Origin of the sequence: Rhizobium phaseoli, assembly GCF_003985125.1 — a bacterium.
GTDB lineage: Bacteria > Pseudomonadota > Alphaproteobacteria > Rhizobiales > Rhizobiaceae > Rhizobium > Rhizobium phaseoli.
Genome location: NZ_ML133576.1, coordinates 1 through 57,671 on the forward strand (window position 1 = coordinate 1; position 57,671 = coordinate 57,671).

The window sequence follows — 57,671 nt, forward strand, 5'->3', positions numbered from 1 at the left end:
CCAGACGCGCTGCTTACCGGCGCCATCGATAGTGATGTCGACATAATGCGGCTGCGAACGCACATTGGGGCGCACCATCGTGTAGCCTAGGCATTGGCGGCGCCCCTCGACGGGCTGCCAATGTGGCAACAGGACCGAATTGCCGCGGGAAGTGTAATCGTCGCCATTCCAGCAGAGGCTGTTGCTCACCGGCTGCGGCGATATCGACACGCAAGTTGCTTGCCGCCCGCCGGGACCCACGTCGTTCGTCAGCTTGTAGCCGTCATCGCAATAATAAGGCTCATAACCCGGCCGTGAACTCTGAAAACCAACGCCGCTGCACGTCGGGAACGGATGCCCCTCCGCGAGCTCCCGCCACAGTTTCTGGATCGGCGGCCGGCATTCGGCATATTGTGTCGGCCCGCCGGGATTGGAAAGGCATAGGATAACCTGGCATCCCCAATCTTCGGCCCGCGCTTTATCGCCGGAAATAAGATAGGGTGACATTGTGCAGCAGGTGGCAAGCAGGATATTCAGCAGAAGGTTTTTCATGGGACAGACCCTCAGGCATCACAATGCAAGAGCGCACACCGGACAAATTACCCGGTCAGCGTGTGAATTTACTGCCCTATATAACACAGTTAAATGACATGGCAAGAGCATTGAAGACGCAATGGCACAGCCTCGCCTTCTCAGGTCTCATCCTGCACGAGATCCTCGATCATCCGCTTCAGGACGAGACCCCGCAGGCCAGGCTGAAGCAGGTCGGCATGATGACCATCATCTACAGCATGAACCAGGCTCACCAGAAGCTAACCCTTTCCAGCATAATGGAAGTTACGGCTCTGACACGCACCGGCGTCAAGGAGACGGTCGATCTTCTGGTGAAGCGGGGAATGTTGAACGAGACGATCGTGAAGAACTCGATGGGCCGGGGGACGGCGCGGCAATTCGAGATCTCTGAGGAGCTGCTGAACAAGCTGAGTTCCTTCCGCACCGGCGAGGTCGCCGGGTTAAACTGACTGATATTCGGCTTTAAAAAGAAGCGGGATGGCGAATCGCATGCCGCTCCCGATCATGCGGGCTGCCGGCAGCCAAGGACGCTCGGGCAGCCCGCCCGCAGGGCGGGTTCCAATCGAACAATGAAGAGTATCGGAGAAATCAGCATAGCGGCGCCATGAGGCGGATTTCGGGAATTCTCGCCACGCTAAGGGCGGAACAGGGCAGCCGCGGGAGCCTCAGCATAGCGGCCGTCAGGGAGGCGGAACCGACTGCCCCCGCCCGTGCGTTCCTTTTGCGGCTTTTGAAAATGACGATGCCGTCGACCGGTTCGGGCGGGCCGACGGCATCGTGATGAGACGCGTTCAGGCTTGATCAGACAGCACTTTCAAGCAGTTTCTTGGCCTTGCCCTCCAGCTCAAGGCGGGTGTCCTGGTTGGTCTTCGTGCGTGCCAGCGCCGTGATCCCCTGTACGAAGTCAAAGATCGACTCCGGCGGCCGGCCTTCTTCCGACAAAACCATCTCGATCACCTTGCTGGTTTCGCCCTTTGAGAAGCCGCGCCGGCGCAGGAAGGTCTCGCGATCCTCATCCTTGCCGGCGACAATCCGCTCGCGCGCAGCCCTGATTCCGGCCACGAACGGAGCCGGCGAGGAATTGGCAAAGCTTTCCAACGCGGGCGCTGCCTCGTGCGCAAAACGCTGCTCGGCAAATTTCGAGTGCCGGATGGTGATTTCCGCGAAGTTTTCCGTGCCCCAGAGGTTGCGATTGGCGCAGACGGCGCGGAGATAGAAGGAGGCGATACCGAGCGTCTTCGATCCGACCTCCGAGTTCCAAGCGTAAAAGCCGCGGAAATAGAGGTCCGGTTCGCCATTTGGCAGCCGTCCGGCTTCGATCGGATGGGTGTCGTCGACCAAGAACAGGAAGACGTCGCGGTCGCTGGCATAGAGCGTCGTCGTGTCCTTGGTGATATCGACGAACGGGTTGTGCGTCATCGTCGCCCAATCGAGGACGCCAGGCACCTTCCACATCGTATCGCCGGTGCCATTGCCGGCGATCTTCATCACCGCCGAGACCAGTTCATGGTCCCAGATGCGACCGTATTCCGGCCCGGTGACGGCCCTGAGTTCGAGCCGGCCATCGTCCATCTCGAGCGTTTTCACCAGTTCGGCACGGTGATTGAGCAGACCATGCTGAAGATTGATGGCGGCAAGCGGCGCCGGCAGCTGGCGCATGTAGGTGGCGGGAGCTCCAACCAGGCTGCAGAGCTGACCGTAGCTCCAATGGGTCGGGGCGATCGGCTGGCGCTCACCGGGAACGAGGAGCTCGAGCCGCTCGGCATTATCGCGGGTGGCCTCGACGCGGATCGCCGCACTTTCGATCGTTCGCGCATGAGCGCGGTCCGCCCGGGACCGGACGGTGTCGTAGAGCTCGGTCAGGGACATGAACCGTTCGTCGTCAGGGCGCGAAAACCATTCCGACGAAACGCGGCCGATCCGTTCGCCACGGGAAATATCGACTTTGAAGCCAGAAACTGTCGGCCGAGTGTTGGTGCTGAGAGTGTTCATTGGACTATCTCCTGAAAAGCAAGAGCCCGGCGCATTGGCCGGGCTGGGTTGAGGGTATAAGGGCGGAAAAGGATCATTCTCGATGGAGGCGCCGGTGCGCTGCCCGGATCGCCGTCAGGGCCGCCTGGAATTCGACGTTGCTGACGACATCAGAGACGTCCGTCGTCGTCGCCATGGAGACGCACGCCTGGTGGATCTCGTCATCGCTCACCGCCTCGGTCGAAAGCCCGCCAAAACGGTGATCGACCTCGAGAACAGCGACGATGGCCTCGCGAACCCGGTCTTCCTGCAGCCGGGCGAGAACGTGGACAGGACTCGGCGGTTCGGCAGGCTCATCAGGATCCGGACCTCCCGCGAGAATGGCTTCTCCTCGCGCAATCTCCCAAGCTGAACGATTAAGCCAGTCGAGTGACGGCTCTCGGTTGGCATGGGCGTCGTCGAAAAAGACCTTCAGCAGGCCGAGCAGGATCTCGAAATGACGAGCCCGACGCTGGAGCGTGTCCTCGAACTGCGACGGTACCGGGATCGATGGGCCGTTATAAGCAGTGTGCGCTCCTTCCCAGGCGCCGGTGACATGGACCCGGCGGGAGGAATCGTGATCATTCCCGGCCATCTTCCAGTTGTCGTCGTCGATTGCTGCACGGCAGGCCGCCTCCAACGTCTCGGCGGCATAGGTGCGATGCCGGACAACCGGCAAGTGAAAGGTGGTTTCGATCGTAAAATCGGACATTACACTCTCCTGGAAACGGATGCGGCCCGGTCTCATTTCGGAGCCGGGCCGTCGGTTCAGTCTCGTGAAACGGGGGGTTATTCGGCCGCGTCGAGATGCCGGTGTTCGTCGATCTCGTCAGTTGGCGCGGAGGCATTATCCGCGGCGTCGGTGAGGAAAGCCGGGAGATCAGGCGCCGGTGTCTCGACTGTCCCGCCATCAGCAATCTCGCCGGCTTCGACAATCCCCTGCTCGAACGAGGCGCTGTCTGTGACAAGCCGAAGCGGTTCGGGTAGCCAGCCGCTATTGGTCATCAGCCGTTCGGCTTCAAGAGCCATGTCGGCCTTCTTGAGATGGCCGATCAGTTCCGCCGACCGATTGCCCCTCGCCTCGCGGACCGCCTGCAGGATACGAGCCTTGGTGACGCGTCCGAAGTAGTTGTCAGCCGTCGGCGTCCATCCTGCCTCGACCATCCCAAAACCGATTGAGCGGGCCAGTTGATCGGCGTGCGCGATTGCGCGGGTTCGCTTGTTCCAGGGCTCGATCACAGCATTGACCGATAGCGAGGCGCAATGCGCAAAAAGCGCCTGTCGGCTCACATCGTCGAGACCGATCAGAAACGCCCAGAGATCATTCGGATCCCTGGGAAGATCCTGGCCCCAGCCCTCCTGCCGCTGGTCGATTTCCTTTGCCCATACCGTGTCGCCGAGCCCGTCAGTTTGGCTGAATTTCGCGCTCTGCAACGTTATCTCCAGGCATGAGTCCGAACCATAGGAATAGAAGGTCTTCAACACGAAGGCGTGCAGCACGGCAATGAAGGCCACGACCGGATCGTTGGCGAGCCCATTGCGGAGCGCAACAGTCCGCGCGGCCGTCAGATCGAGAACCAGGCGATCGGGTAGCGGTTTGACCGTCTCATCCTCGTCTTCCGATTGATCACCGCCAGCAGCCGTTTCCTCGGTGACGGATGAACGGCCATTGAGATCGACGCTACCACCATCGTCAGCATCGAAGGCCTCGACGTCCGCTTTTTGCTCATCTTCGGGCCGTACGAACCCCCGTTCTATCTTGAGCTCGCCGCCGGCGCCAAGCGAAACAAAGACGCCGCCGCGAGCAACGTCCTCGGCGTCGAAGACATAGGGTCGATCATGGAGCCGGTCGATCTCGGTGCCGAGTTCCTCGAGCCTCTGTTCGGTTGCCGCGGAATATTCGCTCGCCTTGGCATACTCCGCATCGAGCTTGTCGTATTCGGCCCGTGTAGCATCGTAGCGGGCGCGCTCCTCCTCGGCCATCTCGGCCTGCGCCCCGTAGAAGCGACGAAGCCCGGATGTATGGCCATAGGAAAAATCGAAAGCGGCTTCGATCCATTTCCAGCCTTCGGCCTCCTGGATCGCATCGGCGTCAGCCTTGAGTTTTTCGAGCGCGAGCTGCTCCAGAAGCACCGGATCCTGCAGCCATCCGCCCTGATCCTGTTCGAACAGATCGCGCATCACCACGCCGCCGGCCGCTTCATAGACATCGACGCCGACATAGACGGCGCGCCGGTCACTGGCGCGGATCGCGGATTCAGTCAGTAAGCGCCGGATGTAATATGGCTCGCGACTATGCGATCGGGAGAGCCTATCCCAGACCTGTTCCTGGCGGACACGATCGTTGGTGATCGAGAACGCCATGATCTGCTCGAGGTTCATTTCGTCTTCGGCGTAGAGATCGAGAAGCCGGGACGAGACGGACGCAAGCCGCAGGCGCTGCCTCACCGTGGCGACCGAGACGAAGAACCGCGCAGCGATTTCTTCCTCGCCGAGCCCCTGCTCCCGCAGCGCCTGGAAGGCGCGGAACTGATCAAGAGGATGCAGGCTGACGCGATGGACGTTTTCAGCAAGGGAATCCTCAACCTCCGACGTCCCACTGCTGCTGATGATGCACGGAACGCCGGCGGTTTGGCCAAGCCGTTTCTGCGACACGAGCCACTCAAGAGCACGATAGCGACGCCCGCCGGCCGGGATGCGGTACATACCGGTTTCTTTGCCCTCATGATTAAGTTCGGGCCGAACGTTAAGGCTGGCCAAAAGACCGCGGTGGGCGATGTCCTCCGCAAGATCCTCGATCGACACACCCGCCTTGATCTTGCGGACGTTCTGCTGGCTGAGCACCAGCTTGTTGAAGGGGATGTCGCGGGCTGCACTGAGGGTGATTTTCTGGATGGCTTGTGCCATGTCGTTTCTCCATGGCGGACCGGCTGGAGCCTCTCTCCAAACCTCTCATTCCGCCACGGCCTCCCCTTCCCTCCTCTGCCTCTCACTCGGCCGGCCAGCAACAGCATCGCCGATGGTGTCCTCCTCCTCAGCCGCGCCCGAGATCCGGGCCCGCATTATGAAAGCCCGCAATTCAGGCACGGCCGTCCTGCTCCGAGCGGCGACGAAGGCCCCATGGGCCGCATCCTCATAGCTGGCGAGCCGGGAACGGCGATCCTACCGGAGCTTGCTCCGATCGATGGCGAAGTGGTGATCGAAAAGCCCGGCAAAGGCGCCTTCTATGCCACCGGACTCGCGGAGGCGCTGCAGCGAAAGGGCATCAGGCAACTGGTCTTTGCTGGCGTGACCACCGAGGTCTGCGTTCAGACGACCATGCGCGAGGCGAACGACCGCGGCTATGAGTGCTTGCTCGCCGAGGAGGCGACGGAAAGCTACTTTCCCGAGTTCAAGGCCGCCGCCATCGCCATGATCCGCGCCCAGGGCGCGATCGTCGGCTGGACCGCCCATGTCGACGACATTCTGGAAAGCATTGCCCATGCCTGAAACCACCCGCGAACTTCTGACATCCGGCGGCTGGAAGGAATTGGCATTCGGCCCCTTTCGCGATCAGGTGACCATCCATTGGATCCGTCCCTTCGAGGACGACCAGCCGGGCGTGGCGCTGCTGAAATACGAGGCCGGCGGCGTCATCATCACCACCAAGCTGAGCTTCAGGAATGGGTTAGCGTCTTCGGCGACGCCAAGATGACCACCGCGCTGCTCGATCGGCAGCGCGCCGCCGCCGCCCGTGATGCCCTTACTTGCAGATCGCCGCGGCGAGAAAGCCACGCATCGCATCGCCGAAAGGCGGCCGCATCATGTATTCGGCTTCTACCATCCTGCTCTGGTGATAGACGGCGCGTGGATGCGAGAAGGTGAGGAAACCGAACTTACCGTGATAGGCGCCCATGCCGGAATGGCCGACACCGCCGAAAGGCAGACCTTCCGCCGTGACGTGGCTCATGCAGTCGTTGACCGTCACGCCGCCGGAGGTCGTATTGTCGAGTACACGACGCTCTTCATCGGGGTCCCGGCCGAAATAATAGAGCGCAAGCGGCCGCGGCTTGGCATTGATGCGGTCGATGACATCGGCAATATCCCGATAGGCGATGACCGGCAGCACCGGCCCGAAGATTTCCTCCTGCAGGATGCGCATGTCTTCCGTAGGATCGAGGATGAGGGTCGGCGGCATGCGGTGGGCCGATTGCTGTGAAAAATTCTCGTCCGCTGGGTTGATCTCGACGACACGGGCGCCCCTGGCCCTGGCATCGTCGATCAGCGCCTGGACGCGGGCGTGATGGCGGGCATTGACGATCGAGGTGTAATCAGGATTTTCCTTCAATCCCGAATACATTGCGCCGACCGCAGCGACTGCATGTTTGGCGAAGGCCGCCACGCTTTCCTCGGGCACATAGGCGTAGTCCGGCGCCAGGCAGATCTGGCCGGCATTCAGTGTCTTGACGGTCATGACCCGGCGCGCCGCATCTGCAAGGTCGGCCGAACGGCCGACGACGACGGGCGACTTGCCGCCGAGTTCGAGCGTCAACGGCGTCAGGTTTTCCGCCGCCGCGCGCATGACATGATGGGCGATCGCGGTGCCGCCGGTAAAGATCAGGTGGTCGAAAGCAAGCGATGTAAAGGCCGTGCCCGTGGCCGGCCCGCCCTGAACGACGGCGATTTCCGTTTCATCGAAGGCGCCGGCGATGAGTTGCGCCATCAAGGCCGCCGATGCCGGGGTGACCTCCGACGGCTTGATCATCGCGCGGTTGCCGGCGGCAAGGATGCCGGCCAGCGGGGCAAGGGCGAGCTGATAGGGAAAATTCCAGGGGCTGAGGATCCCGATCACCCCTTTCGGCTGGTAGACCACCTCGGCGACCGCATCCGGGAACAAGGCCTCATGCTGCTCGGGCTTCAGCCATTCGGCCACATGGGCCTTGGCGTATTTCAGCGAACCGACGCAGGTGAAAACGTCGAGAAGCAGGCTCGCCTCGACACTGCGGCTGCCGAAATCCTCCGACAGGGCGGCGGCAATCGCGTCCTTATGATCGACGAGAAGGGCGATGACGCGATCGATGCGATCGATGCGGGTCGCAATATCAGGTGGCCCTTCCTTAAGCAAAGACGCCCTTTGCCGGGCAAGCAGCGCCTTCATGGCGTCGGGGCTGGTATCGACGGTGATTGGGCTGACGATGTTCATTCTTTCCTCCCTTGAACTGTCTCAGGCGGCCGGCTGACGCACGACCGGTTTCAGCACTATGCCCCTTTGCGCATCCTCCACCGCCTGGTTGATGTCGGCGAAATCATAGAAGGTGACCAGCCTGTCGAAGGGAAAGCGGCCCTGTCTGTGAAGGTCGATCAAAAGCGGGATCAGCACATCGGGATTGGAGTCGCCCTCGACGATGCCGCGCACCCGGCGTCCGCCGGAGAGAATATGGGTGAGGTCGAGCGTCAGCGTCGCGCCGTGCGGCGAAGCCCCGACGATGCCGCAGGTGCCGCGCGGCGCGAGCACCCGCACGCATTGGTCGATGACGGCGGGCACGCCGGAGGCATCGATCGCATAATCGACGCCGGCGCCGGTCAGCGCCATGATCGCGGCGACCGCATCGCCGGTCTTGCCGTCGACAATATCGGTCGCGCCGAGCTCAGCCGCAAGCGCCAGCCGCGCCACATTGACGTCGACCGCGATGACCCTGGAAGCGCCAACGACCCGCGCCGCCATCACGGCGGCAAGCCCCACCGAACCCATGCCGAAAACCGCAAGCACTTTTCCCGGCTCGACCTTCAATGCATTCATGACCGCGCCGGCGCCGGTCTGGATGCCGCAGGCAAGCGGCCCGAGCAGCGCCAGATCGGCGTCATCAGGTACTTTGACGATGTTGCGTTCGTGGCAGAGCGCATGGCTGGCGAAAGAGGACTGCCCGAAAATATTCCCGTGCACCCGCTCCCCCCGATAGGAAAGCCCGCTCGAACCATCCGCCCGCGAACCGAAGAAATTGCGCGGAAAGAATTCGTGGCAGTAGGTCTCCTCGTGATCGTTGCAGCTCGGGCAATGACCGCAGGAATTGAAGGTCATGACCACGTGATCGCCGGGCGCCACCTTGCTGACGCCGGGCCCGACGCGTTCGACGATGCCGGCGCCTTCATGGCCGAGCACGACCGGCTGCGGCACCGGCAGGTGCTGATCGCGCATGACGATGTCGGTATGGCAAACTCCCGTTGCCACGACGCGGACCAGGATCTCGCCCTCGCGCGGCTCCTCCAAATCGAGGCTTTCCAGTGAAAGCGGCATATGCGGCGCACGCGCCACCGCGGCGTGAATCTTCATTGCTTCCTCCTCCCGATAGCAATCCGTCACGGCCCGGCCATGCCAGGCCTGACCTCAACGGCCGCGCTTGTAAGCGCCGAGTCCCGGCTGATAGGTCTTGTCGTCGAGGAACTGTTTCAGCCCTTCATCGCGCCCCTTGGTCTTGTCGAGAAACAGCATCTGCTCCAGCTTGGCGTAGATGTAGTCGTCAGCAAGATCCCACGGCAGGTTGCGCACGCGCTTGTAGGTGTCCTTGGCCGCCTTCAGCGTCACCGGGTTCTTTTCGAGCAGGCTGGCGCAGATCTTGCGGACGCGGGCTTCGAGCTCTGCGAGCGGCACCGCCTCGTTGACGAGACCCATTTCCGCAGCCTTGCGCCCGCCGAACAGCTCGCCAGTCATGATGTAGTAGAGCGCGTCGCGGTGGCGCATCACCTCGGCCACCGCACGGGTGACGTTGCCGCCCGGTAGAATGCCCCAATTGATCTCGGAGAGGCCGAAATTCGCTTCCTCGGCAGCAATGGCGAGATCGCAGGAGACGAGCGGCGTGAAGGCACCGCCGAAGCACCAGCCGTTGACCATGGCGATCGTCGGCTTTTCGAAATACATCAGCCGGCCCCACCAGCCGCCGGATTGGCGCCGCGCTTTCAGCGTGGCATCGCGCGGCTTGTCGTCGTTGTCGCGGAAATATTCCTTCAGATCCATGCCGGCCGACCAGGATTGGCCGGCGCCGCGCAGCACGAGAACGCCGCAGCGCTCGTCGCCTTCGAGTTCGTCGAGCACCTCGAGCATCCGGGCATTGAGCGCCGGGTTCATCGCATTGCGCTTTTCCGGACGGTTCAGCGTCACGAAGGCGATGCCGCCATCGAATTCGACCAGGACTGGCGATGTGTTTTCAGTCATAGGTTCACTCCATTGGTTTCGGCGTGATTGGCCGCAGCCGCTTCACATGGCCTGTCGTTGAAGGATTTCTTCGGAATGGTGCTGGCGCAGAACATGTTTCTGCACCTTGCCGGAGGCAGTTCGGGCAATGGTCTCGACGAAGAGGATGCAGACCGGGCGCTTGAAGGCGGCGAGCCTTTCCGCGCAATGGCCGGCGATCTCCTCGCCCGTCGCCGCAACTCCCGGCCGCAGCACGACATAAGCGACGCCGCATTCGCCCCACCTTTCGTCGGGAACGCCGATGACGGCGGCGTCGAGAACGGCGGGATGACTTGCGAGCGCGGCCTCGACCTCGGCGGGATAAACATTTTCGCCGCCGCTGATGTACATGTCCTTCAGCCGGTCGACGATGCGATAGAAGCCGTTGGCCTCGCGCCGGCCGAGATCGCCGGTGCGGTACCAGCCGTCGGTAAAGGCCGCCGCAGTTTCCCGCGGCTTGTTCCAGTATCCCGACGTCACCGCCGGCCCCCGCAGCCAGAATTCGCCGATCTCGCCCTCCCCGACGTCGCGGCCATCCTCGCCGACAATGCGGATGTCGAGCAGCGGCGCCGGAAGGCCTACGCTGCCGGGATTGTCCTGCACGGCGCGCCGGTCGATCGGCACATGCAGCACCGTTCCCGCTTCGCTCATGCCGTAGCCGTTGACCAGTGCGACGCCGTCGTCGAGATAGCTTTCGATCAGCGTCTGCGTCAGCGGCGCGCCGCCGACGAAGAGCGCGTGCAGGCCGGAAAGAGCCGCAGCGCTATAGGCAGGATCGTTGCGCAAGGCGAGCGCAATCTGCGGCACGGCGAAGTAATGGGTGATGGCGCGTTCACGGTCGGCAAGGGCCGCGAGCGTGCGCGCCGGCGTGAAGCGGTCGGAGACGACGAGCGTACCGCCAAGCATCAAGGTCGTGCGCGCTACCGCGATCAGCCCGATCGTATGGAAGAACGGCAGGTCGCAGAGCGCGACGGCGCCCGGTCCGATCTCGCCGACGAAGGAAAAATTGACCGCGGCGAAAAAGGCGTTGCGGCGGCTGATGACGACGCCCTTCGCCTGTCCCGTCGTGCCCGACGTATAGAGAAGGATGCAAGCTCGGTCGGCATCAGCGGACACCGGGGCGGCAGGCAGGCTCGCCTCGATCCGCGCGGCAAGGGCAGCCGGGCCATCAGCCGTCGAAATCACCGTCATCTCGGGATCGGCTTCGGCAAGGATCGCCACGGCGGATGAAAACTCCTCGTCATGGACCAGGAGAAGCGGCGCGCAATCGGCAAGGATCGGCCGAAGCTCGGCGGCGTTAAGCCGCCAGTTGAGCGGCACGTAGATGGCGCCGGCGCGCTGGCAGGCAAAGGCAAGCACGATTGAATCCACGGAATTGCGCGCCAGCATGGCCACACGCGCTCCGTCCCGCCGCACCCCAAGCAACGCGACCAGAAAACCGGCGCAGCGTGCAATCCGCCGATCGAGTTCGGCATAGGTAAGCTGCCGGCCGGTGGCAATCTCGAACAGAGCCTGACGATCCGGTGCGACGCGGGCACGGTAGAGGACCGGATCGTCCTGCACCAGCCCGCAATCCGCCGGCGAAGCCATCCCGGAAAAGGAATGCGCCATATTCTCCTCCCATGCCCTCCGCTCCTCCGGCGGGCATCAAATTTGTATGCTACACATACTAATATCGTTTTCCGGCAGGATGCAAGATGCTGTCTAAAGAAAATCCGAAAGCCCAAGCGGACGAAAAAATGCTTTCGGCCGCCGCATAAGGCATATTGACTAACCCGCTGATTTTGATGGTTATGGCGCCGCAACGAGGCGGGACGAACGATGGCCGGAAAACTACCGCAGGATGATTTCGAGACAGAGGAGGTTTCCGCAACGCCTCGTCTCCACGTCGGCCGGCTTGGCGATCTCCTGGGCTTTCACCTGCGCATGGCGCATGTCGCGATCTATCGCGACTTCGCGGAAACCATGGAAGAGCTGGCGCTGACACAGAAGCAGCTCGCGGTGATGGAACTCATCTCGGCCAATCCGGGCGCGTCGCAGATCGACCTCGCCAACACGCTCGGCACCGACCGCGCTACCATGATGGCCCTCGTCAACCGTTTGGCCGCCCGCGACTTCATCGAACGCCGCCCCTCCGCGGCAGACCGCCGCCGCCAGGAACTGCATCTGACGCCGGCCGGTGACGCGATGCTCGTGCAGGCACGCGAGCGGATCGACAGGCATGAACAGCATTTTATCGACCTGTTTTCGGCCGATGAAATGGATGCGCTGCTCACCGCGCTGAAGCGGATTTACAGGGGGAACTGATGGGCTGCTTCCGGCGCCCGCCTGAGCTCTAGGGCCAGTCCGCATAGCCCGACGAGAGCATGCTGTTTTCCGAACCGGCGGACGCGCGGGCGATCTCGCGGTAGCCGGCGGGCGAAAGGCCGGTCTTGCGCTTGAAGAAATGGCTGAAATAGGTCGGGTCGCGGAAACCGAGACTGTCGGAGATTTCCTGGATATTGCGGGCCGAGCGCTCCAATCTCAGCTTCGCCTCCTGCACCACGCGTTCGTGCAGAAGCTGGATCGGCGAGCGGCCGAGCGCCCTCTGGCAGATGGAATGAAGCCGGTCGGTGGTGACGCCGAGTTCGGCGGCATAATCGCTGATTGGTCGGTGGTTGCGGAAACCGGCCTCGACGAGCTGGCGATATCGCTGCAGGATCGAACCTGTTTCGCCCTGCCCTCGCTCCTCGCCTCTTTCCCCGCCACGGCCGCGCCAAAGCGCCATCAGGACCAGCCTGATATAGGCGGCTGCGACCATCCAGGAGGAGCGGGCGGGATCGCCGAGTTCGCGCACGAAGCCCGTAACCAACGGAGCGACCTCCGCCACCAGCAACGGATCCGCCGCTTCGACCAGCTTGCGCTGCTCGGTGAAGATACGCAGCGAATAGGATTCCACCTTGTCGCCGATCGCATCGACCATGATCTGCGCCGACACGCCGACCAGATGGGCGGCGGTTCCCGCGGCGATCGACAGATCGCAGCGCGCCTGCGGCGGCAGAAAGGCAATCAGCGGCCCGTGCAGCGGCCGGTCTTCGCCGTTGTCGAAATGAAGCTCGCCCCTCCCCTCGCCAAGCAGGAGGAAATGATGGAATTCGGCATAGAGCCCCTTTTGAAAACGAATGCGCCGGTGCGAGAGCGACGGCGCGTACCATTCGCCTCTCGCATAGTGGTGAATCCCCCCGTCCGTCGCCACCGCATCTCCTCCTGCTTCCTGCAAACATGGGCCCATCGCCGGATAATTACAATATTAACCCAGTAAATCGCATTCCATCCTGAAACGATCGGCGTAACCTCATCGTCATCAGCCTTTGGGAGGAGGCACTTCAACAGATGCAGGATAGTCAGGCGGGGTTTTAGCCGCGGCTTCCGCTCGTCCCTCCCTGGCAAAAACAACGCGCCTGCTGGCAGCGCCAGTTGGGGATGAACGGGGAAAACTGTGTTCTCGGCGAAGCTGATGATCAACAACGAGGCGGTGGATGCGGACGACGGGGCGACCTTCGAACGCATCGATCCGTTGACGGGCGACGTCGCGACGATCGCCTCGGCAGGCTCCCCCGCCGACATGGCAAGGGCGGCCAACGCTGCCGCGGCCGCCTTCCCGGACTGGTCGCAGACCGGCCCCGGCGAACGGAGGAGGCTGCTCAACGCCGCCGCCGATATTCTCGAAGCCCGCGCCCCCGAACTCATCGAAGCCATGACCGGCGAGACCGGCGCCACCACCCAATGGGCGGCGATCAATTGCGGCCTCGGCGCAGATATTTTTCGCGAGGCGGCGGCGATGACGACGCAAATCGCAGGCGAGCTCATTCCATCAGGCATTCCCGGAAGCATGGCCATGGCGGTGCGCCAGCCGGCCGGCGTCTGCGTCGGCATCGCGCCCTGGAACGCGCCGATCATCCTCGGCACCCGCGCCGTCGCCATGCCGCTTGCCTGCGGCAATACGGTCGTCCTCAAGGCCTCCGAACTCTGCCCGAAGACCCACGGGCTGGTCGGCGACGTCCTGCGCGACGCCGGCTTCCCGCGCGGCGTCGTCAATGTCGTCTCCAATGCCCCGGGCGATGCCGCCGCTGTTGTCGATGCGCTGATCGCCCATCCGGCCGTGCGCCGCATCAACTTCACCGGCTCCACCCGCGTCGGCCGGATTATCGCCGAAGCCTCGGCACGGCATCTGAAACGCTGCCTGCTCGAACTCGGCGGCAAGGCGCCGTTCATCGTGCTTGCCGACGCCGATATCGACGAGGCGGTCAGTGCCGCCGCTTTCGGCGCCTTCATGAACCAGGGCCAGATCTGCATGTCGACCGAGCGGATCATCCTGATGGACGAGATCGCCGACGGCTTCGTCGGCAAATTCAGGTCGAAGGCAGCAACGCTTATCGCCGGCAATCCCAAGGACGGCAATACGCCGCTCGGCACGCTGATCAACGCCGAGGCCGTGCGCCGTGTGCGGTCGCTGATCGACGACGCTCTCCAGAAAGGCGCCGTCCTCGTCTGCGGCGGCGAGGCGCATGGCACGCTGATGGATGCGACCGTCATCGATCACGTGACGCCGGCCATGCGCATCTATCGCGAGGAGAGTTTCGGGCCGGTCGCGGCGATCATCCGCGTCGGCAGCGTCGACGAGGCCGTGACCGTTGCCAACGACAATGAATACGGGCTCTCGGCGGCCGTCTTCGGCGGTGATGTCAATTCCGCGCTCGCTGTCGCCATGCGGCTCGAATCCGGCATCTGCCACATCAACGAGGCGACCGTTTCCGACGAGCCGCAAATGCCGTTCGGCGGCGTCAAATCGAGCGGCTACGGCCGCTTCGGCGGCAAGGCCGCGATCGACGAATTCACCGAGCTTCGATGGGTCACAATCGCATCGGGAAAACATCAATACCCGATCTGAAGCCAGATCGGCCGGAAATGAACAGGAAACGGGCGGGAGGCCCGCACCAAGAGGGAGAACAATTTCATGAGCAGGACATTCAACACGGCGTCTCTCACGCGCCGCTCTTTCATCGCATCGGCCGCCGCAGGCAGCGCGGCGCTCGCGCTGTCCGGCCGCACGGCCTTCGCCGAGAGCGGCGACACGCTGAAGGTCGGCTTCATCAGCCCACGCACCGGCCCGCTCGGCGGCTTCGGCGAAACGGACGGCTATGTGCTCGATCTCGCACGCAAGGCGCTGGCGAACGGCCTGCAGGCCGGCGGCAAGACCTGGAAGGTTGATATCCTCGACCAGGACACCCAGTCCGATCCCTCGCGGGCCGGGCAACTGGCGAAGGAGCTGATCAACAACCAGGCGATCGACCTGATGCTCGCCGTCTCCACGCCCGAAACGATCAATCCGGTGGCCGACGCCTGCGAGGCGGCCGGCGTGCCGTGCCTTTCGACCGTCATGCCGTGGGAGGCCTGGTATTTCGGCCGCGGCGCCAAGCCCGGCGCACCCTCGCCTTTCAAATGGACCTATCATTTCGGCTTCGGCGTCGAAGAGTTCCACAAGGCCTATGTTTCGCAGTGGAGCCTGATCGAGACCAACAAGAAGGTCGGCGTCATGTATCCCAACGATGCCGACGGCAATGCGATCCGCGCCCATCTGGCGCCCGCCCTCGCCAAGGCGGGCTTCACCATCGTCGATCCCGGTGCCTATGAAACCGGCACCACCGATTTCTCGGCACAGATCGCCCTCTTCCGGCAGGAGGGCGTCGAGATCTTCAACTCCTTCCCCATCCCGCCCGACTTCGCCGCCTTCTGGCGCCAGGCCGCCCAGCAGGGCCTCACCCAGCAGATCAAGATCTGCCAGGTCGCCAAAACAGGACTGTTTCCTTCCGATATCGAGGCGCTCGGCGATCTCGGCATGAACATCGGCAGCGCCGCCTATTGGCACAAGGCCTTCCCCTACAAATCGACGCTGACCGGCGTCTCGGGAACCGAGCTTGCCGACGGCTATGAAGCGGCAAGCGGCAAGCAGTGGACGCAGCAGCTCGGCGCCAGCCTCGCGCTTCTCGATGCCGGCTTCGACGCGCTGAAGGCGAGCAGCGACGCCAAGAACAAGGCTGCCGTCGCCAAGGCGATTGCCACGCTGAAAACGACCACGATCGCCGGCAAGATCGATTTCACCAGCGGTCCGGTCGCCAATGTCTCGCCCGGACCGATCATCGGCACACAATGGGTAAAAGCGGCCGAGGGCTCGAAATTCGCGCTCGACTACGTCGTCACCGAAAACGCCACCGATCCCAACGTCCCGGTCGGCGCCAAGCTCATCGCCTACAACGGATAACGCACGGTGCAGCAGCAAACCCAAAATCGGCCGGGAGGAGCCTTTCTCTCGGCGAACGGAATCCACAAGCGGTTCGGCGCGCTCGTGGTGCTGGAAGATCTCGATTTTTCCATGGGCGATGGCGACGCGGTCGGCATCGTCGGGCCGAATGGCGCCGGCAAGACGACGCTGCTCTCCGTGCTCGCCGGCGCCTTCCCGCCGAGCGCTGGCACGATTACCTTCGATGGCGCCGACGTGACCAGCCGGACAGCGGCGGAGCGCTGCCGCTCGGGGCTGGTGCGCACTCATCAGATCCCGAAACCCTTCAGCGGCATGACGACTTTCGAAAACGTCTTCGTCGCCGCCTCCCATGGCAATGCCGGAAGCCGCGACGAAGCCTATGAGCGGGTGGTGGATTCGCTTTCGCTCTGCGGCATGCTCGGCGTCGCCAACCGCCCGGCCGATACGCTCGGCCTGCTCGATCGCAAACGCCTGGAGCTTGCCCGCGCGCTTGCCACGCAGCCGCGGCTGCTGCTGCTCGACGAGATCGGCGGCGGGCTGACCGATGGCGAAGCGAGCGAACTGGTGGAAACCATTCTCGAATTGCGCCGCCGCGGCATCGGCATCGTCTGGATCGAGCATATCGTCCATATCCTGCTGCAGGTGGCTGAACGGCTGATCTGCATGGATGCCGGCCGGATCATCGCCGATGGCGAGCCGAAAGCGGTCATGAGCAACGCCGAAGTCGTCAAGGCCTATCTTGGAGGAACGCCGGCATGAGCCTTCTCTCCATCCGCAACCTCGACGTCCGCCACGGCCTGCTGCAGGCGGTGCGCGGTGTCAGCTTCGATATCGCCAAGGGTGAGGTGCTGGCGCTGGTCGGCGCCAACGGCGCGGGCAAGACGACGCTGCTTCGATCGATCGCCGGCGCTCACCTGCCCGCCTCTGGCGAGATCCTTCTCGACGGCGAGGATCTTGCCGCCATCCCTTCCCACAAGCGGATCGCCAGGGGCATCGCCCTGGTGCCGGAAGGCCGGCGCCTGTTTTCGCAGATGACCGTCGAGGAGAACCTGCTTCTCGGAAAGAGCTGCGGGCGCAAGGGCGAATGGAGCGTCGACCGCGTCCTCGACGCCTTTCCGAACCTGAAGCCTCGCCGCCACGCCAAGACAGGGCACCTCTCCGGCGGCGAGCAGCAGGCGACCGCCATCGGCCGGGCGCTGATGAGCAACCCCGACATCCTGCTGCTGGACGAGGTCTCGCTCGGGCTTTCGCCGCTCGTCGTCGACCGCGTCTATGCTCAGCTGCAAGCCCTGCTCACATCGGGGACGACGATCGTGCTCGTCGAGCAGGATCTCGCCCGCGCCATGAGTGTCGCAAGCCGCGTCATCTGCATGCTGGAAGGACGCATCGTGCTCGACAGGCCGGCGGCGGCCGTCACCCGCGAGCACGTCACCCAGGCCTATTTCGGATTGCACCGGGCCGCCGGCGAGAGGAGCGCATCATGATCAATTCCCTGCTCCAGGGCATCCTGCTCGGCGGCTATTACGCCGTCATCGCCTGCGGACTGTCCTTCATGTTTTCGGTCATGCGGATCATCAATCTCGCGCATGGCAGCCTGGCGATCGCTGCCGCCTATGGATTGTGGCTGCTCGCCGCCAAAGCCGGCATTCCGCCTTTCGCCGGATTGCTGATCGTGCTGCCCACCATGGCGGTCTTCGGCTCGCTGCTGCAGCGCTTCATCCTGGAACGTAGCGCCCGCGGCGGCACGCTCTTGCCGATCCTGACGACCTTCGGCCTGTCGATCGTCATCGACAACCTGCTGTTCGAACAGTTCGGCGCCGACACGCGCTCGCTCGCGCCCTTCATTGGCAATCTCTCTTATGCGTCGTGGCAGCTGCCGGGCCATATCTTCGTCGGCAAGCTCGCCGTCATGATGATGGTAACGGCGATCCTCCTTCTCGGCGCTCTGCAATTCTTCCTCAGCCGCTTTGCGCTCGGCCGCGCCATCCGCGCCACGGCCGAAGATCCCGATACGGCAGGGCTCGTCGGCATCGATGCACGTCGGGTAAATGCCGTCGCCACGGCAATCACCATGGTCACGATCGGGATCGCCGGCGCCTTTCTCGGAATGCGGGCGACCTTCAGCCCCTATGCGGGCGGGCCGCAGTTGCTCTTCGCCTTCGAGACGGCCGTGATCGGCGGCGCCGGATCGCTCTGGGGCACGCTTGCCGGCGGCATCGTCCTCGGGCTTGCCCAATCGCTCGGCGCGCAGCTGCATCCGCAAGGCTTCCTGATCGGCGGCCATGCCGTGTTCCTGCTCGTGCTTTTCATCAGGCTGTCCCGGTCGGGCATGCCCCTCCTCGATAAACTCGGCGCATTTCTAAAACCCCGCGCGCGTCTCCGGAGCCCGACATGACCTCCCATACGACCTTCGCCTCCCATGGCATGTCGATCGAACGCTGGACGAAATCGTCGCGAGTGGCGCTCGGCTCCATGGCCGCCTTGCTCGTGCTGCTGGCGCTCGCCCCCGCCATCCTCGGCGCCGGTGCGATCGACCGGATGACGGCACTGTTCATTTATGTGGTCCTTGCCGCCATGTGGAATGCGCTCGCCGGTTTCGGCGGCCTCGTCTCGGTCGGCCAGCAGGTGTTTTTCGGCCTCGGCGCCTATTTCACCATTCGCCTCGCCAATGCCGGCCTCGATCCCTTCCTCTCGGTCTTTGCCGCCGCAGTGGTGACCGGCGCGCTCTCGATCCCGCTTTCGCTGTTCATGCTGCGGCTGAAGGGCGGCGAATTCGCGATCGGCATGTGGGTCGTCGCCGAACTCGCCCACCTGCTCGTCAATCTCGACCGGTTGATCCAGGGCGAAACGGGAACCTCGCTGATCTCGCTCAACCTCTATGACAGCGGCATGCGGCGGGCGGCGATCTATTGGCTGGCGCTCGCGTCCATGGCCGCCCTGCTCGGCGCGCTCTTCATGCTGATGCGAGGCCGTGCGGGCGCGGCCATGCAGGCGATCCGTGACAATGAGGAGGCGGCGACCTCGGTCGGCGTGCGGGTCACCGCAACCAAACGGCTGCTCTTCGTACTTGCCGCCTTCGGCATCGCCGTCGCCGGCGGCCTGTGGCTTGCAACCGCCACGACCTTCCAGCCGAAGACCTATTTCAGCGTCCAGTGGACCGCTTACATGATCTTCATGGTGCTGGTCGGCGGCATCGGCAAGTTCGAAGGCGCGATCCTCGGCGCCATCCTGTTCTTCGTTATCGAGACCTTCTTCGGCGGTACCGGCGTCTGGTATCTGATCGGCCTCGGCGCCACCGCTCTGATCTTCTCTCTCTACCTGCCGCGCGGGCTTTGGGGCGAAATCGAACGCCGCTTCGATTTCCAGCTTCTGCCCGTCGGCTATCGGCTGAAACTTCCCGGACCGACCAAGATCAAATGGGAAGAATGAGCCTGCTTGCCTCCAGTTCCTCTTGTGAAAGGTGACATTCATGCTTTTTGGTAAAACGATCCTGGTAACAGGTGTAGCGTCCGGCATCGGCGCGCGCACGGCGGAACTGGCCAGCCAGATGGGCGCCGATGTGATCGGTATCGACGTGCGCGAACCCACCAATGGGAACGCCGCCTTCATCCGGGGCGATCTGTCCACGCCATCGGGCGTTGCCGAGATCGTAGCACGGCTTCCGCAGCGTCTCGACGCACTCGCCAACGTCGCCGGCCTTTCCGGCAATACCGGCGTCGTCTCGACGCTCGCCGTCAATTTCTACGGCCTTCGCGCGCTGTCGGAAGCCATGGCACCACGACTGCGCGAGGGCGGCGCCATCGTCAACGTCGCCTCGATTGCCGGCTATGGCTGGCGCGCCAATCTCGAGCGGGCAAAGATCCTGACCGGCATTGAAGGCTTTCCCGATGTCTCGGCGGTCGCCGCCGAACACGGCCTCAGGGACGAGGAAGGCTATCCGCTGTCCAAGGAACTGCTGCTGCTCTGGACCATGCGCGCCGCGCACGACCCTCTATTCAAGGCGCGTGGTATCCGCGTCAATGCGGTGAGCCCGGGACCGGTGGAAACGCCGATCCTCAAGCAGTTCCGCGCCGTGCTCGGCGATGCCAGGGTCGACAGCGACATCACCCGCGTCGGCCGCGCGGGTACCGCCGCCGATATCGCGCCCGCGGTTCTGTTCCTCTGCTCGGATGGCGCACGCTGGATCAACGGCGCCAATCTTGCCGCAGACGGCGGCCTCGAAGCATCCATCAATGCCGAAGTGCTCGGCTTCTAGTTCTTTCCTTCAGGAGATCTCGTCATGAATATTTCCCTTCTCATCAACGGCGCCGACCGCGCAGCCGCCGACGGCCGCACCTATGATCGTCTCGATCCCTTTACCGAAAAGCTCGCGAGCCGCGCCGCCGCCGCAAGCCTGGAGGATGTCGCCGCCGCCGTCGACGCCGCCTCCACCGCCTTCACCACCTGGTCGAAAACCGGGCCCAGCCAGCGCCGCGCGATCCTGATGAAGGCGGCCGATATCATGGATGCCAAGGTCGGCGAATTCACCCGGCTGATGATCGAGGAGACGGGTGCGACTGCGCCCTGGGCCGGCTTCAACGTCATGCTCGCCGCCAATATCCTGCGCGAGGCAGGCGCCATGACGACGCAGATATCAGGCGAAATCATTCCTTCCGACAAGCCCGGCGCGCTTGCCATGGGCGTTCGCCAGGCCGCCGGTGTGTGTCTGGCGATCGCGCCCTGGAACGCACCGGTCATTCTCGCCACCCGGGCCATCGCCATGCCGATCGCCTGCGGCAACTCGGTCATCCTCAAGGCATCGGAACAGTGCCCCGGCACGCACCGGCTGATCGCCACCGTGCTGACCGAGGCCGGCCTGCCGGCTGGCGTCATCAATGTTCTGACCAACGCACCGGAAGACGCGCCCGAGATCGTCACCGCACTGATCGCCCATCCCACTGTCAGGCGTGTCAACTTCACCGGTTCGACCAAGGTCGGCAGGATCATTGCCGAGACCTGCGGCAAATATCTCAAGCCCGCCCTTCTCGAACTCGGCGGCAAGGCGCCGCTTGTGATCCTCGACGACGCCGATCTCGACGGTGCCGTCAATGCCGCCGTCTTCGGCGCCTTCATGCATCAGGGGCAGATCTGCATGTCGACCGAGCGGATCATCGTCGACGAGACGATCGCCGACGCGTTCGTCGCCAGGCTGGCCGCCCGCGCCAGCCAGTTGCCAGCCGGCGACCCGCGCGGCCACGTCGTGCTCGGCTCGCTGATCAGCCTCGATGCCGCCAGGAAAATGGAAGAGCTGATCGCCGACGCAACGGAAAAAGGCGCAAAACTCGTGGCCGGCGGCAAGCGCTCGGGCACCGTGGTCGAGGCGACCCTGCTCGATCACGTCACACCTGACATGCGCGTTTATGCGGAAGAATCCTTCGGGCCGGTGAAGCCGATCATTCGCGTCTCCGGCGAAGAGGAAGCGATCCGTATTGCCAACGACACCGAATACGGCCTGTCATCCGCCGTCTTCAGCCGCAACGTGCAGCGGGCCATGGCGGTTGCCGCACGGATCGAATCCGGCATCTGCCACATCAACGGCCCGACGGTGCATGACGAGGCGCAAATGCCCTTCGGCGGCGTAAAGGGCAGCGGCTACGGCCGTTTCGGCGGCAAGGCCGCGATCGCCGAATTCACAGACCTTCGCTGGATCACGGTCGAGGATTCCGCCCAGCATTATCCCTTCTGACCGTCGCAGCATCGCCGACGGGGCATGCCATGACCGCGATTGCGGCCATGGCGCCCCGGCCAAAGGTCGGCGCTGTTCGCAGCCAGATGAGCGACCACAAGGGCGTCCGTATCGTATTCGGCGCATCGCCCCGCTACGACAGATGCGCCCGGTCCTTCTTCCGGGCCATCTGCATCGCAGCCGTCATTTTCTGGTCTGATCAATGAGCCTGGCTTAAACCTTGCCCAGATGCTTCGGCCAGAATTCCTGGTGGACTTTGGCGGCCTCGTCTTCGACATTCGTCGGGTCGACCACTGTGACGCCGGTCCTGGCATGCCAGTGGAAGCGCTCGCGTCTTGCGGCAAACAAGAGGCAAGGCAAGACCTTGGCTGATCAGGACTCGCAACATCCGTGACCCGCAGCATCCCGGAGGCATACGTGAATTCATTAGGCGAGTGCGTCCTCCTCTAAATCCTTGGTGACGTCAGAGGCTCGATGGACATGTCAGTTCCCGCATCAGGATGCGCACGGAGACAGGGTTGGCAGGCTCGGCGAACGACATCTGCAGGTAGGCGCGTGCGCCGGTTGCCCGCACGTCTATGAGAAAACGCCGGCCGCCGTCGCGTGGCCGCAAGCGCGACCCGTCCAGAAATCGCAGCAGGCCCCACGGCCCGGGCGTGCTCTTCTTCTCAACCGCACTGCCGCTATCGAAGGAGATCTCGAAGCCGCGTGATGGCAGATCCCCCGGCCAGTTAAAGGACACCGCCCCGCCTGATGTGGTAACCGGCGCGCGAGCGCCGCCGATTGAGATGGTAGCCGCACCGCGTTGCGCAAGTGCCTCCAGCAACACAGGAAGACGCGGCGCGTTTCCCTGGCGAAAGAGCGCGTCGCCGATCGCGGAAGCTTTCTGAAAGAATGCCGCACTTTCGGGCGCGTAACCAGAAAGCCGTGCTCCCGGTTTCCAGCGCCACGGCGTCGTTGATATATCCATCAAAGGCGACAGCTGCGTCCGGAAATAGGTCTCCACGAGACCATTGGGCGCAAAAATGCGCGCGACTTCAGCCATATCCGCGTCCGACCCGTCAAAGAACGGATAGTGGCCTGCGACGGCAGCCCGGCAGGCCATCGCGATCTCGCCCCAAGCCCCTGACGGCTTTGCCGTCGGGACGGGATCTTCGGCCTTTTCTACCGCCTTTGGAGATGCCGTCTGCGAGATCACGTCTTCGACCATTTGGACGACGAGGAGCGGCGCCTGCTGCAGGGCGACGACGGAGTTCGCACGCTCCTGTGCGTCCATCAGCGACTTTTTGCCGATATCGGAATTTCCGTCGAGAAGGGCAAGCGCGACATTCAGCGACACGAAAAGGCGCGAGATTTCCGACATTCGACCCTGCTCCACGAATTGGATGGCAGGTCCGAGCGTCGCGGCAATTCGAAGCTGGTTGGCATGGCTGCGGCCGCGGTCGGTGCCGCCCGCCTGACGCCATACCTCGCGGATCAGCGCCGAGAGCGGCGAGTTAGACGCGCTGAGCACGCCGCTGACAATAACCGCACTCGGTTGGTCGGTGAATGGCCTGACACGAAGATCGCCGAGGTACCGAGACCAGGTCTCCAGGGTTCGCTTCTGAAGCAGGTCCATAACTGCATCGGCGCTTGTCTCGCCTCCGGCGTGCAGGAGGCTGGCAGTTTCGGCCTTCGCCTTCCCGATCGCCTCTTCTGCAGCGCCGGAGCGCGCGTAAGCCCATCCGGCCTCAGTGTAAAGACCCGGCACGGCCTGCTCGATGGGCAGTCCGGACCTGCGGATCAATATCTTGTCGAGACCAGGTGCTGCCTGCCCGAGGGACCAGGCAGGCAGGCCCGCAGTTTTCTCGGCCCGGGCGAGTTCCAGCATGGCGCGCTCGTTTGCCAAGCCCTCTGAAGCAAACTGTCTGGCTTGAGCGATTGCTTCAGGATCCGGCTCTTCGAGATCTGTTGGAGGCCCGGACATGGCAGCGACATGCATTGCCATGCCGGCAAGTTCGGGAAATGTCTGAGTGCGATCTTCGATCCAGCCCGCCAGGAACCGCGGTTGCCAGTCCGATGTGCCCTTCAAGATAGACCAGGCACGCAGCGAATCGTAAAGTGCAGTTGCCTCGCCTTCCGTGGCGAGAGCAACACCAAGGGCCTCGGCAAGCGGGCCGCTGGCCAGGGCGTCGACGGCTTGGCCATAGCGTCGGCGTGCGGCCTCTGCCGGATCAAAAATCCTTAAATGATGAATGAGACCAAGGGGGGAACGCTGCGCATCCGCCTCAACAAGCCGAACGCCTGCAAGGAATGCGTCGAGTTGGGCTGCGCGGGCTGCCGGTTTTGCCGTGCGTCCTGCTTCTACGACACGTGCGACATCGGGCAGCTGCGACAAAAGCCGCTCACGAAACCGCCATTCGGCCCATCCGGCCCATACCACCAGAACTGCCAGGAAGATGCCGATCACAAGAGCAGCAAGACCGCGATCGGTTTTGTGCTGCGTGCGAGATAGAAGCGCTGCCTGGACGGCGTCGTTACAGTGGCCGAGGAAGCGGGCGAGATCCCGGCGTGCAGGCCCTGCTTTCGCTGCCGCCCTCGCCCGTTCGGCAAGGGTGCTGGCCGCCATAACGCCCCCGATTGGAAGAGCAGCGGCAAGCGCGCGCTCCCATTTTCGGATCGGCAATGCCGGATTGTTGCGCGCTCGCGCATCAACCAAAGCGACAAGGGCATCGCGGGCATCCAGGAGCCAGTCGGGGGGAACTTTCCTGCGTCGTGCTTCCGTCTCGAAGGCGGCGACGAGGGTCCGTGCCATGGCCGCAAGCTCGCGTGGATCTGGATTCTTTTCGCTTTCGGCACGTCTAGCAAGATCCAGCAGCGGCTGCGCCAGTGCGGCGAGCACATCTGCTTGCATCGTGACTGGACCCGGTGGTTCGAAAACGCCCTTCACAGCTTGCCCTCGGCCGCCCATTTTCGCAGCAGCGCCTCGCCTACCTCGAAATGCATGGAATCTTCGCGGCTATAGCCCGCCCCCCAATACCAGCCAGCATCATTGAAGAACTCCGCAAGCACCACGAGCCCGAATTGCGTGCTGTTGTCGCCCATGTTGTCGAGGTTCTTCTTGAGCGTCAGGTCGACGGCCGCCCCCCATGCATGGGAGGACACCGACTTCGCCGACCCCCGTACATACCGCGCACAGAGGGCTCCCGCGGTGCCGATAGCAGCATAGATGTCGGGCTCTTCTTTTTTCAAGCGCGCCATGATCTGCTCAAGCGAGTCGAGCGCTGGCCTGATCATGGTCAGACGAATGCCCCCGATGTCGCGGGTGTCGAGTGCATGCAGCAATTTCGGATTGGTGACCGGTTCACAGCTGGTTGAATAGGTGCTTCTCGGTTCGCCTAATATCTGTCGCAACACGGCCGGGGTCGGGCGTATGACATTCTCGTTGAACCGCTTCTTGGCCAGTTGCATCGGTTCAGTCAGATCACCTTCTTCCTCACGCGGTGCCATACCGCCGAACTGGTCCGTGAAAAGGGGGGAAGGGCCGGTCTGCTGGACGGCCGGCGGATTGGTGACAGGCTCTGTCGGAACAGGCTCGGCTCGTGGAGCTTTTTCCAACTCCGTCACCCTGCCGCCGACGTCCGCCATCTGACCCTTGAGGCCGTTCAATTCAGACCGCAACCCCCGAATTTCACTGTCCTGCTGGGCAAGTTGCTGTGTGAGCCGATCTATCTTGCCGGCATTCGGATCACGCTCCGTATCTTGCAGGAGGTTTCCGACAAACGCAAAGATGATGGCCGCGAGAATGATGCTCATGCCGATGACGACGGCCGCGATGGCATTCATTTGCCTCAAGATATCGCAGCTCCATCAATCTGGACGACAATCACCGAGACGTTGTCCGGGGCACCGTTATCGAGAGCAGCGTCGATCAATCGCTGACAGGTCGCCGCCGGCGTTGCAAGGGCGTTCGTAAGGGCAGCGATCTCGGCGTCCGCCACACAGTCGGTTAGCCCGTCGGAGCAAAGAATGAGGACATCCCCCGGGCAAAACGAAACTTCAGCGGTTTCGACGACAAGATGATCGGACGCTCCAATTGCGCGTGTTACAACATGCGCTTGCGGGTGCTGCCAGGCCGCCGCGGGAGAAAGGCGCCCATCGTCGAGAAGCTCCTGCACGACCGAATGATCGCGCGTCAGCTGTAGCAATTCCCGATCCCGCCAGCGATAGGCACGGCTGTCGCCGGCCCATGCAAGCGAAAGAGCACTGCCCTGCAGAAGTGCGGCCACCACGGTTGCACCCATCTGTGCCACGTCGGCCGAGGTTGCCCATCGCCGAATGGCGGAATTGGCAGCCTCGAGCGCGCCCACCAGATCGGCGCTTGAAATTGGCTCATGGGGAAGCAGGGCTAGATGCTCGATCACCAGGCCAGCCGCTACGTCGCCGTGCCCGTAGCCACCCATACCATCGGCAACGGCCCAAAGCACGCCTGTGGGATCGATGAGTATTGCGTCCTCGTTGCGTTTGCGAACATGACCCGTGTGGCTCAGCCCGGCCCCTTGCGGCCTGCCCCGCCACTTCGGCACGCGCGTCGAGGGACTCTCGGGATATTCCGGGGTCATGACCGGAAGAACCTCATCATTCGCTCCGCCGTGAGGACCGCCATGGAAGCGGTTGCACCCACGATCATCCTATAGTAATTTTTTGACCAGGCGAAACATTTTTGCCGAGAGGAACCTAAAATGAAGCGCCTGCTGACTGTGAAGCTGCTGGTGTCTCTCGCTTTAGTCTTCACGCTACAAAGTGGATTGCGTGCACAGGAACTGGATGAGACGGCGCTCAAGGAACGTTTCCAGAGACAAATGGAATTGTTCAAGGCCGCCAAGCTGGGGCCGTCACGCGGCCTCGTGCTGACCAATTCCGGGCCTGCGCCGGAGGCGACGCCACTGCCGATCGCCACGCCCGAGACCACGCCGACCAAGGTCGGTTCCACTCAAGCGAGCAGCAATCCTGAGGCTTCGGCAAATCCGGCTAAACAGGAAACTGTCGGGGTCAGTCCGACCCCGGGAAACGAGCCGGCCGAGACCTCACCAACAACTGCAGCAGCGACGATAACAACCCCGCAGACATATTGGAAACTGCCCGACGATGATCAGGTTAACTACCGGGTGCAGTTTGCCTTCGATTCCTCCGCGATCGCACCCAAGCAAAAGCCGATGCTGCAGAAGCTCTGCAGTGTGGTGAAGGAAATGGACATTAAGCTCATTCGCATTGTCGGCCACACCGACGCCTCCGGTGGAGCTCGGTACAATCAGAATCTCTCCATGCTGCGGGCAAGGGAAGTGGCGCGCTTCTTCACGGAGGATTGCCATATTCCTCCTGAACGCCTCGAGGCTGTCGGTGTTGGCGAGCAATTTCCGCTCGATCCACAAAAGCCGAAAGCTGACGAGAACCGACGTGTCGAATTCCAGGCCGTCAGCTAAAGGCGCACAGCAGCCACAAATGCCATCTAAGCGCTATTCAAAAGCGTAGGTGAAGCCTTCCGCAGATGCTCCGACCGTCGCCCTCGTCAAGCGTCTGCCATCCAGCGCCCAGTTCAATATGCCGGTGCTGAGGGCCGGCAGAAGCGTGTTGGTCAAGATCGCATCGATCATGCGACCGCCCGACTCGACTTCGGTACAGCGCGCCTTGACCAAGTCGATAACGCCCTCGCCTATGATCAGTTCGGCGTTATGGCTCCTACGCAGCCGCTGCGCGATCTTCGCAAAATTTGCCTGAGCGATTGCTTCGATCATGGAATCCGAGAGAGGATAATAGGGCACAACGATGACGCGCCCGAGGAAGGCGGCGGGGAACACCTGCAGCAACGGTGTGCGCAATGCAGCTTCGAGTTCTTCGATCGGCGTGCGGGAGACCCCGTTGCCGGTCAGCCTCATGATGACATCCGAACCGACATTGGAGGTCAGCAATATAAGTGTATTCCTAAAATCAATCCGTCGACCCTCACTGTCGTCCATCATTCCCTTGTCGAAGACCTGAAAGAAAATCTCGTGGACATCGGGATGCGCTTTTTCGACCTCGTCGAGCAATATGACGGAATAGGGCCTGCGGCGCACGGCCTCGGTCAGAATACCTCCCTTGCCATAACCGACATAGCCGGGGGGTGCTCCCTTCAGCGTCGAAACCGTATGGGCTTCCTGAAATTCCGACATGTTGATGGAGATCAGGTTCTGTTCGCCGCCGTATAATGCTTCGGCAAGGGCAAGCGCCGTTTCCGTCTTGCCGACACCGGACGGTCCACAAAGCAGGAAAACGCCAACCGGCTTTTCCGGCGACCCCAGTCCCGCGCGGCTGGTCCGGACGCGGCGTGCGATCGCTTCCATGGCAAGGTCCTGGCCGACAACGCGTTCGCCGAGAATTCCGGCGAGCTTGAGGGCTCTTTCCGTCTGGCCCGCGAGCATTCGCCCGACGGGGATACCGGTCCAATCCTTTACCACCGATGCGACCGCGTTGCGGTCTACCGACAGCAGCATCAAGGGCGTTTCGCCCTGCATTTCGGCGAGTTCCTGCGTCATTGCCTTAAGGCGCGCAAGGTCGGCATTTCCATCGGGAGCTTCGTTTTCGCCCTCAAGGGTCGCTGAAAGAATTCCATTGGGGACCGTCGCAATGGGCGCATTATCGCCCTGTTGCGACAACGCCGCATCGAGGGGAACTCCCTCGCTGCGCAGCCTGGCCCGCAGGTCGAGAATATCAGACACCAGCGAACGTTCCTTTTCCCAGCGGGCTTGCGCCTCCGCTAGGGCCGTCTCCACCTCGCCAAGGGCGTTGTCGACGCGAGCTTGACGCTCCGCAACCTCGATGCCGATCGACCTTTCGCGGCCGATAATCCCCTGCTCGATCTCGAGAGCCTGCTTGCGTCGCAGAAGATCTTCAACCTCGGCCGGCGTCGCATGCTGAGATACCGCCACGCGCGCGCAAGCGGTATCGAGCAAACTGACTGCCTTGTCGGGCAACTGGCGGGCCGGAATGTAGCGATGTGAAAGGCTGACCGCCGTTTCGATCGCCTCGTCGAGGATCTGAACCTGATGGTGTTTCTCGAGCGTGCCTGCCACGCCACGCAGCATGAGAACGGCGCTTTCTTCGCTGGGTTCCTCGATCTTGACCACTTGGAAGCGCCGAGTCAGCGCCGGGTCTTTTTCGATGTGCTGTTTATACTCCGCCCATGTTGTGGCGGCGATCGTGCGAAGCTCGCCGCGCGCCAATGCTGGCTTCAAAAGATTTGCGGCGTCTCCCGTTCCAGCAGCCCCACCCGCTCCGATCAGCGTATGCGCTTCGTCGATGAAGAGGATGATCGGCGTTTCCGATGACTGCACCTCGTCAATCACCATCTTGAGGCGCTTTTCGAACTCGCCTTTGACGCTCGCTCCGGCCTGCATCAGGCCAACATCCAGCATGTGGAGCGCGACCCCTTTGAGCGGCGGCGGCACGTCTTCTGCCGCAAGGCGAAGCGCAAAGCCTTCAACGACCGCGGTCTTGCCGACCCCGGCCTCGCCCGTCAGGATCGGGTTGTTCTGCCGTCGGCGCATGAGAATATCGACGATCTGGCGAATTTCCGGATCGCGACCGACAACCGGATCGATCTTTCCTTCTCGAGCACGGCTCGTCAGATCAGTCGCATATTTGGCCAAAGCGGACTCGCCGCCAGCCGGTCGTTCCTTTCGCACCGGTTGTCCAGCTTCGCGCCGGCCTCTATTCTCAAGCGATTGCGAGAGTACGTCGTCGAGGCGAGCAAGGACGGAATCGGCTTCGATCCGGTCGAACTCACTGCTGATCTTCAACAGCAAGCCATCAAGCACCGGCACCTTTCTACAGGCCAGAAGGACGTAGGCGCCGCGCACCTCTTCCGAGCCGAATTGAAGACTTCCGAGACTCCAGGCCTCCTGGACAGCGTGGAATATGTGGTCTGAGAACTCTTCAATAGACGTCGCGCCATAGGGCAGCTTGTCGATCGACCGCGCCAAGTCGGCTGCAAGGCGGCCGAGATCCACGCCGGCATCGGCGAGGATCAGCTGGAAATCCGCTCGGTCGACCAGCGCCAGTTGCTCGATCCAATGCACGAGTTCGACATAGGGATTGCCGCGAAGCTTGGCGGCGTCGGCTGCCGCCCTGAATGCACGCAGACAGATTGGATCGAGCTTGCCGACGAGTTCCTTACGTTTGAAGCTGTGAGAAGACACGTTCTGCTGCATGCCGTTCGGGCTCCTGCCAGGTGCTCGTGAATGAACGAGCCTAGTCTTCAATCTCAATGGCAAACTGCCATATTATAGTGTTCTTGACAAATATTCGAACCGCATGCCTTTGATGAATAGTGACCGCGTGGTTTGGAGTTAGCAGATGATTGACCCATTGCCCGGTGACATCTTTCGCAAGAACCAGGTCCTCAACAATACCTACGAGATCGAGGGTGTGCTTGGCCGCGGCGGGACGGGCGAAGTCTACCGCGCCAGCAACAAGATCACCGGCCGTGTCGTGGCGCTCAAGGCACTCAAGCGGGAGCTGTCCGCCGATGCCGGCTATCTGGAACTGATGAAGCGGGAAGAGGAGATGCGCGGCATCTCGCATGACGCGGTCGTGCGTTATACGGACTGCAGCCAGACAGCCGAGGGTTACGTCTATCTGGTCATGGATTATGTCGCAGGTACGCCGCTCAACGACTATCTCGAGCGCGGCGGGATTTCCTCCAGAGACCTGCTGATCGTGGCCCAAAGAGTGGCCGAGGGCCTGGTTGCGACACACGAACGCAAGATCGTCCACCGGGATCTGTCGCCCGACAACATCATCCTGCGCAGCGGCCGGCCGGAGGAAGCCGTCATCATCGACTTCGGCATCGCCAAGGACAGCAAGACGGGCGCACGCACAATCGTCGGCAAGGAGTTTGCCGGAAAATATGAATATGCCGCGCCCGAACAATTGCATGGGCAGGCGGAGCCGCGATCCGACCTCTATGCCCTCGGCGCCTCCTTGCTTGCGACCTTTCGGGGACAAGTTCCCAACGTCGGAACAAGTCCTGGTGAGGTCGTCCGCTACAAGGAGCGTCGGCTGGACACGACAGGCGTTCCGGAGCCGCTCAAGGCTTTGATCGACGATCTCACCCAACCCGATCCATCGCGACGCCCCCCAACGGCTGCGGCCGTCGTCAAGCAGGTGGAGGAGATGTTACGGACGGATCGCAGCGGCCAGAAGGCAGGTGGGAGTGGCGCCAGTCCGCGTTGGCGGCATTGGCCGGCGATCTTAGCCCTTGCTGTCGCCGCGGCGGTCGCGGGACTGTGGTTTGCCGGCTTCGGTGACGGCCTGTTTGTCAAAAGCCTTCCGGTTCAGGCACCCTACAAACTCAGCGCCGGGCTCGACGGGCAACACCAGGCGAGCTTGTCCGGCTTTGCTCCCGATGCCGAGCAGCAACAGGCGATATTGGCAGGTTTTTCGCGAACAGCCGGATTGCCAGCACCCGCGGGTGCGCTTGCACTTGCGAAGGGGGAACCTTCCGGGCGCTGGGCACAGGACATCGACAGCTTTTTCGCCGCCGCCGACGGGCTGGAGGAGTGGAGGCTCGATGTGTCGGACCGCACCGTCCGCCTGACCGGCCTTGCACCCGACAAGGCGGCACGAGACACTGTCGTCAGCCGGTTCAGCGAGGCGAGCAAGGCCGCCGGCTATCAAGCTCTCGTGCGGATTGCCGCGGGACCGAGAAACCTGACGCCCGATGAGTTGAAATCAACCATCGCACCGTTGGAGACCTGCGGTCCGCTTGTCGTCCAGCCACCGGAAGGGGCAAGCTTTCCTCTTGGGTCGACGGTCGCCATTCGGGGAAACGTCGCGGCGAGCGGCGACGTCGAAGCGCTCCGGCAGGCGCTCACACCACGTCTGGGTGATCGCGATCTGCGATTTGATACGACCGTGCTCAATAATCAGTTGTGTGTCGTTCAGTCATTGTTGCCCGACGTGCCGCAAGGGCCGATGACGATCGTGCTCGGTTATGGCGACAAGTCCGAACCGAACATGTCCGGCATCTACTCCGTCGGCGACAATCCCGTCATCGATGTGCTGGCTCCGGCTACGATCACGAACGGCTACCTCTGGGTCGCGATTGCCGATGTCACCGGCAATCTGTTCAACGTCCTTCCCAACATCAAGCGGCCGGACAACGCGCTTTCCGGTCTCGGGACGGTGTCCAACGGCATGCGCACCATCCGCGTCGCCTACTCCACTGCAGATGGTGCGACCGATCCCGCTAAGCTTTCCTTCGCCGTCGACAATACGTTCGGCAGAAGCCTGATCATCGCGATGCAGACTGACCGCCCTCTGTTCTCTCAGCTTCGCCCCACAACCGAATCCACGAAGTCCTTTGCCGAGGATTTACATGCGGTTATTGCCAGCGGGCAGGTTTCGATCCTGTCGATGACAACCCGACTAATCGATACTCGGAATTAGTGTCGCTCGTCGATAAGTGGTATTAGTACAGAGCGAAAATTTATGATAAGACAGGATCTGGAGAACAGTATTCGGTAAAACGGGGGATCTGTTGTTCGACTCTGCGCTCTGGTTGAATCCGATAAACGGTGACAACCCGTCCGGCGAAAGCCTACGGAACGACGGACGATTCCACGAGCTCGAACGCCTCGTACAGCCGCAGATCGAAATCAGCCGAGACGAGCGCAACAACCCGGTCGCACGAACGGAAGTGCCGGTCGACTGGTCGACCGTGCTTCGCAAGTCGGAGGAGCTGCGGGCGCAGGGCCGCGATCTCAGGCTGCTGGTGATCGTAACGCGCGCCCTTGCAAATGAACGGGGCTTGGCCGGCCTTGCCGACGGATTGAACCTGATCGGCCAAACCTTCGACATGCACTGGCAGACAATGCATCCGGAGCTTCGCGACGGCCTGCCTCCCCGCGAGGCCGCTCTTCGCCGCATCAATGCACTGATTCAGCTTCAAAATGACAAAGATGGCCTGCTCGCCGATCTGCGCAAGATGACGTTCTTTGCGCCTCGTGGCGCTGGCCCGGTGACGGGACGCGATCTGGAGCGGGGGGCGATTGACGGCCGCACCGTCCTGAACGAAGCGGCGCCGGGTTTGAGTGCGGCTGAGAAGGCTTCGCTCGTCAGCGAACATGAGCAATTGCTCAATCGCGTGCGGTTCGGGTGCGCCGCATTTGCCGAACAGGCCGCTGATGAAGCCGCGGCGCTGGCCGCCGATGCAATGACTGCCGTCGCAGCACTGGAGGCGGCCGAACGGTCGCTCAATCTGCAGATCGGCGGCGATTTGCGCGTTACCCTGCCAGATCTGAGCCGGTTTCTGCAGCGCGTGGCGGCGACCCTGGAGCGCGCCAAGGTCAGTGCGCAACAGGAGAGTCCGAAAGAAGACACTTCAGGCGGCGAAGCAGCGCCGGTTGCCACCAACGGCGGAGCAGACCAGGGGCCGATCCAGCCGGCGACAGTCTTCCCCTCCCGCCTGAGCTCGCGAGACGAAGTCACGCGCTGCATCGACCTCATCATCGCCTTTTACGACCGCACGGAGCCGTCAAGCCCTATTCCCCATCTGGCCCGCAGGATCAAGCGTATGGTGCCGATGGATTTTCTCGAGCTCATGGAGGACCTCGCTCCTTCCGGGCTGAAAGAATTCCGGCTTCTGGCCGGCGTTTCGGAAAGCAAGAAACCTGCCCCTGGGACAAAAGGTGACCATCCATGAGCGAAACTAAGGCGAAGGTGATCGAACGCAACAGGGCGCCTCGCGTCCAGATCGCCTATGAAGTGGAAACATATGGCAGCCCGACCACGATCGAATTGCCTTTCGTGATGGGGGTGATGGCAGATCTCGCCGGCGCGTCCCAAACGCCGGAGGCACTGAAATCCGTTCGGGACCGGACCTTTGTCGAGACCGACGCCAACCGCTTCGGCCGCTTCATGGAAGCACTGAGCCCGCGCGTGAAGGCGCGGGTCAAGAACACGCTTCCCCAACCGCCCGGCGAAGAGCGGGACGAGGAACTTGCCGTCGACCTGACCTTTACGAGCATGGGCGATTTCGCTCCGGACCGGATTGCCGAACAGGTTCCCCAGCTCGCCGAACTCCTGAGGATGCGCCGCCAACTCGAGGAATTGCTGGGCTTCATGGATGGCCGTGTCGACGCCGAAAAGCGTATCGCCCAGCTTTTGAACAACGAGCCCCTTTTGGCAAAAATCGCCGACCAGGCGATCGATGATGGCAGCAAGTCGGAGGGCTGAAACATGGCCGAACAGGAAAAAACAGCCGCTGTCGACGTCAAGGAAGCCGAAGGCGTCGATCTTCAGGAATTCAGTGATCTTCTTGAAAAGGACTTCAAGGTCAAGAAGGACGACAGCGAGAAGCTGCAGACCCTTGTGCAAAATCTGGCGCTTGCAGCGCGCGCGCGTTCGCAGTCGACGACAATCTCCTCGAATGCGATCAAGTCGATCAAATCCCTGATCTCCGGCATCGACAAGCTTCTGACCGAGCAGGTCAACGAAGTTCTCCATGCGCCCGAAGTGCTGCAACTCGAGGGAACATGGCGCGGTCTGTGGTATCTCGTCAACAATACCGAGACGGATCAGAAGCTGAAGATCCGCGTCATGAATATCTCGAAAGAAGCTCTGGCCGACACGCTCGAAGATTACGAAGGTCAGATGTGGGATCAGAGTCCCATATTCAAGAAAGTCTATACGGACGAATACTCGATGCTTGGCGGTAGCCCGTACGGATGCCTGATCGGTGCCTACGAATTCTCCAACCACCCGAAGGACGTCGCTCTCCTTCGCAACATGTCCGGCATCTGCGCGTCGGCGCACACACCCTTCATTGCCGCCGCTGCCCCGCGACTCTTCCGCATGGAAAGCTGGCAGGAACTGCCAAACCCCCAGGACCTGCAACAGATTGTCTCGTCGCCCGCCTACGCGTCCTGGCAGTCCCTGCGAGAGAGCGAGGATGCGCGTTACATCGGTCTGACGATGCCCCGGGTCCTTGCGCGCCTGCCCTATGGCGCGGAAACCATTCCGGTAAAGGGCTTCGCCTTCGAGGAGGATGTCCAGGGCGATCATCATCGCTACGTGTGGATGAATGCCGCCTTCCCGATGGGCGTCAATATCAATCGAAGCCACAAGCTGTTTGGCTGGGGCACGCAAATTCGCGGCGTCGAGAACGGTGGAGCGGTCGTCAATCTTCCAGTCCACAATTTCCCGACTGACGATGGTACTGTCGCGATGAAATGCCCGACGGAGGTCGCCATCGACGATCGCCGCGAGGCAGAGCTTGCCAAGCTTGGGCTGATGCCGATCCTGCATCGCAAGAACACGGACATCGCAGCCTTCATCGGTGCGCACTCGTTACAGGATGACGAGACGCGCGCCGGGCGCCTGGTCGATCCGGATGCGCAGGCCAATGAGCGCCTGAGCGCAAATCTGCCGTATCTTTTCCCGGTTTCGCGTTTCGCGCATTACCTGAAGGCAATCGCCCGCGACAAGATCGGTTCGTTCAAGGAGCGGTCCGATATGCAGATCTGGCTGACGGAGTGGATCAATCGCTACGTTCTTGCCAACCCTGCCTTTGCCGACGACAAGGCCCGCGCCAAACGGCCGCTGGCTGCCGCCGAGGTTCAGGTCGACAGCGTCGAAGGCCGACCGGGATGGTACAATGCCCGGTTCTATCTGCGCCCCCATTATCAGTTGGAAGGCATCAATGCGTCACTGCGTCTCGTATCGGAGCTGCCGTCGACGAAGAGCTGAATTCACAAGGGAGGTTATTCATGAAAATTGACGGTTTTCTCAAGGTACCGGATATTACGGGACCGAGCGTTCGCGATGGCCACGAAGACGAGATCGAAATCCACGGCGTGGAGTTTGAAATGGTCGCCCCCTACGATCCCAACTCGCTCTCGCGACGGGGCCGCGTCAGTCTGGGCATGATCAATTTCATCAAGCACTATGACAAATCCTCGCCCTATCTGAAAAAGGCGCTGTTCGACAACACGCTTCTCGGCGAGGTGAAGTTCTCCGCGCGCAGAACGATCGAAGGCGAGACCAGTGATTATCTGGTCGTTACGCTGAAGGACGCTTCGGTCACCCAGTACAATATGAAGCAAAGCGAGGACGAACCCGATCTCATCGAGGAGCGCGTCGGCTTCGCCTACAAGAACATCACCTTCAACTACGACGACAAGGACGAGGTCGAAATGGATGTCTATGTCGGCAAGTGACGGCTGGCGAAAAGAAGTTGGAAGGGAGTCGAGACCGCTTGGCGGGCACCAGCGCGCAACCCGCGAAACGATCCAGCCATCCTTGTGGGATCGCCTGGTCAATGACCTGCCGGGGCTCGGCTCCGAGATCAAAGATCTCCGGCAGATATTGCAAAGCGAGATAGACGCCGAGCGGCTGGACGCGATGGTGGCCGGTGGCGTCGGGCACATCGAGTCAGCAACGGATCTCAGCATCGAGCAGAAAAAGAACATCCATCGTCTCTTTTCCCTGGAACGTCGTCGCCTGGAACTGGACAGTCGCGGCGTGGTCGTTTCGAGCGATGTGCTTCGTGAGGCGGTGCGCCGCGACATCGAGGCGCTTTTCAATGTGCAGCGTTTCGAATCCTCGCTCCTTTTGACCGATGCGGAGGCCGAACTGGTGGGCGAGAACCCTCCCTCGCTCGAAGATTTTCCGCAGGTGCGCCGCAGTGTGGTCAACTACGGCGTGCCGCCGTTTTCGGGCCGCTCATCGCGTGACTTCGACCGTGAGGAACTCGCCAAGGAAATCACACAAGTGCTTGCGGCATTCGAGCCCCGGCTCAAAGGAGGCGCAACCAAGGTGACCGTCAGTCTTGGCGACAAGTCGATTGGCCTCAGGATTGATATTGACGCGCTTCTCCTGACGACACCGGCCCCGGAACGGCTACGCATCCGCACCATTCTCGATCTCGACAACGGCTCGGCGAGAACCGAGTTGAAGGACACCTGAAATGGATCGGGTCTTCCTTGAATATTATGAGGAGGAACTCACCCATATTCGCGCGCTTGCCGCCGAATTTGCCCATATGCACCCGTCGATCGCGCGCAATCTTTCCCTGGATACCATTCCCTGTCCCGATCCCTTTGTCGAACGGCTCCTTGACGGCGTCGCGTTTCTGGCCGCCCGCACCCGCCAGAAGGTGGATGCAGAAAGCACGCGCTATGTCCGCAGCGTGCTTGAAAACTTCTATCCCGACCTCGTCTCGCCGGCGCCGGCAACGGCCATGGCCTTGCTGAAGCCCGGCCAGCAAGTTCAAACCATGCTTGCCGGACACCTTCTGAAGCGGGGAACGCGGCTTGTGTCGAGCGTGCGACCCGGTATTTCGACAAGATCCATATTCACCACCGTTCAGGACGTGACGCTCTGGCCGCTTGCAATCAGTTCCGTGACCTACATTCAGGACCGAAGCGCACTCGCGGCGGCGGGGATCGGCGCCATTGACGGGGCTGCCGGCGCGTCAGGATTGAGCATCACCATCAATCGTACCGGCAAAGGCAAGCTCGCCGACCTGTCGCTCGATCGCCTGGACTTTTACTTCAGTGAGAAGAGCAAGGCGCCACTGCTCTTCGATACGCTATTTGGCGCCTGCGCTGGCGTTGGCGTCCGCCCGGAGGGGCGCGACAACCCCTTGAAGCCGCTGCCCGCCCCCGAAATGGTCGGCATATCTGACGACGAAGCGCTCATGCCTCGTACGCGCGAAACGTTTGAGGGCTACAGGCTTCTGCGCGAATATTTTATCGCTCCCGAGCGGTTTCACTATGCGCGTGTGACGGGGATGCGGTCGGTCGTTCGCCATTGCGGCGAGAGGCTTGAACTGGTTTTCCTGCTTCGTCGTCCCGCTCCGGAACTTGCGGGCCTCACAGCCAAGGATCTGGAGCTTTTCGCAACGCCGATCATCAACCTGTTCGAGCGTTCCTGCAGCGTCATCGAGCTCGATGCGCGGCGGACCCGGCAGGTCCTCCACGCCGATCGGACGCGGCCGCGCGATTTCGAAATCTATCGCGCGGTGCGCGTGGAGGACGCCGATGCCGAAGGATCCGACGCCGAAATACCGGCTCTTTTCAGTCTCGGTCAAAACCGCACAAACGGCTGGGTCTATTTTACCGAACGTCGCCCACGGCGACCGAGCGAGGACGAGCTTCGTCAGGGACAAACCCGTACATCCTATGTCGGAGACGACGTCTTCATCACGCTCTCACACCCGGCGCAGTCTAAACCGGGACGACCACTCAAGCGAATCGAGGTGACGGCCCTTTGCACCAACCGGGACTTGCCGATACTGGACGACACGCCCTCCCTTACGCTCGAAAGCGGCGATCCTGTCGAGACCGTGCAATTGCTTGGCGCGCTACGCCAACCCTGGCCTGCCATTCCGGCAACGCTTCCGGCCGGCGCTGTCGAAGCCTCAAGGGCCGATGAACTCGCCTGGCGCTTTATCGCACAATTGTCGCTGAACTTTCTCAGCCTGGCGGAGGAAGGACGCGGGGTCGATCCGCTTCACGCCATGCTCGATCTTTATGCGCAGCGGGGAGATCCGAGCCTCTCGCGACATGTACGCGCCATAGCACGAGTCGAGGCCCGGCCTCTCATCGAGCGCTTGCCGATCGCCGGGCCGATGTGCTTTGCCCGCGGCAGCGACATCACGCTCCATGTCGACCAGTCGGTGCTTGCCGGGCATAGCAGCTTGTTGCTTACGGCGCTGCTCTCGAGGCTCTTCGCACGCTACGCGGCGATAAACGGATTCGTGCGCACACGAGCGCGGATCCTGCAGAAACAGGAGGATGTGCTATGGCCGATAACGCCGGGCAATCGCTTCCTGATCTGAAGAACGAGCTCGTCGGATCTGCCGAGCAGTTCGATTTCTTTGAGCTCCTGCGGCGGCTCGAGAAGACCGACAGGCTCTTTGGTCAGGCAGGACCGCCGCAGCGGGAACCGGCCCGGCTCGGACAGCACATACGGCTTGGGTTTGCAGTGCAGGACATCGCAAGGCTCGAGCCTTCCACCGAGACAGCGCCCGCCCGGGTAACAGTGGCGACGATCGGCTTGCTCGGTCCGGAAGGTCCGATGCCGCTTTATCTGACGCGCTGGGTGCTGGATCGCCTGTCGCAGCGCTGGTTTGCCGGTGCCGACATGCGCGAGGTCAGCGACACCACGTTCGTCGACTTCGTCAATGTGCTTCAACATCGCATGATCGCACTCTTCTATCGAGCGTGGGCGGATGCGCACCCGGCCGTGCAGATCGAGCGCGCCGAGGGCGGTCGTATTCGTGCCATGGCGGCGGCCATGGCAGGGATCGGCCTGCGAGGCACGGTTGAGCGCCAGCCAACAGCGATCGACCTGACGAAGCTTGCTCACGCCGCGGCCCTTGCTCATCAGGTCGACGGGCCTGAAAGGCTCACGCAGTTTCTTGGCGATCATTTCAAGGTTCCTTTCAGGCTTCGGGAATTTGTCGGTGTCTGGATGGACATACCGCAAAGGATCCAGTCTCGCCTTGCCGGCGCCTATGCGCAGCTCGGAAGAAGCGCCACGATCGGCCCGAGAACATTCCAGCGACAGCAACGAATCGAACTTTCCGTCGGACCATTGACGCTTCGTGACTACGCAGCCTTTCTGCCCGGCAGCGAACGGCGTGCGAACTTGCAAACGGCGATCCGGGATCTGATGGGAAACGGGCTCGATGTGGATGTCAGGCTCGTGCTCAAACGAGACGAGGTGCCCGCAGCCCAGCTGGGAAAAGCGCGGCTCGGGCAAATCGCCTGGCTCGCTCCGAAACAGGATCAAGGCGACGCTGCCGATTTGTGCATGCGCACCCTCGTTGGCTTTCGTCATGAGATTGCGGAGGCCACCGCATGGCCTTGATCCTTACCCTCGAACAGTCCCCCAGGCCCCAGGCCGTGCACCAGATGCGGCTCGTCGAGGGCGAGCTCGTTATCGGTCGCAGCGCAGACGCCGACTGGCGGATCGACGATCCGGACATGTATGTTTCCCGTGCCCATTGCACGATTGCTTGCGTTCAGGGTCGATATCAGGTGACGGATACGTCAAGCGGCGGCCTCTTCATAGACGGCTCGCGCGCACCACTTGGAGCGGGAAATTCCGCCCCGTTGCATGACGGCGCCCGGCTGCAGCTCGGCAATTATGTCGTCCGGGTCGAGCTGCAAGGGATGCAGGCAGAGCGTTCGCCTGAACAAACGACATCGCAGCCGCCGATCGGCTTCGCACGAGATTCTTTCTTCTCGGAACGCAGCGAGCGGGTTGAATCCCCCCGACGACCCGCCGGATTGCCTGACCCGTTCGAACACCCCGCTGCGGCGCCATTTACCGATCCGGACCGACAAGAGCCGAAAAAGAGCGCGCCCCTGTTCGACGATCCGTTCAGCCTCGACCCGCTACCGGCCCAGCGGCAGGACAACCGTGCCTGGGATCTTTTTATGACGGGCACGCCTATAGAGCAGCCGGCGCCGGAGCCCGCCACAGCACCAATCAACCCGCAATCCAATCCGGAACCACAGCTGGAGCCGAGACAGCAGAAAACAGCGTCGATCGAAGCCGACCTGCGTGACGCCTTTCTGCGCGGATTGGGCTTCCGCGGCGAGGAGTTTCCGTCTGCCGATCCCGTCGTGCAAATGGAGAATTTTGGCCGGGAGTACCGGATGATGCTGGAAGGATTGATCCATCTTCTGCGCAAGCGGGCCGAAGAAAAGGGCGAGGCCCGGATCGCGCAGACCGTTGTCGGGGCCTCCGAAGTAAACCCTCTCAAATTCATGCCGACCGTCGACGATGTGATCGCGATGTTCCTCACGCAACGCAATGTCGGATTCTTGCCGCCCGATGCAGCGATCAACGGCTCCATCCGCGATCTCGCGCACCATCACGTGCGCACGTGGCGTGGCGTCCAGGCCGCGCTGGAAAGGATGGTCAACCGCTTCGATCCGGCGGCGCTGGAAAGCGAATTGAAGTCTCAATCGGCGTGGGACGCGCTGCTTGCCGGCGGGCGACGGGCAAAACTCTGGGAACTTTACGAGAAACGCTATCGCGAGATTGCCAGGAGTGCATCAACGCGCTTCCTCGGCGAAATTGGCAGCGATTTCCGGGACGGCTACGAAGAGAGGGAGAACGAATGATGCTTCAACGACGTGTTTTTTTGATGATGCTCGGCGTGACAGGCTTGATTTCCGGCTGCGTGGGCGGTCCGCCAAAATCCTCGACCGTGACCGTCAAGGCGACGGGACAGGCGGGAATGAATCTTGCCGCTGATGGCGGAGATCGCCCGGTGACCGTGCTCGTCCTCAGGCTCAAGGATGTCGGAAAGTTCAATTCTGCCGATATTTTCGCCCTCCAGTCCGACCCTGCTTCCGCACTCGGGGCAGACCTGATCGGCTCCGACCAATTGACGGTCTCTCCCGGCGGATCGGCCACCAAGACGGTGGCGTTCCCGCCGGAAGCAACCTTCCTCGGGGTGGTCGCCTTTTTCAGGACGCCGGGCGGCCGTGTCTGGCGACAGGCGGTCCCGATCAAGCCGGAGTCGACGGTGACGGCGAATGTAGCATTGAGTAGCGGCGGCATGGCGCTCGCGCTCGCCTGAAGGGAGGGCGTTCCAGCATGACGGATACGAATAAGGTGCTCTGGTCCGAGGGTCTCTTCCTTCGGACGCAGCATTTTCAGCAGCAAGACCGGTATACCGAGGCCCTGATACGCGGCGCGCTGCAGGCGGGAAGGTTGCAGACCTTCGGCTTTAGATCCCTCACGCTGGATGCCGCACAGCTTGAAGCAGGCCGTGTTGCCGTCTTGTCGGCGCGCGGCATTTTTCCGGACGGCACGCCGTTTTCCATTCCCGAAACGATGGATGCGCCGGTGCCATTGACCGTCACCCGCGAAATGGGTGCGGGGGTGGTGCAGCTTGCCCTGCCGCTTGAACCCCCAGGCGGCGCTTGCTTCGATGCCGCTCATAGCGAGCCGACCGGAGCGCGCTATAAGGGACAGATCGAACGCGTGCGTGACGCCGTGCATGGTGGCGCCGATCCCGAAGAGATCGAGATCGCCCGCCCTCAAGCCCTGCTCTTGTCGCCAGTGCAGACGACCGGCGGCTATACCGCGATGCCGGTAGCGCAGGTCAACGGGCTGCTGGCCGACGGCAGCGTCGCGATGGGGGAAAACTTTCTGCCACCAGCCCTGACGACCGGCGCCGTGGCCTTCTACGGCCAGTTGATGCAGGAGGTGATAACCGGGCTCGACCGCATTGCCGAAGCACATGGCAAGATGGTTCTTGGTGGCGCCGGCCGCAGCGTGGAAAATCTGCTGGTCCTCGATCTTGCCAACACGGCGCGTCCGCGGCTGGCCCATATGCTTCCCCAGGAGGTTTTTCACCCGGCTGAACTCTTTCTCGAACTGAGTGGACTTGCGGGGCGAATGGCGACCTACGGCTCAGGCTCCCGTCGGCTGACCGAGCTTCCGACCTATGAGCACATGGCGCCGGGACCTGCCTTTGCGGCGCTCGCCGATACACTGCGTTCGCTGCTGCTCAGCCTGCGTTATGTCGAGCCGAAGTCGCGGGCACTTCCGGTGCTCAAACATGCGACCAATATCTGGAAGGTTCGTGTCGACAATCCCGAATTGCTGACCGCCAGTCGCATTGTCGTGCGGGTCGGATGCGACATGTCCGAGGACGCGCTGCGCAAAATCTTCGTCGATCAGGTGACGGTGGGTGCAGCCGACGAATTTGAGGCGCTGTGGAAGTCACGACTGCCGGGCATCCGTTTAAAGCCGCTTCATTCGCAGCCTCGCGAGATCCCCTATGACGGTGACCGTCTCTGCCTTGAGCTCGATCAACGCAGCGAGCATTGGGAATCTCTTCTGCGTTCGCCGGGCTTCGTGATCGGCGTGTCCGGCGTTTTGCCCAGCGAACCGCAGGTCGATTGCTATTCGGTTAACAGGTAGCGCCATGGCAAGTGAGGATCCATTCGGTCTTTCGGGCGATAAGGGTCGTACACGCATCCGCCCCCCGCCCTCGGCGAGCGCAAGACAGCTCCCTGCTGGCGGAATTCTGGCAAGAGGGGCACGGTCTCATCCAAACAGACTGATCAGTGCCTTCGCAAAGTTGCTCGAATTCGCACCGGAACTCGAAAGTGCATTGCCACCGAGCAATCCGGACGTGCTGCGAACGAGACTGATGGAAGAGCTTGTTTCAGCGCGCGACGCCGCGGTGGCGTCGGGGTCGGCCCTCGCGCGGGCGGACTCGGCTGCCTGGGCTGTTGCCTCGCTTCTCGACGATCTGGCGCTGAACACGCCCTGGGGTGGGGCAAGCGCGTGGCCGCGCCAGCCGCTGGTCGTCATGCTCCGCGGCGACGTCGACGCCGGAGCGCAGTTTTTTGCCAGACTGGAAGAATTGGAACGCCATCCAGGTCGTGATCAGGAACTACTGGAGCTTTATTATTTCTGTCTGGCGCTTGGTTTTCGCGGCAAGTACCGTGTGCCTGGCCGTGCGGGCGACCGCTCGATCAGCGCCGTTCGCGCCGCCGCGGCTCGTTTCCTGCGTGACGCCGATGCAGAAGCTGCGCCGCTCTCGCCGAGATGGGAGGGCGTTGCGGCGCCTGACGAGCCATCCAGATTTGCAGTGCCGATCTGGGTCCTTGCCGTCGTTGCTGCAGCGCTGTCGACGGCAATTTACATGTTGTTGTCGATGCGCCTCGATACCAAGGCCGAGGAACTCGCAACGCTGGTGCGGGCACTGCCGCCGCCTGAGCGGGCGGAAATATATCGTCCCGAGAAGCGGACGCCGCCGCCGAACGCGCCACCAGTAGAGCCCGTGATCATCCAATTGCTGCCGGAATTCCGCGCCGCAGCCCCCTCTTCCCTGCTGCCAGCCCTGAAGGGAAATGAAAACGCCTCTTCCGTCACGCTTCTTTTGCAGTCAAGCACGCCGGAGCTTTTCCAGTCCGCCAGACCCGAATTGACGAAGGGCTTTGAACCCCTCGTTGCCTCCATCGCAACGGTTCTCAAGCAGAATGCGGAGCTGATCGGCGGCATCACCATCACCGGGCACACTGACAATGTCCCGCTGCAAGCGAGCAATCCGCTGTCCAACAACCAGCGCCTCTCCGAAGCCCGGGCTGCAACGATCGCCTCATTGCTGGCAGCCTCCGGCGTGCCCGCCGGACAGTTAAAATCGCAAGGGCGCGCGGCGACAGAGCCGCTTGCCGGAAACGATAGCCGCGAGGGTCGGGCCGCCAACCGCCGCATCGAAATTCTTATTCAAAAGAGGCTCTGAGATGGCGATCTTCCGGTTCCTCTGGGCTTTCCTCACCTCTCGCTGGCTGTGGACCTTCATCGGGCTCATTTTGCTGTCCCTCATCGTCTGGATCTTCGGTCCGATCGTCAGCGTCGGAGATAGCACGCCTTTTGCTTCCGAAATCGTGCGATTGGTCATCATCGGCCTTTTGTTCCTCGCGTTCATCATCTGGTGGGTTGCGGCGCGGCGGCGTGCGATGCGCGCCAACCGCCTGTTCGTTTCCGAGATTGCCCCGCAGCCCGAGGCGCCGCCAAGTCCGGCTGAAGAGGGCGTTGCCGCCGTCGGAGTGAAGTTCCGCGAGGTCATGGCGGATCTCAAGCGCCGGAAGGTCGGCGGCCGAAAGTTTCTCCGCGAGATGCCCTGGTATGTCATTATCGGGCCCCCTGCGACGGGCAAGACGACAGCCCTGCGTCAATCCGGATTAAACTTTCCAATCGATCTCACCGACGATCTCCATGGTGTTGGCGGCACGCGCAATTGCGATTGGTTCTTCACCGAGGAGGCGGTCCTGATCGATACCGCCGGCCGCTACGTTCAGCAGGAGAGCCAGCCGGAGGTCGATGCAGCGGAATGGCTGGGCTTCCTCGATCTCTTGAAAAAGCACAGAGGCCGACGTGCGCTAAATGGCGTCGTCGTGGCGCTCGGCATAGACACGCTCTCCGAGGACGATGCGGCGATCCGGATGCATGGAAGACAGATCCGCAAACGCTTGGCCGAGCTTCAGGAACGCATCGGTATTCGCTTGCCCGTCTACCTCATGCTGACGAAAGCCGACCTGATAAAGGGCTTCGAAAGCTTCTTCGGTGCGCTCTCGACCGCCGATCGTGAACAGGTGTGGGGTGTAACATTCCCGCCGGGCGCGCGCATCGACGGCACCGAAGTCACCGGGGAATTCTCCGCCTTGGCGGGCGTGCTCGAACGACGTCTCATTCCGCGCCTCGAAGGTGAAGAGAATCTGGCCGCCCGGGCCGAAATTTTTCGTTTCCCAGCCCAGGTCGAAAGCCTTTCAGAACCGGTTCGTGTGCTGATCGAGACCGTCTTCGGCGAAAGCAAATATTCGGAGAGCGCCTGGTTGCGGGGTATCTATCTCACCTCCGCCACTCAGGAAGGCACGGCAATAGACCGGCTGACAGCAGCATTGGCATCATCCTTCGGCCTGCCTGCCCAACCCGCCGCACCAATGCTGCGGGCCGAAAAGCGCAGCTTCTTTCTCAAAGACCTGCTGACGAAGGTCATTTTCAAGGAGGCTGGCCTCGGCACCTTCGATCCGGCGGCCGAGGATCGGCGTATCTGGATATGGCGCGGCGCCGCCGTGGCAGCAACGGCATTCGTGGTCATTGCCAGTCTGTTGTTCACGATATCCTATCGGAAGAACGATGCCGCCCTCGCGGCGCAGGCCGAGCAGCTCGAAGCCCTGCAGCTTCCCCTGACCCCGGTTGCGGCACGCCAAGCGCCGGTCGACCCTCTTGATCTCGATTTGGCGCTCGAAGCCGTCACGGACGTGGCGAATGCACGGACCGACCAGCCAGGCGGAATAGCTGCCCTGATAGGTCCTTCCGCCGAAACCGAAATTGGCCAGGCGCAGTCGGACGCCTATAACCGCACCCTGCGCAATATATTGGAACCTCGCATGGTCGCCCTGCTCGAGGCGACGATGTGGCGGCAGATCCGCGATCCAGAGTTCCAGTTGGGCGCGCTGAAAACCTATCGCATGATGACCGGCCTGTCGCCGATGGACCCGGACTTCGCCAAACAATGGTGGACGGAGAAATTGCCCGAATCGGCCCCCGTGCCGCCTTTCAAGACCGAGATGGCAGCGGATCATCAGCTTGCAGCGATCGATAATATGGCCACGGAACAGACTTTCGTCGCTCCTGACGAAGCGCTGGTGGGTGAAGCGCTCCGCACGATCTGCTCAATCCCGCTGCCGGTGCGCGCCTATAGCGCATTGCTCTCCGATCCGGAGGTCACGGCTCTGAAGGAATGGGTCCCGGCAGACCATGTCGGCCCCAACGGTCTGAAGGTTCTGGCGCGACGCTCAGACAAGACGCTCAGGGTCGGTATCAGCGGTGCCTTCACCTATGACGGATTTCATAATGTGATCCTGACCCGGCTTGAAGATGTTGCAACGCAGGCCGCGCTGGACCGCTCAGTCTTTGCCGGCGGGTGTTCGGAGAGCGCCAGCCCCTCGGTCGCCGCTCTCTCGCAGGATATCCTCAAGCTCTACTATGACGACTATATCGCCAAGTGGGACAGCTTCATGCGTGACATCAGGCTTGCACCACTGGCCGACCTGCAGACCGCCAGCGAAAACCTTAAGGATCTCTCCAGCGCCGATTCCTCGATGAAGCGTCTGCTAACCGCCATCGTACGGGAGACGGAACTGACCCGTCCCGATGACGATGGCGGCGGCCAGGCACCTCCGCCGGGAGCATCCAAGCTGTTGTCCAAGCTCGGCAAGATAGGCAAACTCGCCGCCAAGGGCGTGAAGATGATGCCTGCAGCCGGCTCCAAGTCGGACGTCGATCTTTCTGGCGCGCTGGTCGCGGAGCATTTCAAACCCATCAAGGCTGCTATTGTCGAGGTCGATGGCCAGCCTCCCGCACTCAACGATGCCGTCGCAGCCTTGACCGCGCTGTCGAACATGCTTCAGACCGTGTCGGCAAGCCCGGATGCGCAGGACGCGATGAAAAGACAGGGCGGACTGGCCGAGCTGACCGGCGCAGTGGCAAAACAAGCCGTGACCCTTCCCGATCCGCTGGACGACTGGCTGGCCGGACTGGCCGGCAATACGAGCGCTCTGGCAACAGGAGCGGTCACTTCAGAGCTCAATGCCATCTGGCGTGCCGACGTGCTTCCCTTCTGCCAGGCAGCGCTCACCAACCGCTATCCGTTCGTCCCCGACAGCGCAATCGACGTCAATGTCGTCGATTTTCAGCGCGTCTTTGGTCCCGGCGGCCTGATCGACAGTTTCATCAATAATAATCTGGTCAACTACATCGACACGACCAGCCATCCCTGGAAATGGCGCTCCGACATCAAGCTCGATCCCGGGCCTCTGGCGGCGCTGGAGCAGGCGCGGCTGATCCGCGACAGTCTCTTTCCGGGGGGCGCCGGGCCAATCCTGACCTTCACGCTCGAGCCGAAAGATCTCTCGCCGACAGTCAGCCGCGTGACCTTGAATGTCGACGGTCAGAGTCTCTCCTACTTCAATAACCCGACGCGCCCGCAGCCCATGACCTGGCCCGGCAAGGATGGCACCGGTGTGATCACCCTCGCCTTCCAGCCCCTCGACGGTTCGCCGGAAGTGATGGTCAGCGAGACTGGAAGCTGGGCATTTCTGCGGATGCTGCGCGCCGGTCGGCTGAGCGGGACCAATCTTGCCGAACTTTACAAGCTGCGCCTTGCTGCCCAAGGCTATTACGCCGATTTCGAGCTTCGCGCGGCAAGTGTCGCCAATCCCTTCGACTTGAAGATGTTTGCGAGGTTCTCGTGCCCGACGCAGCTTTGATCCTGCCTGGATTTTTCGGAAAGCTCCCGGCTATGGGCGATTTCGTCACCCGCCGCCTGCCGGCCTCCTTCGTCGGTCGATGGGACCGCTGGATCAGCCGGCATCTGGTTCACCGGTTTTCGCACGGGCCGATGGAGAACGCTCCGGTCCTGCGCTTTCTGCTCGGCGGAGAGACATTCGGCGCGATGACCGGCGTGATCCTGGCCAGCGCTGATCGTGCGGGCCGGCGGTTTCCGCTGACCATCGCAGCACCGCCCCCTCTTGCCGCCATCGAGATCGCAAGCGTGGCCGCAGAATGGTTCGGTCAGTTGGAGGCGACAGGGACGTCAGCAAGAGACCATAGGATGGACGGCGACGCGTTGGCCGGCGCCCTTGCGGCACTGCCTTATCCGGCGGCCAAGGCATGCGAAGGCCCGGTTCGGGGCATGGTTTTCTGGACATGGAGAGGTGAGATAACTGCGATCGACGCTGCCATGCCCGAGGCCGCGCTTGGGCAGTTTTTCCCCGAAGATGAGAGCCATGTCCCATGAGGATTTGGAACCAGACGGGTTACCCGACCGAATTCACGATGGGCATGGACAAGGCCGGCCATGAGTACATCGTCATCGTCGTCAAGGGGACGTTCGACTTTCCCGATGTCGCAGGCGGCGTCGCGCAGAAATCGTCCGAGCAAGTCCCGCTGGTCATGGCGGACACCTACACTGGCGAACCGGGTTATTCGGCAACTCTTTGGGAATCCGACTTCGCGTTCCGCAAGCCGCGTTGTGACGTCATCGCCAACGGATGCGCATATGCACCGGGCGGCCGGCCAGCCGAACGCGTCACGGTTGGAATAAAGATTGGAAACTGGTCAAAGGTTTTCGAAGTCCTCGGTCAAAGGGAATGGCGGGCTCGAGGCCCGACCTTCGTCGCGACGGCTGCTGAACTCTTCCTGCGTCAGCCCTTTTCATACGATACGGCCTGGGGTGGTGTAGATCGGCTCGATCCCGATGAACAAACGCCCGCAAGTTACAAGCAAAACCCCTACGGCACCGGTTGGGCGCGCACGAGCAATCAGCGCCTTGTTCCCGGCCTGCGGCTGCCGAACACGCAAGCGGTAGACGAAGAAATCCGCTCGCCCTTCGGCGACTATCGGCCGATGAGCTTCGGCCCATATGGCCGGGGTTGCCCGGGCAGGATCGAGTTCGCGGGGACCTATGACCAGAACTGGATCGACAACATCTTTCCGTTCCTGCCTCCCGATTTCGACGAGCGCTATTTTCAGATGGCGCCAGCCGATCAACAGATATCTCACCCCGAAGGTGGTGAGCAGGTAATCCTCGTCAACCTCACTCCCGAGGGGAAGACATGGTTTCTGCTGCCCGATACGGCACTGCCAATGACGATCTTTCGCGATAACGAGGTAGTGCTTGACAAGATCATCCGACCCGACACGCTGCTGTTCGACATCGAGAGCAGGCGCCTATCAATGGTCTGGCGAACGGAGGTGCGGATACGGAAAGTCATCACCGAGTTCGAGGAGGCCTGGGTCGGTCCTCCGACAGCGACGATGAGAAGGGCTCGGGAAGAAGGCAAGCAATATATCCGGGATGTGGCAACGCAGAAGGAAGTGGTCGCTGATGATGAGGTGGGGGCATGACGACCCGTGCGCTGGACGTCCTTGCCTGCGGGATGGTGACCGCGGTTGGTCTCGATGCGCCGTCTGCCTGTGCCGCCATACGCGCGCACGTTGATGGATTTCAGGAAACGGGATTTCAGTCAGGCCCGGATGAGCCGATCATCGGCGCTCCGATCCCCTTAATCCCTGAAGTCGTGGGCGAGCAGCGCATGGCCTACATGGTTGCTGCCGCGATCCGAGAAAGTCTGGATCCCTTGTCCACCCCGCGTGCAATGGCCGCCCAGCTGGTACTTTGCCTTCCCGAGGAAGGTCGTTCCGGTTCACCGATCGAAGACAGCGTGCGGCTCGTCCGCCGAATTGGCGATCTCCTCGGGAATTCGGCCACAGGGCCCACGCGCGTGATCAGCGAGGGAAGGCCGGCAGGACATGCCGCCTTGCGAACGGCAGCGCGATTGTTGGCCGATGCGGACACAGACCACGTCGTCATCGCCGGTGTGGATAGTTATCTCACGGCTGGAACGGTCACGCACTATCTGGCCGAGAACCGATTGCTGACGCCAGACAACGCCAATGGTTTCATTCCGGGCGAAGCCGCCGGCGCGATCCTCTGCGGCCGGGCGGGACAAGGCAATTTCCGACTCGCCGGGCTAGGTCTCAGTCGAGAACAGGCTTTCATCTACAACGGGCTCGATGCAGACGGGATGCATCTACCATTGCGTGGCGATGGCATGACGGCGGCCTATAGGGAGGCCCTGGCGGAATGCAGGATTGAAATGGCGGGTCTTGGCTACAGGATCGCAGATCTCATCGGTGAGCAATATTGGTTCAGACAATCGGCCCTTGCGTCGATCCGGCTGGTTCGCGGGGCCCACGACTTTCAAGATATCCGGTCTCCCGCCGAATCGCTCGGCAACGTGGGAGCCGCCGTCGTACCGATCATGGTCGGAATGGCGATGACCGCAGCCGCCAAAGGCTATTCGGGCGGCAGCCCCGTCCTCATCGAGGCATCCAACGACAGCGGTGCTTGCGGTGCTGCGATCTTCGCATCCAGGGTGCAGTGATGGGAAATGTCTTTGCGAACGGATTGGAGATTTCGGGCAAGGGCTCCGATGGAAAGACCATTGCCGCATTCCCCGACACCTGTTTCACTCCGCCCCAAACGCCCGCTACGCCACCGGGCGTGCCCGTTCCCTATCCGAGCTTCGGCACGTCGAGCGATACCGACAAGGGCACGAGCACGGTCAAGATCGGTGGCCAGACGGTCAACATCAAGAACAAATCCTATCTGTCGAAGACAACCGGAACGGAAGCCGGTTGCGCCCCCAAGAAAAACCTCATCACCTCGAGGAATACAGGCAAGGAGTATTTCCACTCCTGGTCGAATGACGTAAAATTCGATGGCGAGCCGGTCATTCGTTTCAGCGATATGGCGACCAATGACCACGCATCGCCACAGGCCGGTACGCCGCCTTGGGTTCATGTGCTCTCGGCAAATGTCGGAGGAATAACGTGCGGCACGCTGCTGCAGAAGATGAACCTACGTCTGCATCAGCACAACAAGAAAAATTGTCCGCAGGGATATCAGTCGGAACACTATGTCGGAAATGAATACTTCCAGCCCGATCGTGCTCATAATACCTCCTACGATCAGTGGAAGGATTACAGCGTGCGCACGGCACCATGTGTCTGCATCCGTTCGATGAAGCACAAGAAGGGCGGCGGATTCCAGGAAACCGGCAAAGGAAGCCGCAAGGACACTCCCCATGACACGAAGACGAAGGCGGTCAACGACTACAACGCAAAACTGGAAGCTCAGACAGGCAGGTCCCCCAAGTTACGGGGGGCTGTCGCCAAGGGAACGAAGTCGATCTCCGAACAACACAAGGAGTGCAAGAATTCGAGCCCTGCCACGCAAGAGAAGGTCGCGAAATGTCTAACCATGATATTTATGGCCTATATCCAGAGTGTCGTCGGTCCCCCTCCTCCCACGAAATCAATGGAGGAACTTAATGAGATGCGGACGATGCGTCACAGGACAGTGGCATGACCGCACGCAAGACAATAGACGATGTGCCTTCACAGGAAGTCTACCTGGAGGCAATGCGCGGCTATCATCTTGGCGGCACGCTTTTTGGCGTTTCGATTGAACTCAGCGATGAATATAGGGAGTGCGGCCGTTCCTATCTGCTGATAGTGGATTTCACTGGGCGGAGCGCCCGGTTTCATGTTCTCTTGCAGCTGGAAAACCAGATGTTGTCGCACATCAGCGGTTCGCAAGATGATCACGTGTTGCTGGAGGTCGGCGGCCTCACCCATTTCCTGCGCGGCAGTTCGCACACCACCGCACGGGCGCCAGAGCCCTTCTTTCACAAGCTGTTCCGCCTGCCCGATGGAACTCTCTTCACCTACGGCGAGGACGGCTGCGTGTGTCGTTTTGACGGCATTTCGTGGCAGCCGATCCAACCGCTGGTATCGTCATTCCTGAGAGCCATGCATGGGCCGTCGGCCGAGCTCCTTCATGTGGCGGGCAACAATGGTACTCTCCTCCGTCTACAAGGGGACCGTTGGCGGCAGGTTCCGCTCGATTTCAACCGGTCAATCGAAGCGATCCATGTCTCGCCCAACGGGACGGTCAGCATCGGCTGCGAAGACGGCATCTGCTTTGAGTACCGAGACAATCTGTTGAAAGTGATCAAGGCGCCCGACAGTGATTTCATGTCGATATGTGACTTCAAGGGGGCTCGGTTTTGGGGCGATAATGACTTCGGGGTTTTTGTCCAAGACAATCACCTCCTGAAAGAGTTCCGGGCCTTGGGCTTTGCCTACGCGATGCAGCCATCGCCCGATTTGCTCGTCGTCACCGGCTGGAAAGAGATCTTCGTGTTTGACGGAAATTCCTGGTCGGGGTTCGAATTTGGCTACGATGGACAGCTGTATATTCAGGTCATCGACATGAGCAGGCGTTATCTCTGAGCGCTCCCGCCGTTGACGGTCAGATATTCCCGGACCTTGTCCAGGTCCAGTTCCTTCACAGGGATCAATCGTCTGGCGCTCAGCATCCGCACCACAAATAGCTCGCCCGCCTCGGGAAATTCCGCATATCGCTCCTTGGCGATCTCCTGCCCTGCCTCCCCCGCCACTCGCAAGCCGTCTAAATGGGCCTCAAGACGCTCGACCAGCCGAGCAAGCCGCTCCTCATCCATGTCAGGATTTTCGTCCGGGTGAAGCAAATGGTAGTCGTAGACAGTCCATAAGAACGCCGCCATTTCGGCGTGTTGACGGACGATCTCACGAAGGACGGGCGCGGCGGGCATCAGTTGAGGTTCACCGATCCACCACGGACGCGATTGGCTGCGCTAGCGTGGCTCGTCACATAAGTGCCACGGATGGTGATGTGCCCATCCTTTTCCATGATGATCGTCGCTTTGCCGCAACGAAGCTCGATCCGCTCTCCGGCTGTGATCTGGACACGCTCGCCGTCACGAACGACATTCGGCGTCGGCGCCCCGCGCGCCGGATCGACGATGCGCCCTACGATCAGCGGCCGAGACGGGTCCCCGCCCTCGAAGAGTAACGCTACCTCAGCCCCGACCATGGCAGACGTGAGCTCTGCCAAGCTTTTCGCACGGAGCGCTGTCTCCTCGGGATTGCCGGGAAACACGACCAATGGCACGCCTGCATCGAAACCCAGCAACAGCCCGATGACTACTCCCTCAATCCGCTCCAGAATGTCGGACATATGACCCATCCTCAATTATGATTGATCTTGCTGCCCTTCCATGTGACCTCTCCCGAGGCCTTGCCATTGAATTTACCCGAGGCGTTGATCGAAATGTCCTTGCCTTCGATCGAGATCGTGCCGTCCTTCTTCATCGCGATGCTTGCCGACCCGCACTTGATGACGACCGAGTCCCCCGCTTCGATCAGCAGGTCCTGACCGATCTTGATCGCTCCGTCTTCGCCCACCTCGACAAGACTGCCCTTGGCGACTTTCACCGCCCTGCTTGCGCCGATCTCCGTCGAATCGTCATCGCCGATCTTGGCGCTACGCGCCTTGCCGATGCTGCTCGTCTGCCCACCGGCGATCGACACGCTCTGGTCGGAACCGATATTCCAGCTGTCGGACGAGCCCACTTCGTGGCTCTGGCCGGCACCGACGCTGACAGAACGGGACGCGCCGATCGTGTTTGATTGCGTCGCGCCGACCGATCGTGTCTCCGGCCCGCCGACGGTATCGACGCGTGCCGCGCCAACCGTCACCGTCTGGACGATTGCGACGGTCTGGGTATGACTGGCACCGATGGTTTCCGTCGAGTTTGAGCCGATACTGATCGTCTCGTTGGAACCGACTGTAAGAGAGCGATTGGATCCCACCGTCTCGGTGTCGTTCGATCCGATATTGACGGTGCGGTCGACACCCACCTTGGTCGTCTTGTTGTTGCCGACATCCTCGTCGAGGTTCACGCCGACTGAGTGCTTGGCGTTGTTGTCGATGCGATCCGACTGGTCGTGTTGGACGAGCTTGCTGCGATCGTGTTTGACCAGGAGGTTGTGGTCCTTCTGCGCCTGTAAATAGACCTCCTCCGAACCGGCTTTGTCTTCGAAACGCAATTCGTTCCAGCCACCGCCCCCCGGCGACGAATTCGTCTTCAATCCGGATTGCGTGGCGTTTCCCGGCAACTCGTAGGGCGGCATTTCCTTGCCGTTATAGACCCTGCCGGTGATGATGGGTCGATCAGGATCCCCTTCGAGAAAGTCGACAATCACTTCCTGGCCGATCCGCGGAATCTGAATGAAGCCCCAGCCAGCGCCGCTCCAGGTCTGCGACACGCGCACGAAACAGGAGCTGTTCTGATCCTTCTTGCCGAGGCGATCCCAGTGGAACTGCACTTTCACGCGGGCATATTTGTCGGTGAAAATTTCCTCGCCCGCGGGACCGACCACGGTCGCGGTCTGGGGCCCGCGCATGACCGGCCTTATCGTGTTGCGAGGCGGCCGATAGGTGATGGAGGTTGGAGCGACCTGGAATGTGGCTCGAAAGGTTTCTTCCCCTGCATAGGCGGCAGGTCGGTACCCCGGATCGAAGAGGCGATAGTCGGCGTGCAGCACAACGTATTCCGCGTTCTGGTCCTTGCGCGGGAAATTCTCGAGTTTGAAAGTGCAACCGGAAGCCAGACCCCGCACCGTGCCGGCAGCGGCGATCCGTTGATGTGCCGCCTGAATTTCCTCCCGCCGCACGACGGCAACCGCATCGCCCCGGCCGACCGTCAGATGCGCGCCCGGATGGCGATAATGCTCTCCCTGGGCCTCTGCGTGAGAGAACGGTTGCGCCGATTGCGCCATGAGGTCGGCGCCCGGCTTGGTGAAGTCGTAGTCCGTGTGGGCAAAAGTGCCGGGCTGGACGGAACTGGTCGAAACCCAGTCCGTCATGTATTCCTCATCCCGACGCACGGGATCGCCCTCGGCCCGGAACTTGACGCTGCTATAGCCTGGCACCGGCTTCAGCTTGTTCATGGCGTCGGCCAGGACGAGGGTGTGTTCGCCCTCGCCATACTCGAAGAAATACATGATGCCTTCGTGCTCGAGCAGCCTCTGCACGAAGTCAAGGTCGGTCTCGTCATATTGCACGCAGTATTCCCGCGCTTCGTAGGTACCCTGCAACCGCTTTTCGTATTTTGCCGCCTTGTATTTCGAGAAGATCTTCTCGACGATTTCGACGACGCTCATATTCTGGAAGATACGGCAATCGGTGCTGTTGCCGAGCAGCCAAAGCCAGGGTCGCACCTCCGCCTCGTAGTAGGCAAACCTCTCCTCGATGCGCGTCAGGCGAAAATCGGTGACGAGCCCGCTGAACCAGCGTTTCTTGTCTCCGCTTTCTCCTTCTATCGACAGGGGTTTTCCGAGCAGCTTCAGTGCGTCGACATTCTCATCGGAACTGATGAAGCCGACAGTGAAGGCAAAACACCGGCTGACCTCATCGCGACCGATGAGATGCGTGAAGGTCAGCGCTTCGGATCCAAGCGGCGTCTGGACGGTTGTCTTGCGATCATCAGCCATGCGGAGAATGCCCCTGTCCCGTGACGCCGGCGATCCCGATGATGAAGCCTAGCACAAAGGCCCGTCGCCCCGGAAGGGACATCGACACTGCAGCAATCCGATGCCTGTCGCCTGGCTGCCCGCTAGACCGCCCGACACGCCCGAAAGGAGGCACTCGGCCCGATCCGCGCAGTCGGAGCAGTGGGGAAAGTGTCATACGCGTGCGATCGCTCCCCCCAGCGCGCGATCAGTTCTGACAGAGAATGCGAGCTCTTCGATCGCTCGTGCCGCTTCACGTGCGCCATTGGCAAAAACGATGCGGCCTGCTCGCATCCGCTGCTGGGCGAGAAAATCCTCCGACAGGGCGAGTTCGACCGCCTCGTGCGCTCGCTCGACATCGCCTGCTCTGAGACAGAGCCCCAAACCGGCGCTTTGCGCATAGGCGGCTCGGATGGCTTGCTCGTCCATCTCGGGCGCCTCATTCGGAACGAAGATTGCCGGGATGCCGCCATAAACAGCTTCGTGGAAGCTGTTGTAGCCGGCATTCGTGATCATCAGGTCGACAGCGTTGAAATGTCTGGCAATCGGATAAATCGCCTTTTGCACGGTGCCTGCAATATGATCCTCTCGCTTCGCGGCAAGGGGATTGATAGCATCGACGACCTGGACGCCATGTTTAAGGAGTCCGTTGATGATCGCCGGCCGCAGCCGGCTGACGTCGAAATTTCGTTCCGAACCGAGCTGCACGACGGCGACAAGACCGGCTGGATCGACACCGAGAGCCGATGCAGCTTCTGCCCGCGAGAGCCTGTCATCATTGTCAATGAGGAGGATCGGAGAAACGCCGATCACGCCGGCGCGCAATTGCGCAGTGATGCCGTGATCTTCGTCCGCGGCAAACTCGCCCGGCTCGATCACCATGTCGAACCGATGCTGCATCGACGGATCGAGATCGTGACGGGAAGCCCACATCCCGCGGCGGATCCAGACCCAGTTCAGATCGGGACGGGCGGCCAGCACTTTCAGCAGGCCCGGAAAGGGATGGTTGCTGTCGAAGACGACGCTGTTGATGGCAAATGCCTCCACGGCAGCCAGCAATTCCTGTGCGAAGACCTCGTTCCAGCTGTCGTCCGTCACTCCGATCTTCGGGGCGGACGGTATGTAGTCGACCGGGTGTCCCCGTGCTTCGATAATCGAAGACCCGGCCGACATTGTCAGGAAAACGGGCTCCATGTCAGGCGACATGCGCTCGGCGATTGCCATCAATCGCGTGATATGGCCAAGGCCTATGCCATTTGTCGCGACAAACAGGACGCGCCGCCGTCCCGTCGGCGACCGTTGGGATCTTCGCGGCCCGGAGCGGACCGTTGCGTGCCCGCTCGACGCGGAGAGAGCGTCAGCGTCAACGGGGTTGCCGGCGGTGACAAGCGCGGGAGGCAAGCAAAGCCCGAGTTCGTCATAGAGCTCACGCATTCTTTCCGGGTATCGGCTCGTCGAAAACTTCTTCTCGACCAATGTGCGCGCGGCTGCCGACTGTGCGCGGAAGGCCTCGGGAGAGGCGAGAAATCTCTGCAGAACCTTGGTTGTTTCCTCAGGCCGGCAATAGACCGCACCGTCTTCGAAAAGGTCACGAAACGAAGGGTCCAGGATGGTCACAAGCCCGCTCGCCATCGCTTCCGCAATGCCAATGCCAAACGCCTCAACCCATCGCCGGCTGTGAAAGAACACATAGAAATCAAGCTTGCTCAGGAACTGAGGCACACCGCTGTTCGAGTAGGGCAAGGTGTTCCAGTTGGATCCAATCAAAGGCACGATTTGTTCTGGCACACCGCCCATGACCTTGATCTGGACATTACCAAGATCGGGATAGGCCGCGCGCAACTCAGCCTCGGTGTCCGGCCATTTCAGGAGATCGCAACGGGAATGTCTGCCGATAACCGCCCGTTCGCATGGCGGCTGCGCGGTCCTGATCGGCCACTCGTCAAGGTCGATCAGATTGAAAAGATCATGGCGCAAGAGCTCAGGTCTGCCGGCGATGATGTCTTCGAACTGATGCCGCACCTTGGGGCCGACCGGTGCGAAGATGACGGGTGCCCCGAACATTCTCTCCAGATTTCGTTTCACCACCTCGAAATTATATTGCGCATTGCCGGCTCCGTCGAAGGGCGGATGCTGGACCGCAAGGAGGACGACCTTCGATCTGAGGCGCAGCGGCCGTGTCGGCATGTGCGCGAACGCCAGCGGATTATGCGCGAAGAGAATGTCGCACTCGACTGCCTCCTCGCCCGTCAGCCACGGCACCTCCTGACGCTCAAGAACGTCGAGAAGACGTTCCTCGAACCGTCTGGAACGAATGTCGGAAACACCGAGAAATGGAAGCAGAGCCG

The 57,671-nt window shown here is 61.8% G+C and carries 48 protein-coding genes and 2 pseudogenes (1 of these 50 running past the window's edge); 32 read left to right on the top strand and 18 right to left on the bottom strand.

Translation table 11 applies throughout. From position 1 onward, the window contains the following. Nucleotides 1-531 (bottom strand): hypothetical protein (locus EFD56_RS19590; RefSeq protein ID WP_126906016.1); only part of this gene is annotated, 531 nt, incomplete at its 3' end. Between the two features lie 98 nt (nt 532-629). Between EFD56_RS19590 and EFD56_RS19595 the strand changes: the two genes are divergently transcribed. After that, nucleotides 630-1,001, top strand: coding sequence for a hypothetical protein (locus EFD56_RS19595; RefSeq protein WP_064824316.1), 372 nt, complete (start codon nt 630-632; stop codon nt 999-1,001). 352 nt (nt 1,002-1,353) lie between these two features. Here the strand turns inward: EFD56_RS19595 and EFD56_RS19600 are convergent, their stop codons facing one another. From EFD56_RS19600 to EFD56_RS19610, 3 genes are all read right to left on the bottom strand, one after another. Beyond that, entirely contained in the window at nt 1,354-2,544 is a 1,191-nt protein-coding gene (locus EFD56_RS19600; protein WP_064829769.1) for a hypothetical protein, read from the bottom strand. Between the two features lie 73 nt (nt 2,545-2,617). Next, a complete protein-coding gene (locus EFD56_RS19605; RefSeq protein ID WP_126906017.1) occupies nt 2,618-3,274 on the bottom strand; it encodes a hypothetical protein in 657 nt (218 codons plus the stop codon). Nucleotides 3,275-3,351: 77 nt separating this feature from the next. Beyond that, nucleotides 3,352-5,469, bottom strand: a complete 2,118-nt coding sequence (locus EFD56_RS19610; protein WP_126906018.1) for a ParB/RepB/Spo0J family partition protein — start codon at nt 5,467-5,469, stop codon at nt 3,352-3,354. Here EFD56_RS19610 and EFD56_RS19615 point away from each other — a divergent pair. Together EFD56_RS19615 and EFD56_RS19620 are read left to right on the top strand one after the other, a co-directional pair. Further along, the gene (locus EFD56_RS19615; protein WP_237353198.1) at nt 5,461-6,051 is read left to right on the top strand and encodes a cysteine hydrolase family protein; all 591 of its coding nucleotides are present in this window, start codon (nt 5,461-5,463) and stop codon (nt 6,049-6,051) included. The genes EFD56_RS19610 and EFD56_RS19615 overlap by 9 nt on opposite strands. Beyond that, nucleotides 6,044-6,199: pseudogene (locus EFD56_RS19620) on the top strand (cupin domain-containing protein); the annotation flags it as partial. The gene EFD56_RS19615 and the pseudogene EFD56_RS19620, both read left to right, overlap by 8 nt. 105 nt (nt 6,200-6,304) lie before the next feature. Here EFD56_RS19620 and EFD56_RS19630 read toward each other — a convergent pair. From EFD56_RS19630 to EFD56_RS19645, 4 genes are read right to left on the bottom strand one after another with little or no spacing between them, the layout of a single operon-like run. Beyond that, on the bottom strand, nt 6,305-7,744 hold the full coding sequence (locus tag EFD56_RS19630; RefSeq protein WP_126906019.1) for a coniferyl aldehyde dehydrogenase: 1,440 nt from the start codon (nt 7,742-7,744) through the stop codon (nt 6,305-6,307). Nucleotides 7,745-7,765: 21 nt separating this feature from the next. Continuing rightward, the gene (locus EFD56_RS19635; protein WP_126906020.1) at nt 7,766-8,872 is read right to left on the bottom strand and encodes an NAD(P)-dependent alcohol dehydrogenase; all 1,107 of its coding nucleotides are present in this window, start codon (nt 8,870-8,872) and stop codon (nt 7,766-7,768) included. A 54-nt stretch (nt 8,873-8,926) separates the two neighbouring features. Beyond that, the gene (locus tag EFD56_RS19640) at nt 8,927-9,751 is read right to left on the bottom strand and encodes a p-hydroxycinnamoyl CoA hydratase/lyase (protein ID WP_097603204.1); all 825 of its coding nucleotides are present in this window, start codon (nt 9,749-9,751) and stop codon (nt 8,927-8,929) included. A 42-nt stretch (nt 9,752-9,793) separates the two neighbouring features. Then, the gene (locus EFD56_RS19645) at nt 9,794-11,380 is read right to left on the bottom strand and encodes an AMP-binding protein (RefSeq protein ID WP_126906021.1); all 1,587 of its coding nucleotides are present in this window, start codon (nt 11,378-11,380) and stop codon (nt 9,794-9,796) included. A 210-nt stretch (nt 11,381-11,590) separates the two neighbouring features. On the opposite strand from EFD56_RS19645, the gene EFD56_RS19650 reads away from it, so the two are divergent. Beyond that, a complete protein-coding gene (locus EFD56_RS19650; protein ID WP_064832525.1) occupies nt 11,591-12,076 on the top strand; it encodes a MarR family winged helix-turn-helix transcriptional regulator in 486 nt (161 codons plus the stop codon). A gap of 28 nt (nt 12,077-12,104) precedes the next feature. Here the strand turns inward: EFD56_RS19650 and EFD56_RS19655 are convergent, their stop codons facing one another. After that, on the bottom strand, nt 12,105-13,004 hold the full coding sequence (locus tag EFD56_RS19655) for a helix-turn-helix transcriptional regulator (protein ID WP_126906022.1): 900 nt from the start codon (nt 13,002-13,004) through the stop codon (nt 12,105-12,107). Between the two features lie 261 nt (nt 13,005-13,265). Between EFD56_RS19655 and EFD56_RS19660 the strand changes: the two genes are divergently transcribed. The 8 genes from EFD56_RS19660 to EFD56_RS19695 all read left to right on the top strand — a co-directional run bounded on the left by EFD56_RS19660 (nt 13,266) and on the right by EFD56_RS19695 (nt 21,795). Next, nucleotides 13,266-14,699: an aldehyde dehydrogenase gene (locus EFD56_RS19660; protein ID WP_206513419.1), complete on the top strand. Its 1,434-nt coding sequence runs from the start codon at nt 13,266-13,268 to the stop codon at nt 14,697-14,699. A 66-nt stretch (nt 14,700-14,765) separates the two neighbouring features. Next, nucleotides 14,766-16,070 (top strand): ABC transporter substrate-binding protein, encoded by a 1,305-nt coding sequence (locus EFD56_RS19665; RefSeq protein ID WP_126906024.1) that lies wholly within the window; start codon nt 14,766-14,768, stop codon nt 16,068-16,070. Between the two features lie 6 nt (nt 16,071-16,076). Further along, nucleotides 16,077-16,829 (top strand): ABC transporter ATP-binding protein, encoded by a 753-nt coding sequence (locus EFD56_RS19670; protein WP_064830304.1) that lies wholly within the window; start codon nt 16,077-16,079, stop codon nt 16,827-16,829. Continuing rightward, nucleotides 16,826-17,554, top strand: a complete 729-nt coding sequence (locus EFD56_RS19675) for an ABC transporter ATP-binding protein (RefSeq protein WP_004671441.1) — start codon at nt 16,826-16,828, stop codon at nt 17,552-17,554. Before EFD56_RS19670 ends, EFD56_RS19675 begins: the two co-directional genes overlap by 4 nt. Next, nucleotides 17,551-18,465 (top strand): branched-chain amino acid ABC transporter permease, encoded by a 915-nt coding sequence (locus tag EFD56_RS19680; protein WP_126906025.1) that lies wholly within the window; start codon nt 17,551-17,553, stop codon nt 18,463-18,465. The genes EFD56_RS19675 and EFD56_RS19680 overlap by 4 nt, the downstream gene beginning before the upstream one ends. Then, the gene (locus EFD56_RS19685; protein WP_126906026.1) at nt 18,462-19,499 is read left to right on the top strand and encodes a branched-chain amino acid ABC transporter permease; all 1,038 of its coding nucleotides are present in this window, start codon (nt 18,462-18,464) and stop codon (nt 19,497-19,499) included. The genes EFD56_RS19680 and EFD56_RS19685 overlap by 4 nt, the downstream gene beginning before the upstream one ends. Before the next feature lie 40 nt (nt 19,500-19,539). Next, on the top strand, nt 19,540-20,325 hold the full coding sequence (locus EFD56_RS19690) for a coniferyl-alcohol dehydrogenase (RefSeq protein WP_064832541.1): 786 nt from the start codon (nt 19,540-19,542) through the stop codon (nt 20,323-20,325). A 24-nt stretch (nt 20,326-20,349) separates the two neighbouring features. Further along, nucleotides 20,350-21,795: an aldehyde dehydrogenase gene (locus EFD56_RS19695; RefSeq protein WP_064830307.1), complete on the top strand. Its 1,446-nt coding sequence runs from the start codon at nt 20,350-20,352 to the stop codon at nt 21,793-21,795. A gap of 213 nt (nt 21,796-22,008) precedes the next feature. Here the strand turns inward: EFD56_RS19695 and EFD56_RS33715 are convergent. From EFD56_RS33715 to EFD56_RS19710, 4 genes and pseudogenes are all read right to left on the bottom strand, one after another. Further along, nucleotides 22,009-22,095, bottom strand: a pseudogene (locus EFD56_RS33715) (nucleoside deaminase); the annotation flags it as partial. A 163-nt stretch (nt 22,096-22,258) separates the two neighbouring features. Then, on the bottom strand, nt 22,259-24,688 hold the full coding sequence (locus EFD56_RS19700; RefSeq protein ID WP_126906027.1) for an ImcF-related family protein: 2,430 nt from the start codon (nt 24,686-24,688) through the stop codon (nt 22,259-22,261). Nucleotides 24,689-24,720: 32 nt separating this feature from the next. Then, entirely contained in the window at nt 24,721-25,620 is a 900-nt protein-coding gene (locus EFD56_RS19705) for a M15 family metallopeptidase (RefSeq protein WP_004671454.1), read from the bottom strand. 5 nt (nt 25,621-25,625) lie between these two features. Continuing rightward, a complete protein-coding gene (locus EFD56_RS19710) occupies nt 25,626-26,396 on the bottom strand; it encodes a PP2C family protein-serine/threonine phosphatase (protein ID WP_064844967.1) in 771 nt (256 codons plus the stop codon). Nucleotides 26,397-26,516: 120 nt separating this feature from the next. Between EFD56_RS19710 and EFD56_RS19715 the strand changes: the two genes are divergently transcribed. Further along, complete coding sequence (locus EFD56_RS19715; RefSeq protein ID WP_126906028.1) at nt 26,517-27,257, top strand: OmpA family protein; 741 nt, start codon at nt 26,517-26,519, stop codon at nt 27,255-27,257. A gap of 33 nt (nt 27,258-27,290) precedes the next feature. On the opposite strand, the gene tssH is transcribed toward EFD56_RS19715, so the two are convergent. Then, nucleotides 27,291-30,023, bottom strand: a complete 2,733-nt coding sequence (gene tssH / locus EFD56_RS19720; RefSeq protein ID WP_126906029.1) for a type VI secretion system ATPase TssH — start codon at nt 30,021-30,023, stop codon at nt 27,291-27,293. 145 nt (nt 30,024-30,168) lie between these two features. On the opposite strand from tssH, the gene EFD56_RS19725 reads away from it, so the two are divergent. The 18 genes from EFD56_RS19725 (at nt 30,169) to EFD56_RS19810 (ending at nt 52,221) form a co-directional block, all read left to right on the top strand. Continuing rightward, on the top strand, nt 30,169-32,262 hold the full coding sequence (locus tag EFD56_RS19725; RefSeq protein ID WP_126906030.1) for a serine/threonine-protein kinase: 2,094 nt from the start codon (nt 30,169-30,171) through the stop codon (nt 32,260-32,262). A gap of 91 nt (nt 32,263-32,353) precedes the next feature. Continuing rightward, a complete protein-coding gene (gene tssA / locus EFD56_RS19730) occupies nt 32,354-33,517 on the top strand; it encodes a type VI secretion system protein TssA (RefSeq protein WP_126906031.1) in 1,164 nt (387 codons plus the stop codon). Beyond that, nucleotides 33,514-34,050 (top strand): type VI secretion system contractile sheath small subunit, encoded by a 537-nt coding sequence (gene tssB / locus EFD56_RS19735; RefSeq protein WP_004671466.1) that lies wholly within the window; start codon nt 33,514-33,516, stop codon nt 34,048-34,050. Before tssA ends, tssB begins: the two co-directional genes overlap by 4 nt. Before the next feature lie 3 nt (nt 34,051-34,053). Next, nucleotides 34,054-35,562 carry a type VI secretion system contractile sheath large subunit gene (gene tssC, locus EFD56_RS19740; protein WP_004671468.1) on the top strand — a complete coding sequence of 503 codons (1,509 nt, stop codon included), beginning with the start codon at nt 34,054-34,056 and terminating at the stop codon, nt 35,560-35,562. A gap of 20 nt (nt 35,563-35,582) precedes the next feature. After that, on the top strand, nt 35,583-36,032 hold the full coding sequence (locus tag EFD56_RS19745) for an Hcp family type VI secretion system effector (protein ID WP_004671470.1): 450 nt from the start codon (nt 35,583-35,585) through the stop codon (nt 36,030-36,032). After that, on the top strand, nt 36,019-36,780 hold the full coding sequence (locus tag EFD56_RS19750) for a type VI secretion system baseplate subunit TssE (RefSeq protein ID WP_126906070.1): 762 nt from the start codon (nt 36,019-36,021) through the stop codon (nt 36,778-36,780). The genes EFD56_RS19745 and EFD56_RS19750 overlap by 14 nt, the downstream gene beginning before the upstream one ends. A gap of 1 nt (nt 36,781) precedes the next feature. Continuing rightward, on the top strand, nt 36,782-38,656 hold the full coding sequence (gene tssF, locus EFD56_RS19755; RefSeq protein WP_126906032.1) for a type VI secretion system baseplate subunit TssF: 1,875 nt from the start codon (nt 36,782-36,784) through the stop codon (nt 38,654-38,656). Further along, nucleotides 38,620-39,690 carry a type VI secretion system baseplate subunit TssG gene (gene tssG, locus EFD56_RS19760; RefSeq protein ID WP_126906033.1) on the top strand — a complete coding sequence of 357 codons (1,071 nt, stop codon included), beginning with the start codon at nt 38,620-38,622 and terminating at the stop codon, nt 39,688-39,690. The genes tssF and tssG overlap by 37 nt, the downstream gene beginning before the upstream one ends. Next, on the top strand, nt 39,681-40,955 hold the full coding sequence (gene tagH, locus EFD56_RS19765; protein WP_126906034.1) for a type VI secretion system-associated FHA domain protein TagH: 1,275 nt from the start codon (nt 39,681-39,683) through the stop codon (nt 40,953-40,955). Before tssG ends, tagH begins: the two co-directional genes overlap by 10 nt. Next, the gene (tssJ, locus tag EFD56_RS19770) at nt 40,955-41,416 is read left to right on the top strand and encodes a type VI secretion system lipoprotein TssJ (RefSeq protein ID WP_004671480.1); all 462 of its coding nucleotides are present in this window, start codon (nt 40,955-40,957) and stop codon (nt 41,414-41,416) included. The genes tagH and tssJ overlap by 1 nt, the downstream gene beginning before the upstream one ends. A gap of 17 nt (nt 41,417-41,433) precedes the next feature. Beyond that, nucleotides 41,434-42,768 (top strand): type VI secretion system baseplate subunit TssK, encoded by a 1,335-nt coding sequence (tssK, locus tag EFD56_RS19775; RefSeq protein WP_004671482.1) that lies wholly within the window; start codon nt 41,434-41,436, stop codon nt 42,766-42,768. Between the two features lie 4 nt (nt 42,769-42,772). After that, entirely contained in the window at nt 42,773-44,098 is a 1,326-nt protein-coding gene (icmH, locus tag EFD56_RS19780) for a type IVB secretion system protein IcmH/DotU (protein WP_126906035.1), read from the top strand. Between the two features lies 1 nt (nt 44,099). Next, nucleotides 44,100-47,630 (top strand): type VI secretion system membrane subunit TssM, encoded by a 3,531-nt coding sequence (tssM, locus tag EFD56_RS19785; protein WP_126906036.1) that lies wholly within the window; start codon nt 44,100-44,102, stop codon nt 47,628-47,630. Beyond that, on the top strand, nt 47,612-48,160 hold the full coding sequence (tagF, locus tag EFD56_RS19790) for a type VI secretion system-associated protein TagF (protein ID WP_126906037.1): 549 nt from the start codon (nt 47,612-47,614) through the stop codon (nt 48,158-48,160). Before tssM ends, tagF begins: the two co-directional genes overlap by 19 nt. Further along, on the top strand, nt 48,157-49,269 hold the full coding sequence (locus EFD56_RS19795) for a DUF2169 family type VI secretion system accessory protein (protein ID WP_064829796.1): 1,113 nt from the start codon (nt 48,157-48,159) through the stop codon (nt 49,267-49,269). The genes tagF and EFD56_RS19795 overlap by 4 nt, the downstream gene beginning before the upstream one ends. Next, nucleotides 49,266-50,309, top strand: coding sequence for a beta-ketoacyl synthase N-terminal-like domain-containing protein (locus EFD56_RS19800; protein ID WP_010025338.1), 1,044 nt, complete (start codon nt 49,266-49,268; stop codon nt 50,307-50,309). The genes EFD56_RS19795 and EFD56_RS19800 overlap by 4 nt, the downstream gene beginning before the upstream one ends. Continuing rightward, on the top strand, nt 50,309-51,295 hold the full coding sequence (locus EFD56_RS19805) for a DUF4150 domain-containing protein (RefSeq protein WP_010025340.1): 987 nt from the start codon (nt 50,309-50,311) through the stop codon (nt 51,293-51,295). The genes EFD56_RS19800 and EFD56_RS19805 overlap by 1 nt, the downstream gene beginning before the upstream one ends. Further along, on the top strand, nt 51,292-52,221 hold the full coding sequence (locus EFD56_RS19810) for a hypothetical protein (protein WP_126906038.1): 930 nt from the start codon (nt 51,292-51,294) through the stop codon (nt 52,219-52,221). The genes EFD56_RS19805 and EFD56_RS19810 overlap by 4 nt, the downstream gene beginning before the upstream one ends. On the opposite strand, the gene EFD56_RS19815 is transcribed toward EFD56_RS19810, so the two are convergent. The 4 genes from EFD56_RS19815 to EFD56_RS33175 all read right to left on the bottom strand — a co-directional run bounded on the left by EFD56_RS19815 (nt 52,212) and on the right by EFD56_RS33175 (nt 56,547). Continuing rightward, a complete protein-coding gene (locus tag EFD56_RS19815; protein ID WP_096478062.1) occupies nt 52,212-52,562 on the bottom strand; it encodes a hypothetical protein in 351 nt (116 codons plus the stop codon). The genes EFD56_RS19810 and EFD56_RS19815 overlap by 10 nt on opposite strands. Next, nucleotides 52,562-52,987 carry a DUF6484 domain-containing protein gene (locus tag EFD56_RS19820; protein WP_004678716.1) on the bottom strand — a complete coding sequence of 142 codons (426 nt, stop codon included), beginning with the start codon at nt 52,985-52,987 and terminating at the stop codon, nt 52,562-52,564. Before EFD56_RS19820 ends, EFD56_RS19815 begins: the two co-directional genes overlap by 1 nt. Before the next feature lie 11 nt (nt 52,988-52,998). Then, entirely contained in the window at nt 52,999-55,305 is a 2,307-nt protein-coding gene (locus EFD56_RS19825) for a type VI secretion system Vgr family protein (protein WP_037147143.1), read from the bottom strand. 192 nt (nt 55,306-55,497) lie between these two features. Next, nucleotides 55,498-56,547 carry a glycosyltransferase gene (locus EFD56_RS33175; protein WP_245440616.1) on the bottom strand — a complete coding sequence of 350 codons (1,050 nt, stop codon included), beginning with the start codon at nt 56,545-56,547 and terminating at the stop codon, nt 55,498-55,500. 12 nt (nt 56,548-56,559) lie between these two features. Here EFD56_RS33175 and EFD56_RS33720 point away from each other — a divergent pair, with 12 nt between their 5' ends. Next, nucleotides 56,560-57,671, top strand: the 5' portion of a protein-coding gene (locus tag EFD56_RS33720; protein ID WP_425376308.1) for a hypothetical protein. The gene runs 4 nt beyond the window's last position; 1,112 of the gene's 1,116 nt are visible here — the first part of the coding sequence; the start codon lies at nt 56,560-56,562; its stop codon lies beyond the right edge, outside the window.

What these genes read in the sequence shown, in the direction of transcription:
- EFD56_RS19595 (WP_064824316.1), top strand. Translation starts at nt 630, where the DNA reads ATGGCAAGAGCATTGAAGACGCAATGGCACAGCCTCGCCTTCTCAGGT.
- EFD56_RS19600 (WP_064829769.1), bottom strand. Translation starts at nt 2,544, where the DNA reads ATGAACACTCTCAGCACCAACACTCGGCCGACAGTTTCTGGCTTCAAA.
- EFD56_RS19605 (WP_126906017.1), bottom strand. Translation starts at nt 3,274, where the DNA reads ATGTCCGATTTTACGATCGAAACCACCTTTCACTTGCCGGTTGTCCGG.
- EFD56_RS19610 (WP_126906018.1), bottom strand. Translation starts at nt 5,469, where the DNA reads ATGGCACAAGCCATCCAGAAAATCACCCTCAGTGCAGCCCGCGACATC.
- EFD56_RS19630 (WP_126906019.1), bottom strand. Translation starts at nt 7,744, where the DNA reads ATGAACATCGTCAGCCCAATCACCGTCGATACCAGCCCCGACGCCATG.
- EFD56_RS19635 (WP_126906020.1), bottom strand. Translation starts at nt 8,872, where the DNA reads ATGAAGATTCACGCCGCGGTGGCGCGTGCGCCGCATATGCCGCTTTCA.
- EFD56_RS19640 (WP_097603204.1), bottom strand. Translation starts at nt 9,751, where the DNA reads ATGACTGAAAACACATCGCCAGTCCTGGTCGAATTCGATGGCGGCATC.
- EFD56_RS19645 (WP_126906021.1), bottom strand. Translation starts at nt 11,380, where the DNA reads ATGGCGCATTCCTTTTCCGGGATGGCTTCGCCGGCGGATTGCGGGCTG.
- EFD56_RS19650 (WP_064832525.1), top strand. Translation starts at nt 11,591, where the DNA reads ATGGCCGGAAAACTACCGCAGGATGATTTCGAGACAGAGGAGGTTTCC.
- EFD56_RS19660 (WP_206513419.1), top strand. Translation starts at nt 13,266, where the DNA reads ATGATCAACAACGAGGCGGTGGATGCGGACGACGGGGCGACCTTCGAA.
- EFD56_RS19665 (WP_126906024.1), top strand. Translation starts at nt 14,766, where the DNA reads ATGAGCAGGACATTCAACACGGCGTCTCTCACGCGCCGCTCTTTCATC.
- EFD56_RS19675 (WP_004671441.1), top strand. Translation starts at nt 16,826, where the DNA reads ATGAGCCTTCTCTCCATCCGCAACCTCGACGTCCGCCACGGCCTGCTG.
- EFD56_RS19680 (WP_126906025.1), top strand. Translation starts at nt 17,551, where the DNA reads ATGATCAATTCCCTGCTCCAGGGCATCCTGCTCGGCGGCTATTACGCC.
- EFD56_RS19685 (WP_126906026.1), top strand. Translation starts at nt 18,462, where the DNA reads ATGACCTCCCATACGACCTTCGCCTCCCATGGCATGTCGATCGAACGC.
- EFD56_RS19690 (WP_064832541.1), top strand. Translation starts at nt 19,540, where the DNA reads ATGCTTTTTGGTAAAACGATCCTGGTAACAGGTGTAGCGTCCGGCATC.
- EFD56_RS19695 (WP_064830307.1), top strand. Translation starts at nt 20,350, where the DNA reads ATGAATATTTCCCTTCTCATCAACGGCGCCGACCGCGCAGCCGCCGAC.
- EFD56_RS19700 (WP_126906027.1), bottom strand. Translation starts at nt 24,688, where the DNA reads ATGCAAGCAGATGTGCTCGCCGCACTGGCGCAGCCGCTGCTGGATCTT.
- EFD56_RS19705 (WP_004671454.1), bottom strand. Translation starts at nt 25,620, where the DNA reads ATGAATGCCATCGCGGCCGTCGTCATCGGCATGAGCATCATTCTCGCG.
- EFD56_RS19710 (WP_064844967.1), bottom strand. Translation starts at nt 26,396, where the DNA reads ATGACCCCGGAATATCCCGAGAGTCCCTCGACGCGCGTGCCGAAGTGG.
- EFD56_RS19715 (WP_126906028.1), top strand. Translation starts at nt 26,517, where the DNA reads ATGAAGCGCCTGCTGACTGTGAAGCTGCTGGTGTCTCTCGCTTTAGTC.
- tssH (WP_126906029.1), bottom strand. Translation starts at nt 30,023, where the DNA reads ATGCAGCAGAACGTGTCTTCTCACAGCTTCAAACGTAAGGAACTCGTC.
- EFD56_RS19725 (WP_126906030.1), top strand. Translation starts at nt 30,169, where the DNA reads ATGATTGACCCATTGCCCGGTGACATCTTTCGCAAGAACCAGGTCCTC.
- tssB (WP_004671466.1), top strand. Translation starts at nt 33,514, where the DNA reads ATGAGCGAAACTAAGGCGAAGGTGATCGAACGCAACAGGGCGCCTCGC.
- tssC (WP_004671468.1), top strand. Translation starts at nt 34,054, where the DNA reads ATGGCCGAACAGGAAAAAACAGCCGCTGTCGACGTCAAGGAAGCCGAA.
- EFD56_RS19745 (WP_004671470.1), top strand. Translation starts at nt 35,583, where the DNA reads ATGAAAATTGACGGTTTTCTCAAGGTACCGGATATTACGGGACCGAGC.
- EFD56_RS19750 (WP_126906070.1), top strand. Translation starts at nt 36,019, where the DNA reads ATGTCGGCAAGTGACGGCTGGCGAAAAGAAGTTGGAAGGGAGTCGAGA.
- tssF (WP_126906032.1), top strand. Translation starts at nt 36,782, where the DNA reads ATGGATCGGGTCTTCCTTGAATATTATGAGGAGGAACTCACCCATATT.
- tssG (WP_126906033.1), top strand. Translation starts at nt 38,620, where the DNA reads ATGGCCGATAACGCCGGGCAATCGCTTCCTGATCTGAAGAACGAGCTC.
- tagH (WP_126906034.1), top strand. Translation starts at nt 39,681, where the DNA reads ATGGCCTTGATCCTTACCCTCGAACAGTCCCCCAGGCCCCAGGCCGTG.
- tssJ (WP_004671480.1), top strand. Translation starts at nt 40,955, where the DNA reads ATGCTTCAACGACGTGTTTTTTTGATGATGCTCGGCGTGACAGGCTTG.
- tssK (WP_004671482.1), top strand. Translation starts at nt 41,434, where the DNA reads ATGACGGATACGAATAAGGTGCTCTGGTCCGAGGGTCTCTTCCTTCGG.
- icmH (WP_126906035.1), top strand. Translation starts at nt 42,773, where the DNA reads ATGGCAAGTGAGGATCCATTCGGTCTTTCGGGCGATAAGGGTCGTACA.
- tssM (WP_126906036.1), top strand. Translation starts at nt 44,100, where the DNA reads ATGGCGATCTTCCGGTTCCTCTGGGCTTTCCTCACCTCTCGCTGGCTG.
- EFD56_RS19795 (WP_064829796.1), top strand. Translation starts at nt 48,157, where the DNA reads ATGAGGATTTGGAACCAGACGGGTTACCCGACCGAATTCACGATGGGC.
- EFD56_RS19800 (WP_010025338.1), top strand. Translation starts at nt 49,266, where the DNA reads ATGACGACCCGTGCGCTGGACGTCCTTGCCTGCGGGATGGTGACCGCG.
- EFD56_RS19805 (WP_010025340.1), top strand. Translation starts at nt 50,309, where the DNA reads ATGGGAAATGTCTTTGCGAACGGATTGGAGATTTCGGGCAAGGGCTCC.
- EFD56_RS19810 (WP_126906038.1), top strand. Translation starts at nt 51,292, where the DNA reads ATGACCGCACGCAAGACAATAGACGATGTGCCTTCACAGGAAGTCTAC.
- EFD56_RS19815 (WP_096478062.1), bottom strand. Translation starts at nt 52,562, where the DNA reads ATGCCCGCCGCGCCCGTCCTTCGTGAGATCGTCCGTCAACACGCCGAA.
- EFD56_RS19820 (WP_004678716.1), bottom strand. Translation starts at nt 52,987, where the DNA reads ATGTCCGACATTCTGGAGCGGATTGAGGGAGTAGTCATCGGGCTGTTG.
- EFD56_RS19825 (WP_037147143.1), bottom strand. Translation starts at nt 55,305, where the DNA reads ATGGCTGATGATCGCAAGACAACCGTCCAGACGCCGCTTGGATCCGAA.
- EFD56_RS33175 (WP_245440616.1), bottom strand. Translation starts at nt 56,547, where the DNA reads ATGGCAATCGCCGAGCGCATGTCGCCTGACATGGAGCCCGTTTTCCTG.